A 57,671-nucleotide genomic window follows, 5' to 3' on the forward strand; every position below is an offset into this window, starting at 1 on the left:
CTCTTGACGAGTGTTCGTCTGCTCGAATATCTATGTGACTGGTGTCACGCGAGCCAGACGCCCACACAAATTGCCTGATCGACTTGTTAAAGAGCGTCTCGAAGATGTTGTCAGCGCCGTTGGCGGCTGCTTCGAGAGAGTGGGCATTTTACAGCCCTGCATCGAAAAGTCAACCTCTTTTTTTTCGATGCGGAAGCAAGCGACTGGAATCGAATCCGATTGAAGTGACCAAAACCCAAGTCAAAACAATCACCTGCAGACTTCCCCGCTGCCTCGTCGCCGTGTGCTCCGTGGCAGCGGATGCGTACTTTATAGATCACCCACTGGAGACGCAACCCCTTTTTTCAAAAAGATTTACCGAGGTGGTTTTATATCTTCTGCCGGGGTTACTACACGTGGATCATCGTGCCTTCGTTGAAGGCCTCCACTCCTTATAAAGAAAAGGCCCGCAGCTGATTTCGGCTGCGGGCCTTTGGATCTTCCCGATCCTGAAACACCACCGTCCATGGTGATGTCTGAAATTTACACCAAGGCTTCCCTTCCATGGGTGCAACGCTTCCGTGCGCTCGCTGCCTCGGTGTGTGTACAAAGCTACCTGACTGTAGCGGTAATGTCCAAATTTTTTGCGTCAAAAACTGCTGCAGATGTATGACTTGTCCAGGAATAGAGTTATGCCCTCTGCACACGGACTCTGGCATAGCGCTTTTTACCGGCCTGAATCACGTATTCGTTATCCACTGCCAGCATGTGCCCCGGCTCGACACTACTACCGTCTACCCATACCCGGGCGTTTTTCAGCATGTCCTTTGCCTGAGCGCTGTTGGTGGCAAGACCGGCGCGATTCAGGATCAAGCCAATGGGCGCTTCTTCCATATCCTCGATGTCGACTGCCACTTCAGGCAGGTCATCGGGCAGCTCCCCTTCCTTGAGCTGGTTGCCACTGGCACGGTGCGCGCCGGCAGCAGCCTCCTCACCATGAAATCGAGCGACCAGCTCGCGTGCCAGCACCATCTTGATATCGCGCGGGTTGGCGTCGTTGTCGATATCACTCATCAACGATCTGACTTCATCCATTGGCTTGAGCGAGAGCAGCTCAAAGTAGCGCCACATGAGCGAGTCGGGCATGGAGACGATCTTGTTGAACATTTCACCGGGGCGATCGGTAATACCGACATAGTTGCCCAGCGACTTGGACATCTTCTGTACGCCGTCCAGACCCTCCAGCAGCGGCATGGTCAGAACAACCTGTGGTGACTGCCCGTAATGCTTTTGCAGCTCACGCCCCATTAACAGATTGAACTTCTGATCAGTACCACCAAGTTCGATATCAGCTTCCAGCGCTACAGAGTCGTAGCCCTGTATAAGGGGATAAAGGAACTCATGGATGGCGATGGGCTGATTGCCCCGATAGCGCTTTTCGAAATCATCACGCTCCAGCATACGCGCCACGGTGCTCTGGGCGGCCAGGCCAATCAGATCGGCAGCAGACATCTCGCCCATCCACTGTGCATTGAAGACTACCCTGGTACGTTCAGGGTGAAGCACCTTGAACACCTGCTCCTGATAGGTCCGCGCGTTGGCCATGACGTCTTCTTCCGTCAAAGGCTTTCGCGTCACACTCTTGCCGGTGGGGTCGCCAATACGCCCGGTAAAATCGCCGATCAGAAACAGCACTTCATGGCCGAGGTCCTGAAACTGACGCAGCTTGTTCAGAAGCACCGTATGCCCCAGGTGAAGGTCAGGCGCCGTGGGATCAAAGCCTGCCTTGATGCGCAGTGGCCGTCCCAGCGAGAGCTTTTTCTCCAGCTCTTCTTCTACCAGTACCTCGTGGACGCCACGCTTGATCAGCGCCAGCGCATCGGCAACATCGGCCATGACCTGCATCTCCTGTTTTCAGGTTGTCGCAACTGTTCATCCCGGTGCATGGGGACAGCGAGAAATGTGGGCCATGATAGCATGGCGTCAAACGCGGAGACGCCCTGGCAGGAGTAAGCAGATGAGTCTTGTAATAGGCCTGATGTCCGGCACCAGTCTGGATGGTATTGATGCAGCCCTGGTGGAATGCAGCCACCATCAGCGACCTGTACTGCTGGAGGCGACAGGCATTGAAATGCCGGAACCGCTGCGCCGCCAGCTGTGGCAGCTGTGCCATGCCGGAGAAGCCAGCTTTGAACTGCTGGCCGAAGCCGAAGAAGCGTTTTGTCAGCTTCAGGCCAGGGCTGTTCACGCATTGCTGGATAAAAGCGGCCACGATGTCGAGTCCATCAAGGCCATCGGCAGTCATGGCCAGACCATCGAGCACCGACCGGACGGCCCCTTTCCCTACACATGGCAGCTCGACAACCCATCGCGTCTGGCCGAGCTGACCCGCTGTCGTGTCGTGGCCGACTTTCGGCGTCGGGACCTTGCCGCCGGCGGTCAGGGGGCGCCACTGGCGCCGGCCTTTCACGAGGCGCTCTTTCGTGACCAGAACCAGTGGCGAGTACTGCTTAATCTGGGTGGGTTTGCCAATATTACCCTGCTGCCGCCCGAGAACAGCGAGACGCCGGTTACAGGGTTTGATACCGGCCCGGCCAACGCCCTGCTGGACGGATGGTACGCCCGCTACCAGAAAGGTCGCTTTGATCGCGACGGTGCTTGGGCCATGAAGGGCAACTGCCAGCAGCCCCTGCTGGCGCGGCTGTTGAGTGATCCCTTTTTTGAAACACCGCCTCCCAAGAGTACCGGTCGCGAGCACTTTCATCTGTCGTGGCTGGAGGCGCGTTTAAACGGTGAGTCACCGATCGATGTTCAGGCTACGCTATTGACGCTGACCGTGGAGAGCATTGCTCGGGCACTGGAGCGCCATTTAAAGGCCGACACCCGCGCCAACACCTGTGTGGTCCCCTGCGGCGGCGGTGCCCATAATGACGCCCTCATGAATGCACTGGCCCGTCGGCTTTCGCCGGTCAGACTCGAGCGCTGTGAATCACTGGGCTGGTCACCGGACTGGCTGGAAGCCGGCGCCTTTGCCTGGCTTGCCTGGCGGCGACTGGAAGGATTGCCTGGCAATCTGGCGCCGGTGACCGGCGCAGCCGGACCGCGCATTCTGGGCGGTGTTTACGAGCGCTGATCGAGCAAAACCATTCAGGTCAGAAAAACCGACTAGCCACCATGCTCGTCGCGCACGATCAGCCCATCGGCCGCCAGCCTCGACATGGCCGTCTCCATGGTCTGCATGCCCAACCCGCCACCGGTCTGCAGCGCTGAGTAGATCTGCGCCACCTTGTCCTCGCGGATCAGGTTGCGGATGGCAGGCGTGGCAATCAGAATTTCGTGGGCGGCGATCCTGCCGCCGCCGATACGGCGCACCAGCTGCTGGGAAATGACCCCCTGAAGCGACTCGGACAGCATGGCGCGCACCATCGCCTTTTCATCTCCCGGAAAGACATCGACAATACGATCCACCGTGCGAGCCGCTGACGTGGTATGCAGCGTGGCGAGCACCAGATGGCCGGTCTCGGCCGCTGTCAGGGCCAGGCGCATGGTTTCCAGATCACGCATCTCGCCGACCAGAATCACATCGGGATCCTCACGCAGCGCCGAGCGCAGAGCGCTGGTCACGCAGTGCGTGTCACGCTCCACTTCACGCTGGTTGATCAGCGCCCGTCGAGAGTGGTGCACAAACTCGATGGGATCCTCGATGGTCAGCACATGCTGGGCGCGGGCGCCGTTGATGTGATCGACCATCGCCGCCAGCGTCGTGGACTTGCCCGACCCTGTCGGCCCTGTCACCAGCACCAGACCATGCGAGCAGGACGCCAGCCGGCGAAAGGCTTCACCGAGCCCCAGCGATTCAAGGCTCGGCACATGGGAGGGAATGGTACGAAAGACGCCGGCAACGCCCCGGTCCTGATGAAAGGCGTTGACCCTGAATCGGGAGACACCGGGAATATCAACGGAGAAGTCGAGCTCCAGCGACGTCCTGAAGGCCTGCTGTTGCGCCTCGCTCATCACAGCCGCCAGCAGACGATGGACATCGCTACTGTCCAGTGCCGGGGCATTGAGCCGACGAATGTCACCATCGACACGCATCATGGCCGGCAAGCCTGCCGACAGATGCAGATCCGAGGCCCCCTGTTTTGCCGTAAAAGCCAGCAGTTCGGTAATATCCATGTGTTCACAGTTCCGGACGTCACAACAGAGTGATCACTCATGAGCGATCAGCCAACACGCGCGACCCCGGATCAGGGCCGCCTGATATCACACACTATCGTCGCGGCACGCCATCGACTTGAGCAAGCTCTGGTCGATGCCGGCAGACCGGCCGACAGCGCAGCAGTACTGGCGGTCAGCAAGACCAAACCGGCGGCGCTGCTGAGAGAGGCGTTCGAGGCCGGCCAGCGCCTTTTCGGTGAGAACTATCTACAGGAAGCGATGGAGAAGCAGCGTTCGCTGGCAGATCTTGAGGAGATCGAATGGCACTACATCGGCGCACTTCAGTCCAACAAGACGCGTGACGTGGCCGAGCATTTCAGCTGGGTCCATACCGTGGATCGCGAGAAGATTGCGCGGCGCCTGAGCGAGGCACGTCCGGACACCCTGACGCCTCTCAATATCTGCCTGCAGGTCAATATCAGTCGAGAGCCTTCCAAATCGGGCGTAACGCCCGAAGCGCTGCCGGCACTGGCTGAACAGGTACTGGCACTGCCGAATCTGAAACTGCGCGGTTTGATGTCGATTCCGGCCATCAGCGATGATCCATCACGGCAGCGTCTTCCTCACGCCGCCCTGCGTGAGCTTTTCGAGGACCTGGTCGGGCGCTATCCCGAGGCACCTCTGGACACGCTGTCCATGGGCATGAGCGGTGACATGGAAGCCGCCATTGACGAGGGCGCCACGCTGGTCAGACTTGGAACAGCCATCTTCGGCAGCCGCGACTGAACCTCCCGACAACAAGGATATCCTTCATGGCAAGTCAATTGACCTTTATTGGCGCCGGCAACATGGCCAGCGCCATCTTTGGCGGGCTGATCGACAATGGCTATCCGGCCGAGGCCATTACGGCGACGTCTCCGGATGAATCCATGCTCGAGCAGCATCGGGCGCGCTACGGCATTCATACCACTACCGACAATGTGGCAGGCGTCAGCGACGCCGATGTCGTCATTCTGGCCGTCAAGCCACAGATCATGCGCGAGGTCTGCGAGCCGCTTCAGGAAGCGCTGCAGATCAGTCGACCGCTGATCATCTCCATTGCGGCCGGGCTGACCATCGACACGCTGAGCCAGTGGCTGGGCGATGACAGCCTGCCGATCGTGCGCTGCATGCCCAATACGCCAGCACTGGTGGGCAAGGGCGCGACAGGCCTTTACGCCCCCCCCGGTTCTGGCGAGGATCACCGGGCGCTGGCCAGCGATCTGCTGTCGGCTGTGGGAATCGTTGAATGGGTCGAGGAAGAGACCCAGCTCAGCGCCGTGACGGCGATCGCCGGCAGCGCGCCTGCCTACTTTTTCTACATGCTGGAAGCGATGGAAAATGCCGGCGTGGAACGGGGGCTGTCACGCGAAACAGCACGGCGGCTGGCCATCCAGACAGCACTGGGCGCCGCCAACATGGCCAGCGAAAGCGAACATGACCCGCAAACGCTCAAGCAACAGGTCATGTCGCCGAAAGGAACTACGGAGCGCGCCATTGCCAGTTTTGAACAGGCCGGCTTCGAGAAAATGGTGGATGATGCCACACTGGCCTGTTTCGAACGTGCCGAATCGCTGGCACGTGAACTGCGGGATCAGTAAATTCACTGTATCTGTCATCTTGTGACGACATAACGGAGAGTCTCCATGGGGAGCGCACTGGGCGATACCGGCATCATGCTGGTCAATACCCTGATCAACCTTTATCTGTTTGTGCTGATGCTGCGCTTTTTGCTGCACGCCTCACGTGCCGACTACTACAACCCCATCAGCCAGGCAATCGTCAAGGCGACCTCGCCGGTGGTGGGCCCCCTTCAGCGCGTATTGAGACCTGCCGGACCGATCGATATCGCAACGCTTGTGGTCGCGCTGGTGTTCAAGATGGCGGGTATTGCCCTGATCTGTATGGCCATCTTTGGCTTCCCGCCCATCGGGCTTCTGGCCATTGCGGCGCTGGCCGGCGTGATCAATGCCATTTTGAAGATCTATTTCTTTGCCATGATCATCATGATCATCCTGAGCTGGGTCGCCCCCCAGTCCGGCCATCCCGGTGCACTGCTGGTCTATCAGATCACTGAACCCATCATGGCGCCGGTACGGCGCGTCATTCCCTCCATCGGCATGATCGATCTGTCTCCCATCGTGGTCTTTTTGCTGATCAACGTGCTCGACAGCTTTCTGGTGGGCACGCTCAGCCGCGCTGCCGGTCCGCTCGCCCCGCTGATCTAGCCATCGTCAGGCTGTCGTGTCCCGGACACGACAGCCGCCTTGATGCCTCTCCCCCGCCCCCTGCGGCAATATGCTACAGTGCGCCTCCGACGGTGGGTCATGACTCCGGCCTGCCCTGTCTGACCGGATTTGAATGCTGATGCCCGAGACACTGTCTTCTACCTCGGCTGGCCTGGTAACGCCGCAGGTCGCCCGCTTCGATACGCCCCTGATGCTGGCCTGCGGCCGTGAGCTCCCGGCCTTTGAGCTGGTGTATGAAACCTATGGGACGCTCAACGAGACTGCCAGTAATGCGGTTCTGATCTGCCATGCCCTCTCGGGACATCACCATGCGGCCGGCTATCATCACGTCGATGATCGCAAGCCCGGCTGGTGGGATGCGCATATCGGCCCCGGCAAGAGCATCGATACCCGCCGCTTTTTCGTGATTTCGGTCAACAATCTCGGCGGCTGCCACGGCAGTACCGGTCCCTCGAGCGACAACCCGACCACCGGTCGCATCTGGGGCCCCGATTTTCCACTCATGACCGTCATTGACTGGGTCAACAGCCAGGCCATGCTGGCCGACCGGCTGGGCATCCAGCGCTTCGCGGCCGTAGTGGGCGGCAGTCTGGGGGGCATGCAGGTCCTGCAGTGGGCGATGAGCCTGCCCGAGCGGATTGCCAACGCAGCCGTGATTGCCGCCACGCCGAGGCTCTCGGCGCAGAACATTGCCTTCAACGAGGTCGCGCGTCAGGCCATTCGATCCGATCCCGAATTTTTTGACGGCTGGTACAGCGAGCATCAGACCCTGCCCCGACAGGGACTGCGGCTGGCCCGCATGGTCGGCCACATCACCTATCTGTCGGAGCACTCGATGGGGGCCAGGTTCGGTCGTGACCTGCGCACCGACAGCCTCAACTATGGCTACGACGTCGAGTTCGAGGTGGAATCCTATCTGCGCTATCAGGGCGATACCTTCTCGACGCGCTTTGATGCCAATACCTATCTGCTGATGACCAAGGCGCTTGACTACTTTGACCCGGCCGGCGAGCACGGTAATGATCTACCCGGGGCGCTGGCCACCGCGACCTGTCGCTTTCTGGTCGTCAGCTTCACAACCGACTGGCGCTTCGCCCCCGCGCGTTCGCGCGAGCTGGTGGACGCTCTGCTGCGCGCCGGCAAACACGTCAGCTATGCCAATATCGACTCCTCGCACGGGCACGATGCCTTCCTTCTGCCCAACGAGCGTTACGAGGCCGTACTGGGCGGTTTCATGACGCGTATCGCCAACGACGTGGAACATGCTGCCGGGGACCCTTCATAATGCGTGCCGATCTTGAACTGATCTATGGCTGGGTGCCTCAGGGCGCTCGCGTACTCGACCTGGGCTGCGGCGATGGCACCCTGCTGGCGGCGCTGTCCCGGCACAAGCAGGTCACGGGCTATGGTCTTGAGATCGACAGCGACGGCATTTCGCGCTGCCTTGAAAAGGGGGTGGACGTCATTGAGCAGGACCTTGACCAGGGACTGGCCAATATTCCCGATGACGCCTTCGATCTGGTGGTCATGACTCAGGCACTCCAGGTACTGAGACGCCCCGACCTGATGCTTGATGAAATGCTGCGGGTCGCCCATGAGTGCATCATCGCCTTCCCCAACTTTGCCTGGTGGCGTCACCGCCTGTCGCTGGGACTCAAGGGCCGCATGCCGGTATCCCGTTCGCTGCCTCACGCCTGGTATGACACGCCCAATATCCACCTGTCGACCTTTCGGGATTTTTCCGATCTGTGTCGCATGCAGGGACACACCATTACCGACCGTGCGGTGGGCAACGGCAGTCGTGAAGGGCAGTGGCGCCATCGGCGCTGGCCCAACCTGTTTGGTCAGGATGCCATATTCAGGGTGCGCCGCTGATCCGGGAACGCCGAGCACCCTGGACTTTGGTATATTAAAGCCATTCTGCCAAGACGCTCAGCGAGGCCTGAACATGAACTTTCATACCCGCAAGTGGATCAAGCCCGAGGATCTCAACCCTAATGGCACGCTCTTCGGGGGAAGTCTTCTGAAATGGATCGATGAAGAAGCCGCCATCTACGCCGTCATCCAGCTGGACAATTCGCGCGTGGTGACCAAATACATGTCCTCCATCAATTTTGTCTCCAGCGCGCGGCAGGGTGACATCATCGAGCTGGGTATCACAGCTACCCGTTTTGGCAAGACGTCGCTGACCCTGCACTGCGTGGTCCGCAACAAGATCACCCATAAAAACATTCTGACCATCGACGAGATCGTTTTCGTCAACATGGGCAATGACGGGCGACCGGCGGCGCACGGCAAGACAAAAATCACCTATCTGCGCGACCGTGAGCTGGCAGGACCCGACAGCGCCACCTGATCTCAGTGCAGGCGGCGATAGCGCCGGGCTGTAATGTGCTCCGGCGTGATGTCACAGCCCAGCATGACCACTTCGACGCCGGCATCACACGCGGCACGAAAGGTCTGGGCATAGCCGGGATCAAGATGCTCTGCCGGCTGAACACTCGCGATACCGCTGTGAGCGACCAGAAAGACCAGCATGGCCCGGTCGCCAGCCGCGCGCAGCGCCATCAGCGTTTCCAGATGACGCCGTCCGCGGGCGCTGACAGAGTCCGGAAAATAGCCACGGCCCGCCTCCTTTAATGTGACCTGCTTGACCTCGAGCCAGACGACCGCACCGCTCGCCGATGTCAACCGAAAATCAAGCCTTGAATCTTCTACCCTGACCTCACGCTTCAGATCCCACGTCCTGTCACCAAAGAGGAGGCCGCCGCTTTCGATGGCCTCCTGTACCAGCGCATTGGCGCGCCCGGTATGAATGGAAGCCATCGCACCATCCGGAAGCTCGATCAGCTCCCAGGTCCAGGCCAGCCGCCTTTTGGGGTTGTCATGCCAGGACACCCAGACCCGGCATCCGGGCATGTTGACCGCGCGCATCGAGCCGGTATTGGGGCAGTGGGCCGTAATGACCCGGCCGTCATCAAGACGGATATCGGCCAGAAAGCGCTTGTAGCGCGCGATAAGCACACCGGACCAGAGCGGTGGCAGTTTCATGCGGCGTCACCCGTGATCAATATCGTATGCGCTGGAGATGTCATGGCGCCCTCTTCAGGCCCCTTGTCTTTCGTACAATGCAGGTTGCAATCGGCCTGGATATCCTATAAATAGCACTACCCTGAATCACGCGATGCGGTACTCAGAAAGACGCTTGCGGGCCTACGGCATCGCCACTACCTGCAGTGAGGCAATTCCCATGGCAGTAGCCGAGACGCAGTCGCCTGATAATTTTACGCCCTACGAGCCATCGCCGGGCGAAGAGTACATGAACGAGCAGCAGCTGGCACACTTTCGCCGGATTCTGCTCGGCTGGAAAGCCGATCTGATGGCCGAGGTGGATCGTACCGTTCGCCACCTTCAGGAAGACGCCAACAACTATGCTGATCCAGCCGATCGCGCCACGCAGGAGGAAGGCTTCAACCTTGAACTGCGCACACGCGATCGCGAGCGCAAGCTGCTCAAGAAAATCAACGAGACCATCGAGAAAATCGACGAGGATGACTACGGCTTCTGTAACGCCTGTGGCATCGAAATCGGTATTCGCCGTCTTGAAGCCCGACCCACGGCGACGCTGTGCGTGGACTGCAAGACGTTATCGGAACTGAAGGAAAAACAGCTCGGAGGCTGAATGCCGGGCACAGGATACGACAACGGCCCCGCGGTGGTTGGTCGCTTTGCGCCAACGCCCTCGGGGCCTTTGCATTTCGGGTCGCTTCTGGCGGCACTTGCCAGCTGGCTTGACGCTCGCGCCCGAGGTGGGCGCTGGCTGCTGCGTATCGAGGATATTGACCCGCCCCGCTGCCCGACCGGTGCCAGCGATACCATTCTTGAACAGCTCGACGCCTTCGGCCTTGTCTGGGACGGCCCTGTCGAATATCAGCACGATCACGACACTGATTACCAGAAGGCACTGGCATCGCTCACGGCACAGAACCTGGCCTACCCCTGCAGCTGTACGAGAAAGGAGTGGCAACACTCGAGTATCTATCCGGGCTGGTGTCGCCACGGGTCAGGGCATCCCGAACGGGACTGTGCCTGGCGCCTGCGTACCGACCTCGGCGAGCCGGAAATCTGCTGGCAGGACAGACGGCTGGGGCAGCAGTGCTGGTCACTGCCGGCGCTGGGCGATGTCGTACTCAAGCGACGTGACGGCCTCTGGGCCTATCAGCTGGCCGTCGTGGTCGACGATGCTCGCCAAGGCATCACGGATATTGTTCGCGGCGCCGACCTGCTCGACAACACCCCCTGGCAGATTCGACTGCAGCAGGCACTGGGCTACCCAACGCCGGCCTATCTGCATTTGCCGCTGGTCATCGCCGGCAATGGCCAGAAACTTTCCAAGCAGAATCTGGCCCCCGCACTCCCCTGCCAGGATCACGCCGTTCGCCCGTTGCTGCACGAAGCACTGACACTGCTGGGACAGTCTCCAGCGTCCGATCTGCGTCATGCCAGCGTGTTCGAACAGCTGAAAGCCGCCATCAATCACTGGCAGCCTCATAATTTGTCCATGCAGGATGTTCAGCGCACGACATCAAAATGACCTATATCGACCATCGTCGTCTTTTTTTACGTCATATTGCGCGTATGCTGACCCTAGCCAACAAGGACAGTGCACTAATAAAAGGCATTAGCGCATCATTTCTGCACTACGTAAGTGCAATAGAAGATATGACGTATTTTTTCTTCGTCTCCACTGATGCCGCGCAGCACTCGTAAAAACAGGCAGCCTTTTGAAAATAAAAGTTATTTTTTAATGTGGCACGTATTCTGCTCCAACCAAAGCGACTGAAGAAGAATAAAACCGATCGCACGTGCCGGCCACCAACAAGAACAACAACGGTCAGGCATCGATCAGACAGCCTGTCACAACAACAATAAACAAGGCATGTCATGAACATGCTGGTTGTCAGGGCCCGAATAACAACAACAGGGGGCTGGCAACACTGGAGGCGCCAACAACAACAATAATCGCCTCCCGCTCTCGGAATACGATGTCCCTGCAGTGGTTGTACGACAACAACAACATAACCCTGCGACACTCCAGAACAACAACAAGATCACTGGAGCAGCCCTATGGCTGTCGTCATGGAAGATTGTTTTGAATACGAGATGTTCACAGCCGTCAGAACACAACAACAAGACACCACGGCATGATGACTTTGGTGAACATGGTACGTATTCAGGGCGATGCGCCATCACGAAAAAATCATAATAAAGCACGATTGCGGGGAGACGAATTGTCTCCCCGTTTTTATTGCCGGACATCGGGTTGTATGACAGCCTGCTTTGCAAGCTTTTGTTGCTCGGCTACACTGAGCTTCTGATCGGCGTTCCGATGCAACAGGGCGCAAACAGATCGGAGCATGATGGCCAAAACGGTCGGCTCCGGAATTTTCCTCAGGTCAACATGGCTTCACCTTGACGCCCACCATTCTTCCTCGTGATCAACACCCCATTTCCCGGCGAATGCTCAGCGACAATGCGCTGAAGGTACTCTATCGCCTTAACCAGGCGGGCTTTGAAGCCTATCTTGTCGGGGGGTGCGTCAGAGATTCCCTGCTCGGGCAGGTTCCCAAGGATTTCGATGTGGCGACCAACGCCACCCCGGAGCAGGTTCGCGGCGTCTTTCGCAACGCCCGTTTGATCGGCCGCCGCTTTCGCATTGTTCATGTCCGCTTTGGCCGTGAAATCATTGAGGTCACCACCTTCCGCGGTGGCCATGACAACGACCAGGCCGATCGCCATTCGCATCAGTCCGAAGAGGGACTGCTGCTGCGCGACAACGTCTGGGGCAGCGTCGACGAGGATGCCCTGCGCCGCGACTTTACCGTCAACGCGCTCTATTACAGCGTCCGCGACTTTGCCATTCATGACTGGACCGGCGGCCTGGAGGATCTCGAGCATCGCGTGCTGCGTCTGATCGGCGATCCCGATCTTCGCTATCGTGAAGACCCGGTGCGCATGCTTCGTGCCGTTCGCTTTGCCAGCAAGCTGGATTTCACCCTGGCCGCCGAGACCGAAGCGCCGCTTGAAACCTGTGCGCCGCTGCTGCTGCAGATTCCACCGGCGCGACTGTTTGAAGAGGTCCTCAAGCTGTTTCTCTCCGGTCATGCCCTGAGCACCTTCCATGCGCTAAGGCGTCACGGCCTTTTTGCCATGCTGTTTCCGGGCACCGAGGAGTCGTTTGATCAATTGGACTGGGCGCTGCCCATGGTCGAACAGGCACTGATCAATACTGATGAGCGCATTCGGGCCGACAAGCCGGTGACACCGGCCTTTTTATATGCCGCACTGCTCTGGCCGGCCACGGTGGCGCAGACCGCCCGGCTGATCGAGGACGGCATCCCGCCGGTGCCGGCAGCCCAGCAGGCCTCTCAGCAGGAACTCAATCGGCAGCTGCAGCATACGTCCATTCCGAAACGTTTCAGCCTGCCCATGCGTGAAATCTGGGACATGCAGCTGATGCTGCCGCGCCGACGAGGCAAACGTCCGTTCCAGACACTGGCACATCAACGCTTTCGCGCCGCCTATGATTTCCTGCTGCTCAGAGAATCCGCCGGCGAGATTGCTTCCGGTCTGGGGCAGTGGTGGACGCGCTTTCAGGACGCCAGCGAAAGCCAGCAGCGCGAAATGGTGCAAAAGGTCGAGCAGGGGCACGACGATGCTGCCATCGATGACGATGCGCCCGAGAGCATGCCCATGCCGACCCGTAAACCCAGACGTCGTCGGCGCCGCCGCCCCAGGGATCAGCAGGAGTGAGTCATGCCGCATGGATCGGGCTGGGCAGTAATCTGGGCCATCCTCGTCAGCAGATACTGACGGCGCTGGAGGATCTGGCAGCGCTCCCCCTGACCACGATCAAGGCGCGCTCTTGCCTTTACAGCAGTCGCCCGGTCGGCCCTCAGGATCAGCCCGATTTCATCAATGCCGTGGCGGTTCTGAGCACCCGCCTCTCACCGCTTGCACTGCTGGATCAGCTGCAGGCGCTGGAGCAGCGCCATCGACGCGTGCGAGAGCGTCACTGGGGGCCGCGAACGCTGGATCTTGACCTGCTGCTGTATGACGATCAGATGCTCGATCTGCCGCGGCTGGTGGTGCCTCACCCCTGGCTTGGCGAGCGCGCCTTTGTGGTCCACCCCATGCTGGAGATCACCCCCGATTTCTGCCTGCCGGACGGCCAGCGCCTGGATCAGTTGCCGGCCGCGCAGCCCTCGAATGACTTGAAGCGCCTGTCACTCTGACTCTAGACTCGAGCTGCCACACCGGCTGTCGAGTATCGAGGACTGCATGCGTCACCCCATTACCCTTCAGACCCTGAACGAACGTCGCAGGACCGGACAGCCGTTCAGTTGCCTGACTGCCTATGATGCTACCCTGGCGACGCTGGCCGGCAATGCCGGCATCGAGGTTCTTCTGATCGGCGACTCGCTGGGCATGGTCCTGCAGGGCCATGCTTCCACCCTGCCCGTAACGCTTCAGGACATGATCTATCACACCCGCTGCGTGGCGCGGGCCGATACGACCAGCCTGATCATGGCGGATCTGCCCTTCATGACCAATACCACAACGGTCCAGACCCTTCAGGCGGCCGGGCAACTGATGCAGGCCGGTGCGCACATGGTCAAGCTCGAAGGCGAGGCGTGGCTTGCCGAGACGGTCACAGCGCTGACACAGCGCGGCGTGCCCGTCTGTATTCACATGGGGCTGACACCACAAAGCGTTAACGCGCTCGGAGGCTATCGCGTTCAGGGCCGCAACGCACAGCAGGCAGAAGCCATGCTCGAGGCCGCCAAAACCCTGGAGCAGGCCGGCGCAGCCGTCATTTTGCTGGAGTGCGTGCCCCGCGAACTGGCCGGGCGCATTCGTGACGCCCTTGAAGTGCCGGTCATCGGCATCGGCGCCGGCCCTGACGTGGACGGACAGATTCTGGTCATGCACGACATGCTCGGGGCAACCACCGGTCGGGCACCGCGATTTGTCAGGGACTTCATGGCAGACACCGGCAGCATCAGCGCTGCCTTCAGGGCCTATCACGAAGCAGTCACAACGCGCAGCTTTCCCTCCCCGGAACACTGCTTTTAACAGCGGACAGGACAAGACATGCAAACGTTCGAGGATGTGGCAGCGCTCTGGCAGGTACTGGCCGACTGGCGCCGTGAAGGTCTCAGAATGGCGCTGGTACCCACCATGGGCAATCTTCATGAAGGCCATCTGAGACTGGTGGATGCGGCTCTTCAGCATGCTGATCGCGTCGTGGCGACCATTTTTGTCAATCCACTGCAGTTTGGTCCCGATGAAGATCTGGCCCGCTATCCGCGCACCCTGGCAGATGATCAGCGCGCACTGGCCGAGCGCGGCTGCGACCTGCTGTTTGCACCAGCGGTCGAAACGCTCTATCCCGAGGGTCAGGAAGGGCTGACGCGGGTCAGCGTGCCGCAGGTCTCGCAGGGACTCTGCGGCGACCATCGGCCGGGCCATTTCGATGGCGTTGCAACGGTGGTCAGCCTGCTGTTCAATCTGACCCGTCCGGATGTCGCCTGTTTCGGCGAAAAGGATTTCCAGCAGCTGGCGGTTATTCGCAAGCTGGTCCGCGATCAGCACATGCCCATCGACATCATTGGCGTTCCCATTGCACGCGACCATGATGGACTGGCGCTCTCTTCGCGCAATGGCTATCTGGATCGCGACGCACGAACCCGAGCCAGTCAGCTGTATCAATGTCTTGCCGACAGCGCGCAACGCCTTGAACGCGGTCAAGACAGCGAAGCGGTACTGACGCAGGGTCGACGGCAGCTGGAGGCCGCAGGGTTTCGGCCCGACTATCTGGCCCTCTGTGACGCCACGACCCTGCAGCCCGTCAGCACCTGGCAGCCCGGGTCGGTGCTACTGGCCGCGGCCTGGCTGGGCAATACCCGGCTGATCGACAATCTACCCTGCCGCTCATGACGCTCTGGCGCCGCGCTCGGCCCGAGGACATGACGGCGCTGATCAACTGGATCGACTCGCCGGCAACGCTTTTCAGGTGGGGCGGCCCCTCGCTCACGTGGCCGGCAACGTCTGATCAGCTGTGGCAGCACATTGAGGCGGCCTTCTTACCCTCCTTTTCTCTGGAAGAAGATGACGCACTTCTTGCCTTCGGTCAGCTGGCACTTCGTGAACAGGGCATACCGCAGCATCTTTGTCGGCTTATCGTAGCGCCTCACCGGCGGGGCCAACAGCTGGGGGGAAAGGCTTTGTCACCATCTCATGGCGCACGCCGCACGGATGGGCGCCACGCAGGCCATGCTCAATGTTGCCATGACCAATGAGCACGCCGTTCGGCTGTACAAGCGTCTCGGCTTCGTCAATGTCGGGCCTGTCAGCGAACGCGGTATACAGGCCATGACGCGCCCACTCTGGTCATGACACTGTTTTATAGCCATGGCACTGCCGCCACAGCCTTGCGCCGCCGATCAATCATGAAAGAGGGCCTGACCCCGAAAGATGTCGGAATCAGGCCCTGAACTGCCGCATGACCAAAGCACCCGTTCAACAAGCGCCGTGATTCAGCAACACTGGAAGATTACTCTTCCAGAGTCGCTTCAAAGGCGGACTTTTCTTCTTCACCGACTTCCTTGATGGACAGCTTGACGCGGCCGCGGTTATCGATGTCCAGCACCTTGACGGTCACCATCTGGTTCTCGCTGAGGTAATCGCGAACATCGTTGACCCGCTCAGGGACGATCTGGGAGATGTGTACCAGCCCATCAGTGCCCGGCATGAAGTTGACGAAGGCGCCAAAGTCGGCAATACGTACCACCTTGCCGCGATAGAGCTTGCCAACTTCGGCTTCAGCCGTGATGCCGAGCACGGTGTCCATCGCCTTCTGGGCGCCGGCCTTGGTTTCGGCGTAGATCCGGACGCTGCCGTCATCGTCGATGTCGATCGAGGCGCCGGTGTCTTCACAGATCTGGCGAATGGTCGCGCCGCCCTTGCCGATCACGTCACGAATCTTCTCGGGATCGATCTTGAGACGGGCCATGGTGGGCGCATGCTCGGCCACTTCGCCACGACTCTGCGCGATCACGTGATTCATTTCGCCCAGGATATGCTGGCGCGCATGGAAGGCCTGCTCCAGCGCCTTTTCCATGATCTCTTCGTTGATCCCTTCAATCTTGATGTCCATCTGCAGCGCCGTGATGCCCTCTGCGGAACCGGCCACCTTGAAATCCATATCACCGAGGTGATCTTCATCACCCAGGATATCGGTCAGAACGGCAAAGCGCTCGCCTTCCTTGACCAGACCCATGGCGATACCGGCAACCGGCGCCTTCAGCGGCACGCCGGCATCCATCAGCGCCAGCGAGGAGCCACAGACTGAGGCCATCGAGCTGGAGCCGTTGGATTCGGTAATCTCGGAGACCACGCGGATCGAATACGGGAAGTCATCGGCAGACGGCAGCATGGCAGAAACGCCACGGCGCGCCAGACGACCATGACCGATTTCGCGACGCTTGGGAGAGCCGATGAAGCCGGCCTCGCCCACGCTGTAGGGTGGGAAATTGTAGTGCAGCATGAAGCGGTCATGGCGCTCGCCATCCAGACCTTCAACCAGCTGCGCATCCCGGGTAGTGCCCAGCGTCGTGGTCACGATCGCCTGGGTTTCACCGCGAGTAAAGATGGCCGAACCATGCGTACGCGGCAGAGCCCCTACTTCGATGTCCAGCGCGCGAACGGTGGAATGATCGCGACCATCGATACGCGGCTCACCGTTGAGCACGCGCTCTCGCACGATGCGCTTTTCAAGTTTGGCAAAGCCATTGCTGACGTCTTCGCCGCTATAGAGCGCTGCATCGCCTTCGCAGAGCTGAGTCTTCGCCTGCGCCTTGAGCTCATTCAAGCAGTCCTGACGCGCCATCTTGTCGGTAATCCGATAGGCCTCGCCGATGCCCGCTTCATAGCCGTTGGCCAGCGCATCCTTGAGCGCCGAGTTATCGGCCTGGGGCTGCCAGTCCCATCTGGCCTTGCCACCTTCACTCACAAACTCGTTGATGGCCTTGATGGCCACCTGCATCTCTTCGTGGGCGAACAGGACGGCGCCGAGCATTTCGTCTTCGGAAAGCTCTTTGGCCTCGGACTCAACCATCAGGACGGCCTTTTCGGTGCCGGCCACGACCATGTCGAGTTCAGAAGCCTGCAGCTCTTCCTGAGAAGGGTTGATGAAGTACCCGCGCTCGTTGGTATAGGCCACGCGCGCCGCACCGATCGGGCCGGCAAAGGGCACACCGGAGATAGCCAGTGCCGCGGAAGTGCCCAGCATGGCAGCGATGTCAGGATCCTGATGACGTTCGGCCGAGAGCACCGTGCAGACCACCTGCACTTCGTTCATGAAGCCCTTGGGAAACAGGGGGCGGATCGGGCGATCAATCAGGCGTGAGGTCAGCGTTTCCTTCTCGCTGGGACGCCCTTCACGTTTGAAAAAGCCGCCTGGAATCTTGCCGACCGAATAGGTCTTTTCCTGATAGTGCACGGAAAGGGGAAAGAAATCCTGACCGGGCTTGATGTCCTTTCTGGCAACAACCGTACACAGCACCACCGTGTTGTCCATGGTGACCAGGACGCTGCCGGTGGCCTGACGTGCCAGACGACCGGTTTCCAGCGTGACGCTGTGGTTGCCGTATTGAAATGTCTTTTTAACCGCGTTCAATGCGTTGTCCTTTTCTCGTAAACCATTCATTCACTTTCGACGTCATCTTAAAATCAAACGTCTCGAGTGTCACTCTCGCCACGGGCCATAACAAAAACAGGCGGCTCCCGAAGGGAGCCGCCTGTCAGTACCTGCCGGAAAGGCGACGCAATCAGCGACGCAGGCCCAGACGAGAGATGATCTGCTGATAGCGATCAAAATTCTTGCGCTTGAGATAATCCAGCAGCTTGCGGCGCTGGTTGACCATGCGGATCAGGCCACGACGCGAGTGGTGATCCTGCTTGTGATCCTTGAAGTGGCTCTGCAGGGTAACGATATTGTCAGTCAGCAGGGCGATCTGGACCTCCGGCGAACCGGTGTCGTTGTCACCCGTACCAAATTCCTTGACGATCTCGGCCTTGCGTTCGGCAGTCAGTGCCATGTTACTTCTCCAGTTTAATATGCCTGAGCATTGATAAGTGTCGAAGACCACGCATATTTGCAGTCTTCGCGAAACTACCGGTCCTCACCGGCAGTATTGATCAGTCGACGCGGGGAACACTGCCCCGGCCCGCTGACCGTGACCACGCCCAGAAGCGCGTGATCGTGATAAAGCCTTGCAACACTGCCTTCTTCCAGCCCATTGGTATCCAGCGACACGGGCTGACCGTGCAGGATGCGCTGGGCACCGTCATCATCGGTATCAAGTTGCGGCAGATGATTGATCAGCGCATCGACCGGCAGCAGCTTCTCGAGACGCTGCTCGTCGCTCATGGCTTCCAGCGCTTCGAAATCCAGCATGTTGCCGTCATTGAAGGGACCGGTTCTGAGTCGACGCAGTCCTTCAAGATGGGCCCCACAGCCAAGACGCTCGCCGATATCCTCGGCCAGCGTACGAATGTAGGTGCCCTTGCTGACGCTGACATCCAGTGAAAAACCCCGGGCATGTCGCGACGTGAGCGCAATATCATAAATGCTCACGCGTCTTGGTGCACGCTCAAGCTCCCGTCCGGCGCGGGCATGGGCATAGAGCGGCTGCCCCTGATGCTTGAGCGCCGAATACATGGGCGGCACCTGCTCGATCTCGCCGACAAAATCGGCCAGCACAGTCTCGATGTCGCCATCCTCCAGATCGGGAACGCTACGCTGTTTGAGCACTTCGCCTTCCCGGTCCCCCGTATCGGTCACCACACCGAGACGAATGCTGGCCAGATAGCGCTTGTCGGCATCCAGAAGCCAGGAGGAGAACTTGGTGGCCTCACCCAGACAGATGGGCAGCAGACCGGTCGCCATGGGATCAAGCGTTCCGGTGTGCCCCGCCTTCTGCGCCTGGTAAAGCCCGCGTACCTGCTGCAGTGCGCGGTTGGAGCTTACGCCTTCGTGCTTGTCCAGCAGCAACACCCCGTTGATGGGACGCCCGCGACGTCGTCTTGCCATCAGTCGCCGCGCTCCGGGCCTGTCTCATCATCTTCACCAGTGCGGTCACGGTCGGACTGCACGGCGCGCTCGATCAGACTCGACAGCTCATGACCGCGAGTGACGGATTCGTCAAAGTGGAAACGAAGCTCCGGCACGTGGCGAAGCTTCATGGTCCGGGCAACACGAGACCGCAAAAAACCACTGGCGCGCTTGAGCACCCCAAGGTTTTCACGGATGCGCTCCGGATCATTTTCCCCCATCAGGGTGACGTGAACATCGGCATAGCTCAGGTCACGACTGACGTCGGCCGACGTGACCGTCACCATGCCCAGCCGGGGATCCTTGATCTCACGCTGGATCAGCTGGGCCAGCTCGTGGGCCAGCTGCTCGCCGACCCGATCCGTACGATTGAATTCACGCATGAGACGCTCCCGTCATGGAGGCAGCACTCACAGGGAGCGCTGGACCTCGACCTGGTCGAAGACTTCGATCTTGTCGCCGACCTGGACATCATTGTAGTTACGAACGCCGATGCCACACTCCATGCCGTTGCGCACTTCGTTGACGTCGTCCTTGAAGCGGCGCAGGGATTCGAGCTCACCTTCGTAGACCACGACGTTCTCACGCAGAACACGGATGCGCTTGTTGCGGTGCACGGTACCTTCGATGACCATGCAGCCTGCGACAGCACCGATCTTCGGTGCGCGGAAGACATCACGCACCTCGGCCACGCCCACGATATCCTCACGCCATTCCGGCGCCAGCATACCGCTCATTGCCTGCTTGACTTCATCAATGAGGTGATAGATGACGCTGTAGTAGCGCAGGTCCAGCCCTTCACGGTCGACGATGTCACGCGAGGAGGCATCGGCACGAACGTTGAAGCCAACGATGATGGCATTGGAAGCCACGGCCAGGTTGGTGTCGGTTTCGGTGATACCACCGACACCGGAAGACACGACTGCAACCTTGACTTCATCGGTCGAGAGCTCTTCAAGCGCGCCGCGGATGGCTTCGAGCGAACCCTGTACGTCGGCCTTGAGCACGATATTGACGGTAGCGGTCTCGTCCTGGCCCATCTGGCTGAACATGTTCTCCAGCTTGGCCTTCTGCTGACGCGCCAGACGCACTTCGCGATACTTGCCCTGACGGAAGTTGGCGACTTCACGCGCCTTCTTCTCATCAGCCAGCACCATGAAGTCGTCACCGGCTTCCGGCGTACCGCCCAGACCGAGGATCTCGACCGGCATGGAGGGCCCGGCTTCATCGACCTGCTTGCCCAGTTCGTTGACCAGTGCCCGCACGCGACCGTAGTGGAGTCCGGCCAGTACCACATCGCCCTTTCTGAGCGTACCGGTCTGTACCAGGACGGTGGCAACAGGGCCGCGACCGCGGTCCAGACGGGACTCGACCACAACACCCTTTCCGGGCGCTTCAGGAACGGCCTTGAGCTCCAGTACTTCGGAGACCAGCAGTACCGCTTCCAGCAGTCCGTCAATGTTCTCGCCGCTTTTGGCGGAAACATGAACAAACTGGGTATCACCGCCCCACTCTTCCGAGATCACGCCGCGCTGCGACAGCTCGTTGCGCACGCGATCCGGATCAGCACCTGGCTTGTCGATCTTGTTGACCGCCACGACCAGCGGTACACCGGCAGCCTTGGCGTGCTCGATGGCCTCGACCGTCTGCGGCATGACGCCGTCATCGGCGGCCACCACCAGGATAACCACGTCAGTGGCCTGTGCACCGCGAGCACGCATGGCGGTAAAGGCCGCGTGACCGGGCGTATCCAGAAAGGTCAGGTCGCCGTTTTCATGTTCAACGTGATAGGCGCCGATATGCTGGGTAATGCCGCCGGCTTCGCCGGTGGCGACCTTGGTGCGACGGATGTAGTCCAGCAGCGAGGTCTTGCCGTGGTCAACGTGACCCATGACGGTCACCACCGGCGCACGCGTGATCTGCTCGCCTTCATAGGAGATGTTTTCGAGCACTTCGGTCTCGAGCGCATCTTCTTTAACCAGTCTGGGCGTATGCCCCATCTCTTCGACCACGATCGCGGCAGTATCCTGATCGATGGTCTGGTTGATGGTCACGGCGGCGCCCATCTTGAACATGGCCTTGATGACTTCGTTGGCCTTGATGGCCATCTTGTCAGCCAGGTCCGCCACGCTGATGGATTCAGGGATAGGCACTTCACGCACGATATTCTGCACCGGCTTCTGGAAACCATGGGCATTGTCGCTGCGGCTGCTGCCACCACGGCGGCTGCCACGGCGCTGCTCGGCCCGCTTGACCTTCTTTCCACCACGCTTGCGCTCGTTACGCTCGCTGCGCTCGTCGGCATCATCGCGGCGCTCGTCACGACGACCGCCGGCAGACTTGCCGCCTTCGCCACGACGGGTATTGCGCCGGCTGTTGTCATTACGCGGCTCACGTGGCGGTGCCTCGACGGCCGGAGCGCCTTCTTCAGCACTTTCCGGAACCGGCGCCTCGACAGCTTCTTCTAACGGTGCGGCCTTGTCGCTGACAGGCTGCGCCTGTTCGGTGCTTTCCTGAGCGGGCGCCGCTTCGCCAACTGCCGGTGCCTCGGTAGAAGCACTGACGGCCTGCTCGGTCGTGGCAGCCTGCTCTGCGGCAGGGGCCTGAGCGTCCTGCTGCTCCTGCTCGCCGTTTTCTTCATCGCCACGCTTGACGTAGGTACGCTTTTTACGCACCTGCACTTCGATGGTCTTGTTGCGACCATCACCGGTGCGAATCTTGCTGCGGGTCTTGCGCGTCATGGTGATACGGTTCTTGTTACCGTTGTTACCACGCGCACCAGCGCCCCCGTGGCTTCTGGTGAGATAGTCGAGCAGCGTCTGCTTGTCTTCTTCGGAGACCGCATCGTTTTCTGCCTTATGCGGCAGACCTGCTTCACTCATCTGCTCGAGCAGGCGGCTGACATCACGCCCCACCTTGCCGGCAAATTCCTTGACTGTTGTTTCTGCCATTTATGACCTCCTGAGCCCGTGACCTGTCGCGATACGATGGATTATTCGAACCACGGCGCCCGGGCCGTCATGATCAGTGCCGCAGCACGTTCTTCATCCATCCCCTCAATGTCCTTGAGGTCTTCAATGGATTGCTCGGCAAGATCTTCCATGGTGATAATTCCTCGCCCGGCCAGCCGGTAGGCAAGATGCTGATCCATGCCCTCCATCGAGAGCAGATCCTCGGCGGGCGCGGTGCCGTCCAATTCTTCTTCGGATTTGATCGCCAGATTGAGCAATTCATCCTTGGCCCGCGCGCGCAGCTCCTCGACCAGCGACTCGTCAAAGCCTTCGACTTCCAGCATCTCTTCCAGCGGGACGTAGGCGACTTCCTCAAGCGAAGTAAAGCCTTCCTCGACCAGCAGCCGCGCCATCTCTTCATCAACATTGAGGTGATTGATGAAGTACTCGATATAACTGTCGAGCTCCTGATCGCGACGTCCCTGGGCTTCCTCCTCCGTCATGACGTTGAGCGTCCAGCCGGTCAGTTCACTGGCCAGACGTACGTTCTGTCCGCTGCGGCCGATGGCCTGGGCCAGATTGTCTTCGCCGACCGCAACGTCCATGGCGTGAGTGTCCTCATCCACCAGGATGGAGGCCACGTCGGCGGGCGCCATGGCATTGATGACCAGTTGAGCCGGATTATCGTCCCAGAGCACGATATCCACACGCTCGTTGCGCAGCTCGTTTGAAACGGCCTGCACCCTGGAACCACGCATGCCGACACAGGCACCAACCGGATCGATGCGGCGGTCGTTGGTCTTGACGGCAATCTTGGCACGAGAGCCTGGATCGCGTGCAGCGCCCTTGATTTCGATCAGCTGCTCCGAAATTTCGGGAACCTCGATGGTAAAGAGCTCCACCAGAAATTCGGGGCGTGTACGAGACAGGATCAGCTGCGCACCACGCGCTTCAGGATCCACACGCCAGAGCAGTGCCCTGACGCGTTCGTTGAGGCGATAGCGCTCACCCGGGATCATTTCACCGCGCGGCAGGAACCCTTCCGCGTTGTCGCCCAGATCAATGATCAGGCCATCACGTGTGGTTTTCTTGACATTGCCGCCCACCAGCTCGCCTTCGCGCTCGGCATACTGGCGCACGATTTCGGAGCGCTCGGCTTCACGCACCTTCTGAACGATGACCTGCTTGGCCGTCTGAGCCGCAATCCGACCGAATTCGGCGGATTCGATCTGCTCTTCCACGACCTCATTGAGCGCCAGCGGATCATCACGCTCTTCGGCAGCGCCCAGCGGAATCTGGCGTGCCGAAGTGGTGTAATCCTCGTCGGGCACGACTGTCCAGCGCCTGAAGGTTTCGTAATCGCCGGTATTGCGATCGATACGCACACGAATATCGACATCCTTGCCTTCGTAGCGCTTTCTTGAAGCGCTGGCCAGCGCTGCTTCAACGGCTTCGAAAATAATATCGCGGGGAACACCCTTTTCGTTCGATATCGCATCGACGACCAGCAAAATGTCCTTGCTCATGCCTGTGCCTCGCCAGAAAAGTCCTTGTTGTCATCAAGCATCAGTTATCAAACCCGGGCACGACGCGTGCCTGCTCAATGGTCTCGATAGGAAATCCATACTCTTCGTCGTTGAACTGCAGCAGCACTTCATCGCCATCCACACCGGCCAGCAGCCCCTTGAAACGACGCTGACCCTCAAAGGGCGCGCGCAGTTTCAGCGTAATGGTATGACCGGCAAACCGGGCAAAATGTGACAGGGAATAAAGCGGGCGATCCATCCCGGGAGAGGACACTTCAAGCTGATACTGTCCGGGGAGAGGGTCTTCTACATCCAGCAGGGCACTGACCTGCCGGCTGACATCGGCACAGTCTTCAACGCTTACACCATTGTCATGATCGATATAAACGATCAGTCTGGAATGTTTGCCCTGAGCATTGTAATCAATGCCCCAGAGCTCGAAACCGAGCGCTGCGACGGCGGGCTCTATCAGCGTATGCAGTGTTTCTTGCCTGGTTGGCACGACATGGCCTCCTGCAGTGGCATCAGGCACCCGAGCGAAAATACAGGAGAGCAGATGAGGTGACTGATGAGCGATCTTGTTGCGCTGTAACAAAAAGCCCCTTCGATGGAAGGGGCTTTTCGGGGAAAAATTTCCATCCATTAACGCATGGATGGTAGCGGGGGCCGGATTTGAACCGACGACCTTCGGGTTATGAGCCCGACGAGCTACCAGGCTGCTCCACCCCGCATCAATAGCGCAATCAGTATAAGGACTTTGTCCCGTCGAATCAACACGATCCGCCTGTCGCGACTTGCAGTTCCGATGGTGCCGAAGGCGGGACTTGAACCCGCACGACCGTAAGGTCACTACCCCCTCAAGATAGCGTGTCTACCAATTCCACCACTTCGGCTTTCGGATCGACAGAATCAGGATTCTGTCACTTCTGACACTCTTTTGTCAGAAGAGTGATGAGGCGTTAACAAGAGAGCACCTCATCACTGGCGCGAGATTATGCACCTCCTGACCGGATTCGTCAAGCGATGCATAATTCTTTGCATCAATTACCGTCGCCGTCATTCGTAGAAGGCACCGTCAGGCCACCGTTATCGTCACCGGCGTCCTGCTGCTGAGCGTCGGGAGCACGAGGGGCATCGTCGCCATCGTCCAGACTCGGCGCACTGCTGCGCTGCTGCTCGATGACACGCGCGTCGGGAATACCGCTCTGGGCATCACCGCCACGGTCCACCAGCCAGGCAAGCCCGAGCGAAGTGATGAAGAAGAGCGCGGCCAGCACCGCCGTCAAGCGTGCAAGCGTCTTGGAAGCGCCCTGGGAGCCCAGCACCGTCTGCGAAGCGCCGCCACCAAAGGCAGCGCCCGCCTCGGCACCCTTGCCGCGCTGCAAAAGCACAAGCGTGATCAGGCTGATGGCAAGAAGGACGTGAATCAGAATGATGGCAACGTACATTTAATCAACCTGCTGCGTGACAAATCGCAATGAAATCATCGGGTTTGAGCGAGGCGCCGCCTATCAGCCCCCCATCGATATCCGGTCGGGAAAGAAGGTCGGCAGCGTTGTCGGCCTTCATGCTACCGCCATACAGCAGGCGCATGCCTTCTCCCAGCGCGGGATCCTTGTCTGACAACCATGCGCGAATCATGGCATGAACCTGCTGTGCCTGATCGGGTGTAGCCGTACGACCGGTACCGATGGCCCAGACCGGTTCGTAGGCGATCACCAGCTGCGAGCGCTCTTCGGCGGACAGGGCATCAAAAACGGCACTGACCTGACCAAGCACCACAGACTCCACCCGATCGGCCTCCCGCTCTTCAAGCGTTTCGCCAATGCACAGTACGGGCGTCAGCCCGGCAGCGAGAGCCGCCCTGACACGAGCCAGTACGGCCTGATCGTCTTCCCCGAACAGGGTCCGACGCTCCGAGTGACCCACCAGCACACAAGTGACACCGCACTGAACAAGCATGGAAGCACTGATCTCACCGGTATAGGCACCCGATGATTCAGGATGAAGCGTCTGGGCACCGAGAGCGACCGGGCTGTCTGCCAGCAATCCCTGCGCCGATGTGAGCAGCGTAAAGGGGGGGATAATGGCAACGTCAACGCTGGAGGAGATCTGCGCCGACGCCAGTGACTGCGTCATGGTCTCCAGCAGCTCCGGCGAGCCATTCATCTTCCAGTTGCCGGCAATCAGCGGCTTACGCATGGTGACTTCTCCCTAGCCTGTCGAGAACAGGACAGTTTTGGTAGACGCCTCCGCAAGGAGGGCGATGGTAATGGAGCGATGGCGTGAACACAACCACGCCTCGCTGTCTTCAATCCCGGACAGCCGACATGCCCTGTTCGATTTCATCGGCGATCCTTTGTGCCAGTGCCTGAACATCAAAGCGTGGACGCCCTTCCACCATGACGCGAATCAGAGGCTCCGTACCTGACGGTCTTAAAAGGACGCGCCCGGATTCTCCCAGCGTCTGCTCGACCTCCCTGACGGCACTCACGACCGGCGCACTCTCCATCAGCGCGGCCTTGTCGATACCGGGCACCAGACGAACATTGACCAGTGCCTGAGGCGCTTTTTCCATCCCTTCCAGCAGCTGCTCGAGGCTTCGCTCCTCGATCACCATGGTCGCCAGCACCTGAAGCGCAGAAACAATGCCGTCTCCAGTGGTCTGGGCATGGCCACACAGGATATGACCCGACGACTCCCCGCCCAGTTGCCAGTCACGTGCCAGCATCTGCTCGATAACGTAGCGATCACCGACCCTGGCGCGCTCGAAGGGAATCCCCAGCTCTTCCAGCGCCGATGCCAGTCCGAAATTACTCATCAGCGTACCCACGACACCACCGCCCAGCACGCCACGGCGCTGACGGTCACGGGCAATGATATAAAGGATGTCATCGCCATCCACGATGCGACCGGAGTGATCCACCATGATCACACGATCACCATCACCATCAAAGGCAATCCCCAGATCGGCACCGGTCTCGAGCACCTTGTCGCGCATGGTTTCAGGATGGGTAGATCCGACCTGCTGATTGATATTGAGCCCATCCGGCGTTACGCCCAGCGCAATGACCTCGGCACCCAGCTCACGAAAGACGTTGGGCGCAATGTGATAGGTCGCCCCATTGGCGCAGTCGATCACGATTTTCAGACCGTGCAGGCCGAAGCGATTGGGCACGGTCGACTTGCAGAATTCGATATAGCGCCCGGCCGCATCCTCGATGCGCACGGCCTTGCCCAGCCTGTCAGGTCCCACTGTTTCCTGCAGCCCCTCCAGCTCACGCTCGATCTCGTCTTCGAGCGCATCAGGAAGCTTGGTACCATGCTGAGAGAAAAACTTGATGCCGTTATCCTGATAGGGATTGTGCGAGGCGCTGATGACCACGCCTGCACTGGCGCGCAATGTGCTCGTCAGATAGGCAATTCCCGGCGTCGGCATGGGTCCGAGCAGCGCCACATCTACCCCGGCGGCCGAAAAGCCGGCTTCCAGTGCAGACTCGAACATATAGCCGGAGATACGGGTATCCTTGCCGATCAGCACGCGGGCGCGACGGTTCTGCCGCGCGAAGACACGTCCGGCGGCCCACCCCAGACGCAGCATGAAATCTGCCGTGATGGGCGCCTGCCCCACCGTGCCGCGAATCCCGTCCGTACCGAAATATTGTCTTGCCATTGCTATTTGCCTTCCTTGAGTACTGCACGTGTCATGCCAACGGCATCCGCACTGGCAGCGACATCATGTGTTCTGATAATCCAGGCGCCCTTGCTGACAGCCAGACTGGTCAGCGCCAGCCCGCCATAGAGACGCTCATCAACCTCGCGCGACAGCGCACGACCGATCATTCCCTTGCGAGAAGTGCCCACCAGCATGGGGTAACCCAGACGCTGGAGATACTCTAGGCGATTCATCAGACGCAGGTTGTGCGCAAGCGTCTTTGCAAAACCAAACCCCGGATCAACCAGCAGTCGCTCGGCAGCAATGCCTGCGTTGCGACAGCGCGTGATCTGCTGCTCCAGAAAGATCACCACCTCTTCCTCGATGGGGCGCTCGTAACATGGGTCATTTTGCATGTTATCGGGCTCACCCACCATATGCATGAGACAGATGGGCAGCCCCGAAGCGGCCGCCGCCTCGAGCGCGCCCGGGCGTCTCAACGAGCGAACATCGTTGATCATGCCGGCACCTGCTGCGGCAACTGCCGTCATGACCTCCGCAGCGCTGGTGTCCACCGACACCAACGCCCCCAGCTCGCAGGTCAGTCGCTCGACAATCGGCACCACGCGATCCAGCTCCTGCTGCACGCCTACCGCCGCAGCTCCGGGCCGCGTGGATTCGCCGCCGACATCAATAATGCTGGCACCTTCCCGAAGCATCTCCTCAGCACGACGCAGTGCCGCATCACCGACGGCATGCCTGCCGCCATCAGAGAAGGAATCCGGAGTAACATTGAGAATACCCATGACGTGGGGCTCATTCAGTGACAGCCGGTGGCGTTTGCTGCACGCCATGGCATTGGCTGCATTCGGCATGGTGACTCCTGAAACCTGAGGTGGCGACCTGCGTTGTAATCGGCGGACATAAAAAAACCGCCCCGAAGGGCGGTCATGATACGCAAAACATCAGTCAATGTCCGGAGGAGCCACCCAGCGGGTCCGAAGGCCGACGCCGGGTATCGTCATCGGTATTGTCACCTTCCGGCTCATCGACCGGCCGAACATCCGAAGGACTATTGTCGGCAACGCCCAGACCGCCGCTCGGGCCGCTGCCACCCGGCTCCTTCGGCGGCCGCGGATCACGTCCCTCCATGATATCGCTGATCTGATCGACATCGATGGTTTCATACTTGATCAGCGCCTCGGTCATCGCATCCAGCTTGTCGCGATTATCGTGCAGAATCTGCTCGGCCTGCTTGTAGCATTCATCAATGATGCGACGAATTTCGCGGTCCAGTCTCGAAGAGGTTTCTGCCGAGCTGAACTTGCTGCTACCGCCGCCCGGCCCTCCCAGGAACTGGTGCGACTCATCCTCGTCGTACATCAGCGGACCCATTTCCTGCGACAGGCCCCACTTGGCCACCATGTTATGGGCAAGCTCCGTGGCCCGCTTGATATCGTTGGAGGCACCGGTAGTGACACCGTTTGGCCCCAGCGTCATTTCCTCGGCAATACGGCCACCGAACAGCGAGCAGATCTGGCTGATGATCTGCTGTCGCGTGTAGCTGTAGCGATCTTCATTGGGCAGGAACATGGTGACGCCCAGTGCCCGCCCGCGCGGAATGATGGTGACCTTGTAGACCGGATCATGTTCCGGCATGAGAAGACCGATGATGGCATGACCCGACTCGTGATAGGCAGTATTGCGCTTTTCCTTTTCGGACATAACCATCGAGCGCTTTTCAGCCCCCATCATGATCTTGTCCTTGGCCATTTCAAGCTCGGCCATACCGATCAGACGACGGTTCTTGCGTGCAGCAAAGAGCGCTGCCTCATTGACCACGTTGGCAAGCTCGGCCCCCGAGAAGCCCGGCGTTCCCCGCGCAATCATCTCGGGCTTGACGTCGTCTGCCAGCGGCACCTTGCGAAGATGCACACCAAGAATGTGCTCACGCCCACGAATGTCGGGCAGGCCAACGGTCACCTGACGGTCGAATCGGCCCGGACGCAGCAGTGCAGGGTCAAGTACGTCGGGACGGTTGGTCGCGGCAATCACGATAATGCCTTCATTGGCCTCGAAGCCGTCCATCTCGACCAGCAGCTGGTTCAGGGTCTGCTCGCGCTCGTCGTGACCACCGCCCATTCCGGAGCCGCGTGAACGGCCGACAGCATCGATCTCATCGATGAAAATGATGCAGGGTGCCTGCTTCTTGGCCTGTTCGAACATGTCACGGACACGAGAGGCGCCCACACCCACGAACATTTCAACGAAGTCGGAACCGGAGATGGTGAAAAAGGGCACTCTGGCTTCACCGGCGATCGCCTTGGCCAGCAGTGTCTTGCCGGTACCCGGCGGCCCCACCATCAAAACACCGCGGGGAATCTGGCCCCCAAGACGCTGAAACTTGGAGGGATCCTTGAGAAAGTCGACCAGCTCTTCGACTTCTTCCTTGGCCTCATCACAGCCGGCAACATCCTTGAAAGTCGTCTTGACCTGCTCATGAGAAAGCAGTTTGGCCTTGGACTTGCCAAAGCTCATCGGCCCACCCTTGCCGGAGCCGCCGCCCTGCATCTGGCGCATGAAAAACAGAAAGATGCCCAGAATCAGCAGAATGGGAAAACTGGCAATCAAAAGCCGTGACCAGATGCTCTGCTGGTCGGGCTCCTTGCCGATCACCGTCACGTTGTTACTGAGCAGATCATCCATCAGACGCGGATCTTCAGCAGAAGGCCTGATGGTCTGGAAGCTGGAACCGTCATCGCGCTCACCACGGATGTCGTAACCGTCAATGGTGACTTGACGAATCTGGTTGTTTTGCACCTGTTCAACGAACTGGGAATAGTTCATCGCCTGCGGCGAATTATCGACGCTGAAGTTGTTGAAGACCGTCAGCAGGACCGCTGCGATAATCAACCAAAGGATCAGATTCTTGGCCATGTCGTTCAAGGGGACACCCTCACTACGTGATTCTGCCTGCCAGGCGTGGCCCGGTATGTGTCGAATAGCTTGGGGCGCGGCCTGTTGATTACAAGCTCAAGCGCGAAAACCGCGACCCAGCAGATATACTTCTCGCGACCTCGGGCGAGAGGCCTCGGGTTTACGAGTAACCACCTTATCGAACCGGAGACGCATTTCCTTTAGATACTGATCAAAACCCTCTCCCTGGAAGATCTTGGTCAGAAAATCGCCGCCCGGCATCAGCACCTGCTGCGCCATGTCGAGCGCGAGCTCTACAAGATACATGGCTCCGGGCTGGTCGATGGCCATCTGCCCGCTCATGTTGGGCGCCATGTCCGATAGCACCACGTTGACCGGTCGGTCGCCGAGCGCCTCGAGCATAGCATGCAGCGTCTGCTCTTCAGTAAAGTCACCCTGAATGAAATCCACCCCCGCGATGGCGTCCATTTCGAGAATGTCGGTGGCAATGACTCGACCGTGATCCCCCACACGGGCCATGGCGACCTGACTCCACCCACCGGGCGCAGCCCCCAGATCCACCACGCTCATCCCCGGTGCAAACAGACGATCACGATCATCAATCTCGAGCAGCTTGTAACTGGCACGGGAGCGATAGCCATCGGACCAGCTGCGCTTTACCCAGACATCATCGAAATGTTCCTTCATCCAGCCATTGTCGGCTGAAGCCTTTTTGCCGGCAGACGGCTTTCTGGCGCGTGTCACATTAACGTCCGAAAAGAGGAATTGCCGTGCTACTGCGATCAGACACCACCGTGCCAGCAGGAACAGGCGCCCAACGTGATACAACCGTTGGCACCACTGCCGCTGTGTGGAGTAAGATGAGCGCACATGAAAAAGGGATCGAGAGTTTTCAACATATCATGAGCCTTACAGCGGCACAAAAGAAAACCCTGCGCAGCGTCGGCCACATCCTCGACCCGGTTGTCCGGATCGGTGACAAGGGCCTGACCGAGGGCGTCATGGGTGAGCTTGAGCGAGCACTTGCCGACCACGAGCTGATCAAGATCAGCATCGCCGGCGCTGACCGCGACGAGCGCACCCACATCATCAATCACCTGCTCGAGCAGTCCGGCGCCGAGCTGGTTCAAAGCATCGGCAAGACCGCCCTTCTGTATCGTCACAACCCGAAGGCGGACCCCAGACTTTCCAACGTGGCACGCTATACTCAGTGACCATCACGTCCGGCACCTGATCAGACAGGGCCATCCGGATGCAAAAGCCCCCGACAGTGTCGGGGGCTTTTTTATGGTAACAACCGACACGCTGGATCAGGCAATATGCTCAACGCTGTCGATTTCGTATTCCACGTCACCACCCGGCGTGCGTACATTGACGACATCACCTTCGGATTTTCCCACCAGCGCACGGGCAATGGGCGAATTGACCGAGATCTTGCCGCCCTTGATGTCGGCTTCATCCTCACCCACGATGCGATAGGCGACTTCCTCGTCGGTATCGAGATTCAAGAGCCTGACCGTAGTGCCAAAGATCACCTTGCCGGTATGCGGCACCTTTGTGACATCAATGACCTGTGAATTGGACAGGCGCGACTCGATTTCCTGAATGCGACCTTCGATGAACCCCTGCTGCTCACGCGCAGCATGATACTCCGCATTCTCCTTGAGATCGCCGTGCTCGCGTGCCTCGGCAATGTCTGCAATCACGCGCGGGCGATCAACGCCCTTGAGCTGGTTAAGCTCTTCACGCAGGGCCTGTTCGCCCTGCACCGTCATCGGAACCCTGGTGGTCATGCCGTTACACTCGTATGGAGTTCCTGAAGTCGCCGCACGGTAATCTCGTTACCATACTCAAGCGCCATGCACACGGCGCGCGCCCCTGCCAGAGTGGTGGCATAAGGCACCTTGTGTGACAGCGCCGAACGACGAATCATGGAAGAATCGTTAATGGCCTGCCGCCCCTCGGTCGTATTGACGATGTAGGCAACCTCATCGTTTTTGATCATGTCGACAATATGGGGACGGCCTTCAAACACCTTGTTGACCGGCTCGACCGGCAGACCGGCAGCTTCGAGCGCCTGTGCCGTACCGTGCGTGGCGATCAGTGTGAAGCCCAATGTTAACAGAGAACGGGCAACGTCAATAACGCCCTCCTTGTCGGGATCACGAACCGACAGGAACGCCCGGCGGTCGCCACTGAGCGCCGGAATGGCTTCCCCTGCCCCCAGCTGCGCCTTGTAGAAGGCCTCGGCAAAGGTCGTTCCGGTCCCCATGACCTCGCCGGTCGACTTCATTTCCGGTGTCAGGATCGGATCCACGCCCGGGAACTTGTTGAACGGGAAGACCGCTTCCTTGACGCTGTAAAAGTCCGGAATGTGCTCGCGAGTAAACTCGAGCTCATCGAGTGTTTTGCCGGCCATGACGCGCGCGGCCAGCTGCGCCAGCGAACGACCGATACATTTCGAGACAAACGGCACGGTCCGCGACGCGCGCGGGTTGACCTCGATCACGTACACCTCGCCATCCTGCCAGGCCAGCTGAACGTTCATCAGACCCACCACGTTGAGCTCCAGCGCCATGCGCTGTACCTGATCACGCATGCGATCCTGAACCTCGGCCGGCAGCGAATAGGGCGGCAGCGAGCAGGCCGAGTCACCGGAGTGCACGCCAGCCTGCTCGATATGCTGCATGATGCCGCCGATCACGACTTTTTTGCCATCGCTGATCGCATCGATGTCCACCTCGATGGCGGCATTCAGGAAGTGATCCAGCAGCACCGGCGAATCGTTGGAAACCTTGACCGCATGGGTCATGTAGTTCTCGAGCTCGTCGGCCGAGTAAACAATCTCCATGGCACGCCCGCCCAGTACATAGGAGGGACGTACCACCAGCGGATAGCCGATCCGGGCTGCCTTGACGAAAGCCTCATCGAAGCTGCGAGCCGTGGCATTGTTGGGCTGCTTGAGACCGAGCTTGTCGATCATCTGCTGGAAGCGCTCGCGGTCCTCGGCGCGGTCGATGGCATCCGGCGTCGTGCCGATGATGGGCACGCCTGCCGCTTCGAGATCACGCGCCAGCTTCAGCGGCGTCTGCCCCCCGAACTGGACGATGACGCCCGCCGGCTTTTCCGTTTCGACAATTGCCAGCACGTCCTCGAGCGTTACCGGCTCGAAATAGAGGCGATCGGAAGTGTCATAGTCGGTCGACACGGTTTCCGGATTGCAGTTGACCATGATGGTTTCATAGCCATCTTCACGCATGGCAAGCGCGGCATGAACGCAGCAGTAGTCAAACTCGATGCCCTGGCCAATCCGGTTGGGACCGCCGCCCAGCACCATGATCTTCTGCCGATCGCTGGGGTCGGCCTCGCACTCTTCCTCATAGGTGGAGTACATATAGGCCGTCGAGGTCGGAAATTCAGCGGCGCAGGTATCGACCCGCTTGAAGACCGGGCGCACATCCAGCGACTGACGACGCTCACGAAACGCCTTCTCGCTGACGCCGATCAGACGGGCCAGACGCGCATCGCCAAAGCCGCGACGCTTGTAGAAATAGACCTGCTTGCGGCTGAGATCGCCCAGAGAGGCCTTGGCAATCTGGCTTTCCAGAACGATCAGCTCCTGAATCTGAATCAGGAACCAGCGATCGATTTTGGTGAAGTTGAAGACTTCATCCAGCGAATGGCCGGCCCGGAAAGCGTCGGCCACGTAGAAGATGCGATCGGCACCCGGACGCTGCAGCTCGCCCTGCATCAGCTGACGCGACGCCTCGTCGAAGTTCGCAAGTTTCGGATCGAGCCCGTCAACGCCGATTTCGAGTCCCCGCAGCGCTTTCTGCAGCGATTCCTGGAAGGTACGGCCGATGGCCATGACCTCACCCACCGACTTCATCTGGGTCGTCAGGCGATCATTGGCCTGCGGAAACTTCTCGAAGGTAAAGCGCGGAATCTTGGTGACCACATAGTCGATGGCAGGCTCGAAGGAAGCAGGGGTGGCGCCGCCGGTGACCTCGTTTTGCAGCTCATCGAGGGTGTACCCTACCGCCAGCTTGGCGGCGACCTTGGCAATCGGGAAGCCGGTGGCCTTAGAGGCCAGTGCCGACGAGCGCGATACGCGCGGGTTCATCTCGATGACCACCATGCGCCCGGTGTCCGGATCGACACCGAACTGTACGTTGGAACCGCCGGTCTCGACGCCGATCTCGCGCAGCACCGCAAGCGATGCGTTACGCATGATCTGGTATTCCTTGTCGGTCAGCGTCTGGGCCGGGGCCACGGTGATGGAATCACCGGTATGCACGCCCATCGGATCGAAGTTCTCGATGGCGCAGACAATGATGCAGTTGTCCTGTTTATCGCGCACCACCTCCATCTCGTACTCTTTCCAGCCCAACAGCGACTCGTCGATCAGAAGCTCATGGTTGGACGAGAGTTCAAAACCGCGATGGCAGATTTCTTCAAACTCTTCGCGGTTATAGGCTACGCCGCCGCCGGAGCCGCCCATGGTATAGGACGGGCGAATAATGCAGGGGAAGCCCAGCTCGCCCTGAATCTCCCATGCTTCTTCCATTGAATGCGCGACCTTGGCCTTCGGGCACTCAAGGCCGATGTTTTTCATCGCCTTGTCAAAGAGGTCACGGTCCTCGGCCTTCTCGATGGTCTGGGCATTGGCACCGATCAGCTCGACCCCGAACTCGTCGAGAATGCCGCGACGGTCCAGCTCGAGGGCGCAGTTCAGCGCGGTCTGGCCGCCCATGGTCGGCAGTACCGCATCCGGGCGCTCGCGCTCGATGATGCGCGCCACGGCCTCCCAGGTGACCGGCTCGATGTAAGTGGCATCGGCCATGACCGGGTCGGTCATGATGGTGGCCGGGTTGGAGTTCACCAGGATGACCCGGTACCCCTCCTCGCGCAACGCCTTGCAGGCCTGGGCGCCGGAGTAGTCGAACTCACAGGCCTGGCCGATAACGATGGGGCCGGCGCCAATGATCAGAATGCTTTTCAGGTCGGTACGTTTTGGCATGACGATTTCACTGCGTCGAAAAATGGGATGCGGACAAGTCGAATACGAGGGCAAGCCGGTCGCCGCTGGCGGCGACCGGATCGAGTCAGGCCGGCTGGCGGCGTTTCTCCATCATGGCCACGAAGCGATCAAACAGCGGTGAAACATCATGTGGCCCGGGACTGGCTTCCGGATGGCCCTGAAAGCTGAAGGCCGGCGTATCGGTCAATTCAATGCCCTGCAGGGTATTGTCAAACAGCGACCGGTGCGTCGCGCGAATATTGGCCGGAAGCGACGCCTCGTCAACGGCAAACCCGTGGTTCTGGCTGGTGATCATGACATGGCCACGATCGATATCCAGCACCGGATGGTTGGCGCCGTGGTGGCCCTGCTTCATCTTGACGGTGGTCGCACCGCCGGCCAGCGCCAGCAGTTGATGGCCCAGGCAGATACCAAAGACCGGCGTGCCGGTGGCCAGAATCTCCCGGATGGCCTTGATGGCGTAGTCACAGGGTTCGGGGTCGCCCGGCCCGTTGGCCAGGAAAACGCCATCGGGATTCATCGCCAGCACGTCACTGGCAGGCGTCTGGGGCGGCACCACGGTCAGACGACAGCCGCGGCTGGTCAGCATGCGAAAGATGTTGTGCTTGGTGCCAAAGTCATAGGCCACCACGTGCCACGGACGCTCGCGCTGGCGAAAGTCGGCGTAGCCCTGGCCGAGCTGCCATTCACCGTCGTCCCACTCATGGATCTCACGGGTGCCGGCTTCACGCGCCAGGTCCATGCCCTTGAGGCCGGGAAACTCACGAGCACCCGCCAGCGCACGCGCCACGGCCTCATCGCCCTGAGCCTGCGCCCCGGCAACGATGGCACCGTTTTGCGCGCCCTTGTCACGCAAAAGGCGTGTCAGACGGCGCGTATCGATATCGGCGATCCCCAGAATGCCATGGGCGGCCAGATAATCATCAAGGGCACGGACGCTGCGGAAGTTGCTGACCAGGCGCGGCAGATCGCGGATGACCAGGCCGGCGGCATGAATGCGATGGGATTCGACATCTTCTTCGTTGATGCCGGTATTGCCGATATGGGGATAGGTGAGCGTGACAATCTGGCGAGAATAGGAAGGGTCAGTCAGGATCTCCTGGTAGCCTGTCATGGCCGTATTGAAGACCACCTCGCCACTGGTTTCTCCGTCGGCGCCAATGGAGACACCGTGAAATACGCTGCCATCCTCGAGCGCCAGAATCGCGGGTTTGATCAATGCAACGTCCTCCACAGGGCAAAAGAAACTGTCAGCGAAAGCGACATACCACAACGCTGAACGCAAAACCGGCCGTCTGGCGACCCCGTTGACCATGCCCCTTCGCACGCCATGACAAAAAGCGCGAGCGCGGGCTGTAAAAAAGCGGGACGAAACCCCGAAGGGTTTCATCCCGCTTTTGTTATCGCCATGGTCTGCGGGTTCGACCCGGCCAAATTGCGCCGATAATATCGGATTTCATCGGCGCGTGCCATCACGCGATGACCATCGGTGGTCGATACCGTCGACAGGTGCTGTCTACCTGAGCCCCAGCACGTCCTGCATGTCGTACTGTCCGACGCTCTGATCCATCAGCCAGTGCGCCGCACGGACCGCGCCACGACCGAAGGTCAGCCGGCTCGAGGCCTTGTGGGTAATCTCGATGCGTTCGCCTTCGGCAGCAAACAGCACCGTATGCTCACCCACGATGTCGCCTGCCCGCACGGTGGCAAAACCGATTTCGCTGGCACTGCGGGGACCGACCTGGCCGACACGCTGATATACCCCGTCCGTTTTCAGATCACGGCCCAGCGGCTCGGCCACGGCGCGCCCCATCATCAGCGCGGTACCGGACGGTGCGTCCACCTTGTGACGGTGATGGGCCTCGATGATCTCGATGTCAAAGCCGGCATCCCCCAGCGCCCGTGCTGCCGTAGCCAGCAGGTTGAGCGACAGATTGACCCCGGTACTCATGTTGGCGGCGAACACAAAGGGCACGCTCAAAGCGTAGCCCTCCAGCGTCTTCAACTGCTCGTCATCAAATCCGGTGGTGCCGATCACGATGCGCTTGCCGTGTTCGGCACATACGGCCAGATTGTCGAGCGTCAGGGCCGGCGTCGTGAAATCGATCAGGACGTCGAAGTCGTCAACGATCTCTTCGAGCCGACCGGAAAGCCGGACCCCCAGCCGCCCCTGACCGGCCAGCTCTCCGGCATCGGCGCCGATCAGCGAACTGTCGGGGCGAACCACGGCACCGGTCAGCCGGGCACGGTCATCTCCCTGAACCGCCTCGATCAGCATTTTCCCCATGCGCCCTGCGGCCCCCATGATGGCAATTCGTGTCACGCATCCTCCTGCCCGTTGGTTCATGATCGTGCTTGATGCCTATTCCATGCGTGCCACTATAACGCATCCTCGCTTGCGATCGGACGACCCCATGACCCTCAGGCCTCTTCAACAGATCCTCGTCACGACAACGCTGGCGCTGTGCCTGACGCTGCTGCCCGGCTGTACCCGAGCCGGCATTGTCGACCCCGGCGGCCCACCTGGAGGATCGCATCCGGAACGGCTTGACTGGTGCGGCATGCTGGAACTGCCGGATCGCATGCCCGACGGCCAGCCACTGGGCGGACTTTCGGAGCTGGCCTTTGATCCGGACAGCAATCTGCTGTACATGCTCTCCGATCGCGCCCGGCTCTATCGCGCCCGACCCCACTTCGATGACCATCAGCAGCTGAGTCGCCTCGAGCTGCTGGATTCGACGCCCCTGCGCGATCACGAAGGTCGACCGCTCAAGATGCCCCGGGCCGACAGCGAATCGATGGCGCTGGTCCGGAACGAACACGGCAACCGCCAGTTGCTGATCGGCTTTGAGCGTCAGCATCGCCTGCAGCGTTTCACGCTCGACGGCACGCCGCTGGGCGAGGCCATTCGCCCGGCGGCGCTGGAAGGCGCGCAGTACAACGGCAGTCTGGAAGCGCTGGTCAATCATCCTGTCCACGGCATCATCGCCGGGCTGGAATTTGCTTCAAGCGGCATGGCCTCCAGCGAAAGTCGTCTGTTCGATCTGGAAGGCCACCAGTGGCGCTGGCAGCGGGCCGGGGACAATAGCGGCCTCACCGCCATAGCCCCGCTGGATGATGATCTCCTGCTGCTGGAGCGTAATTTCAGGGTCGGCAGGCCGCTGCTCATCTCGCTGCGCCGCGCACGTATTACCGGTGCCCCTGACAATAGCGTCATCCCCGGTAACACGATCGCCCGTCTGGTCAGCGACGAAGGCTGGCGGCTGGATAACTTCGAGGGTCTGACCCGTATTGCCCCGCGGCGCTACCTGATGATCAGCGATGACAATTTCAGCTGGCTGCAGCGCTCGCTGCTGGGATGCTTCGAGGTGCCCGACAGCACAGATCCCGGTTCGTGAGAGACCATTGCCATGGCAGTGTCACTCAAGGGCCGAGACGTTTTCCGCCAGCAGCGCCTCGAAGGTCGTGATGTCGCCACAGTGATCCGGTGCGTAGCCGTCGAGCGCGTTCACTCCCGCCAGAAATTCCTGCGAGCTCATATAGGCGATCAGCGCCTGCAGATTGTCCTGCGCCAGACGATCCCGATGACAGATCAATAGATAGTGCTCGGTAGCCAGGGGCACAAACCCGAGCCCGAACCGGGCCGCCGCCGCCTCGACCCCGAAGCCCGCGTCAGCCATGCCGGCTGCAATATAGGCCGCCACCGCCGTGTGCGTGAACTCTTCATGCTGCGCGCCGTGCAGCTCGGCCCCCGCAATCTGATGCCTGTGCCGCAGCAGATCAAACAGCATGCGGGTGCCGGAGCGCTCGTTGCGATTTATGAACCGGACATCACTGCGCGTCAGATCGCTCATGCCGCGCACCCGCTCGGCGTCCTCACGGCGCAGCATCAGACCCTGACGCCTTGTCACGAAGCGAATGACGGCCAGTTCCTGTGATACCAGCCAGGGGCGATAAAACGCCATCACCTCCTCTGCAAGCTCCGCGTCCCCGGGGACATGAAAGCTGGCCAGATCGCATTCGTCACGGCGCAATGCCTCGAGCGCCTCAATGGAGGAGCAGTAGCGCAGATCCAGATCCCCCGGAAACTCCGGCAGCATCGATACGGCATAGCCATGACTGGCGTGCAGCCGCAGTACCGGGTGGGCGCCTGACAGCAGCTGCTGAAGCTGATGGTTGAGCTCGGAAGCCATGCTGTCGATCTGGGGCCCCAGTCGCGCCCTGACCCGCTGATCCGCCCACAGGAGCTTCTCCCCGAGCGGTGACAGCCGCGTGCCATGCCCCCGACGCATCTCCACCAGCGCCATGCCGAAAAAGGCCTCGGCCCGATTGAGCAGATTCCAGGCATGGCGATAGGAGATGTTCGCCTCGCTGGCGGCATGGGTCAGCTTGCCGGTTTCGCGCAGGCCCGCCAGCAGCACGAAAAGCACCGGGTCCAGCAGCTCGCCATCATCGCGATAAAAACGCCAGGACGGAACGATGTTCAACTTTGTGCTAAGCATTTTCGTTCATATTTTGCAGCCGTATGGAGAGTGCTAATTTGGTCGCGAACGTGACCCTGACTTAAAGCAGTTATGAACAACGATTCCTATAAGACGATCGGATGAGCGCTGCTGCTCTAATCCTCCGACCTGATGAGATCCGGCAATGTCACAGATTCATTCTCCCATCGCCGACGCCTGGACGCCGGCGCAGCTACAGGCTGTCATCGATGCCCATCGCCTGATGCCGGGCGCCATGCTGCCGACGCTGCACGCCATCCAGGATCGTTTCGGCTATATCCCCGACGCCGCAGTCCCCATGATCGCCGAGGCCCTGCGCCATACCCGCGCCGAAGTGCACGGCATCATCAGCTTCTATCACCATTTTCGCACCCATCCGCCGGGCCGCAACGTGATCCAGATCTGTCGCGCCGAGGCGTGTCAATCGGTGGGCAGCCGTCAACTCGAGGCACATGCCAGACAGCGGCTGGGCATCGACTATCACCAGACCACGCCGGATCACGAGTACACGCTCGAGCCGGTCTACTGTCTGGGCAACTGCGCCTGCGGTCCTTCCGTGCGCGTCAATGATGACGTGATGGGCCGCATGACACCCGAGCAGTTTGATGAACTGACCGATGAGCTGTCGGCGACCGTCGTGGAGGTGAAGTGATGGCGATAACCGTTTATGTCCCCCGGGACACCACCGCGCTGGCGCTGGGTGCCGACCGGGTCGCGACCCGTCTCGAGCGCGGCGCCAGGGCGCGCAACATCGATATCAATATCGTGCGCAACGGCTCGCGCGGGCTTTTTTATCTGGAGCCGCTGGTCGAGATCGAGACACCCGAAGGGCGTCTCGCTTATGGCCCGGTCACTCCGAAAGACGTCGACAGCCTTATCGAGGCCGGCCTGTTAGAGGCGCGTCAGGACCATCCGCTGGCGCTGGGTTTGACCGAGGAGATCGACTATCTCAAGCGCCAGCAGCGCCTGACCTTCTCGCGTATCGGCATCACCGACCCGGTGTCGATTGAAGACTACACCACGCTGCGTGGCTTTGAAGGCCTGAAAAAGACGCTGGCGCTGGACAGCCAGGCCGTCGTCGATGAAGTCAAGACCTCCGGACTGCGTGGCCGCGGCGGCGCGGCCTTTCCGACCGGCATCAAGTGGCAGACCGTGCATGACCAGCCACCGGGGCAGAAATATGTGGTCTGCAACGCCGATGAGGGCGACTCCGGCACCTTTGCCGACCGGCTGGTAATGGAGTGCGATCCCTATCTGCTGATCGAGGGCATGACCATTGCCGGTCTCGCCGTCGGCGCCGAGCAGGGCTATATCTATCTGCGCTCCGAATATCCGCTGGCACACGCCATTCTCGACAACGCCATCGAGCGCGCCGTGGCGGCCGGCTATCTCGGTGACAACATTCTCGGCAGCGACCGCGCCTTCCATCTGGAGGTGCGTCTCGGCGCCGGCGCCTACATCTGCGGTGAGGAAACCTCGCTGCTGGAGAGCCTCGAGGGCAAACGCGGCCTGGTTCGTGCCAAGCCGCCGCTGCCCGCCATCGAAGGGCTGTTCGGGCGCCCCACTGTGGTCAATAACGTGCTGTCGCTGGCAGCCATCCCCTTCATCATGGATCAGGGCGGGCAGACCTACGCCGATTATGGCATGGGCCGTTCACGTGGCACGCTGGCCATTCAGCTGGCGGGCAACGTTCAGCGTGGCGGGCTGGTAGAGCTGGCTTTCGGCACCAGTCTGCGCGAACTGATGGAAGGCTTTGGCGGTGGCACCCACAGCGGCCGACCGCTCAAGGCGGTACAGGTCGGCGGCCCGCTGGGCGCCTATCTGCCCGAAAGCCAGTGGGACAACCCGGTCGATTACGAAGGCTTTGCCGCCTTTGGTGGCGTGGTGGGCCACGGCGGCGTGGTGATGTTTGATGACAGCATCGACATGGGCGATCAGGCCCGCTTTGCCATGGAGTTCTGCAGCGTTGAGTCCTGCGGCAAATGCACGCCGTGTCGCATTGGTGCGGTGCGCGGTGTGGAAGTGATCGATCGCATTCGTGCCGGCGACGCAGCGGAGAAGAATCTCGTCCTGCTCACCGAGCTCTGCGAGACCATGGTCGATGGCTCCCTGTGTGCCATGGGCGGCATGGCGCCATTCCCGGTCCAGAGCGTCCTGCAGCACTTCCCTGATGATCTGACACCTCGACAGGCCGTAATGGCAGGAGGTACAACATGCTGAACTACTTCGATCCCCAACAGCCGAATGCCCAATCCTTCAATGCAGGCCTGGGCGGCGTCGGTGAGTATCAGAACACCTTCAATCCGGCCTTTTTCGACCGCGACATGGGCACGCCGGCGCGCACGTCGGAAACCCCGGTCGAGCTGACCATCGACGGCACCGCGATTCGCGTACCGGCCGGCACCTCCGTCATGCGCGCGGCGGCGCTGGCCGGCATCACCATTCCACGCCTGTGTGCCTCGGACAATCTCGAAGCGTTCGGCTCCTGCCGACTCTGCGCCGTCGAGATCGAGGGTCGACGCGGCATGCCGGCCTCATGCACCACGCCGGTCACCGAAGGTATGGCGGTGACAACGCAGAACGCGAAAATCGCAAAGCTGCGCCGCAATATCATGGAGCTCTACATCTCCGATCACCCGCTGGACTGTCTGACCTGCCCGGCCAACGGTGACTGCGAGCTGCAGGACATGGCCGGCGTCGTGGGCCTTCGCGAGGTGCGCTACGGCTATGAAGGTGCCAATCACCTTGACGCCGAGATCGACGACTCCAACCCCTATTTCAGCTTTGACCCCAGCAAGTGCATCGTCTGCTCGCGCTGCGTGCGCGCCTGCGGCGAAGTACAGGGCACCTTTGCCCTGACCATCGAAGGACGCGGCTTCGACTCCAAAGTGGCCGCCAGCCAGAATGAACCCTTCATGGATTCCGAATGCGTCTCCTGTGGCGCCTGTGTTCAGGCCTGCCCCACCTCGACGCTGATGGAAAAGAGCGTCATCGAAGAAGGCGTGCCGGAGCACAGCGTCGTGACCACCTGTGCCTACTGTGGCGTGGGCTGCTCATTCGAGGCACAGATGAAGGGTGACAAGGTGGTACGCATGGTGCCGTACAAGGGCGGCGATGCGAACCACGGCCACTCCTGTGTCAAGGGGCGCTTCGCCTTTGGTTACGCTACGCACAAGGATCGTATTCGCGAACCGATGATTCGCGATTCGATCGACCAGCCCTGGCGCGCCGTCTCCTGGGAAGAGGCCATCAGCTTTGCCGCCCGCCGTCTCAAGGAGATTCAGACGCAGTACGGACGTGAAAGCGTTGGCGGCATTACCTCGTCGCGCTGCACCAACGAAGAGACCTACCTGGTCCAGAAACTGATCCGCGCAGCGTTTGGCAATAACAACACCGATACCTGTGCCCGGGTCTGCCACTCTCCCACCGGTTACGGCCTCAAGACCACGCTGGGCGAGTCTGCCGGTACCCAGACCTTCGACTCGGTCATGAAGGCGGACACTATTCTTGTGATCGGCGCCAACCCGACCGATGCGCACCCGGTCTTTGCCTCGCAGATGAAGCGTCGTCTGCGCCAGGGCGCCACCCTGATCGTGGCCGACCCACGTCGGATCGATCTTTTGAAGACGCCTCACGGCGGCGAAGGCATGCACCTGGCGCTCAAGCCGGGCACCAACGTGGCGCTGGTCAATGCGCTTGGCCATGTGGTGGTGACCGAAGGGCTGGAGGATACCGATTTCGTCGCCCGTCGCTGCGAGACCGAGGCCTACCAGCGCTGGCGCGAGTTCATCAGTGATGCTCGCCACGCACCGGAAGCTGTGGAAAGCGAAACCGGCGTATCCGCCGATCAGGTACGACGGGCGGCGCGCGCCTACGCCACCGCCGGCAACGGCGCCATCTACTACGGCCTGGGCGTGACCGAGCACAGTCAGGGCTCCACCACGGTCATGGCGATTGCCAACCTGGCGATGGCGACCGGCAACATCGGCCGCGAAGGCGTGGGCGTCAACCCGCTGCGCGGTCAGAACAACGTACAGGGTTCCTGCGACATGGGCTCGTTCCCGCACGAGCTGCCGGGCTATCAGCACGTGGCCGATCCGGAGATCCGCCAGCGTTTTGAAGCCGTGTGGAAGGCTACCCTCGATGACGAGCCGGGACTTCGCATTCCCAACATGTTCGATGCCGCCATCCACGGCACCTTCAAGGCGCTTTACGTGCAGGGCGAGGATATCGCGCAGTCTGATCCCAACACCCAGCACGTCGAGTCGGCCCTATCGGCGCTGGACTGCCTGATCGTGCAGGACATTTTCCTTAACGAAACGGCCAAATACGCCCACGTGCTGCTGCCGGGCGCCACCTTCCTTGAGAAGAACGGCACCTTCACCAACGCCGAGCGTCGCATCAACCGCGTGCGCAGGGTCATGCCGCCGGTGGCCGGCAAGGAGGACTGGGAAATCACCCAGGACCTGGCCAACGCGCTGGGTTATCCCATGCATTACAGCCATCCGTCCGAGATCATGGACGAGATCGCGACCCTTGCACCGACCTTCACCGGGGTGAGCTACGACAAGCTTGAGCGGCTGGGCAGCATCCAGTGGCCCTGCAACGATGACTTCCCGCTTGGCACCCCGACCATGCATGGGGTGGATTTCCCGATCGGCAAGGGACACTTCGCCATTACCGAGTACGTGGCGACCGAGGAGCGGGTCAATCCGCGCTATCCGCTGCTGCTGACTACGGGGCGCATTCTCAGCCAGTACAACGTGGGTGCCCAGACCCGACGCACCGACAACAGTGCCTGGCACTCGGAAGACGTGCTGGAGATTCACCCGACGGATGCCGAAGATCGCGGGCTCAACGATGGCGACTGGCTCGGCATTCGCAGCCGCGTCGGGCATACGGTACTGCGCTGTCGCATCAGTGACCGTATGGCACCGGGCGTGGTCTACACCACCTTCCACCACCCGGGCAGCGGTGCCAACGTGATCACGACCGACAATTCCGACTGGGCCACCAACTGTCCGGAATACAAGGTGACGGCAGTGCAGGTCGAGAAGGTCTCGCAGCCATCGTCATGGCAGCAGCAGTTCCAGCGCTTCGACGAGCGCCAGCAGCGCTATCTGGCCAGTGCCGATGAACCGGAGCCGGCGCTCAAGTGAGCGCCGGAGGTCCTGCCCCTATCTGGAGAGCGGAATTGACATGAACGATCCCATTACACCGCTGATCAAAATGGTCAACCAGATCAGCGCCAACAATCGCCATCATGACAGCGATGAGGCGGCCGCCGAACAGATTGCCGGCCATCTCAAGAAGTTCTGGGCCCGCGACATGAAACGCCAGATCATCGACTATGCTGACCAGGACGGCAGCGAACTCGATCCCGTTTCAAGGCAGGCCGTCGCGCGATTGAAGACCATGTCAGGTGTGGTCAGGGACTGGGAGGAGACCTCCGACGCGGGCTAGCCGCAGTAGCACAAGTTCTCTCATCACCCTATCGATGGCCCCGTCTGCCCCTGCAGCCGGGGCCATTTTTCTTCAGCAACTCTGAAATTCACAGGGTTCATGAAGGCATGAACACGCATCGTGGTCACTTCCGAGCTTCTGCGCGATGTCTATCAGGTCGAGAGGTACGCCGAGCGTTCAAGCTACTTCAGCACCTCGACCCTGACCGGTGCCACGCCGCTACGGATCATGCCGATACGGTCAGCCGCTGCGCGGGACAGATCGATGATACGACCTCCGGAGAAAGGGCCGCGATCGTTGATGCGTACCACCGCCTGGCGCTGATTGTTCAGATTGGTGACCCTCACCCGGGTGCCGAAGGCAAGCGTTCGATGAGCAGCTGTCATGGCATTCTTGTTGTATCGCTCACCGCTGGCGGTACGCGCGCCCTGATGTCGATCGCTGTACCAGGACGCCTCTCCCGACGAGGTGGCGCCCGGCGTATCGGACAGCTGGTGACCGGCGCAGCCACTCAGTGCCAGCAGACACAGCAGCGCTGCCAGACACTGCCCCCTGTTTGACCGGCCCGCGGCCGGCTTTGCCTTTATCGACATGAGCTCGTGCTCTCCATAAAAAAACGCCCCGCAGTCTATCAAAGCTGCGGGGCGTTTTTTACGAGGCATCTTTGCGGGTTATTGCCCCTTCACTTCAATATCGACCTGAATGTTGCCGCGCGTGGCCTTGGAGTACGGGCACATTTCATGGGCCTGGGCAATCAGTTTTTCCGCTTCTTCCTGAGGCAGGTCCACTTTCGCCGTCAATTTGACCACCAGATTGTAATCATGGTTTTCCGAATCCAGCGCCACATGAGCGGCCACCGGAATATCATCAAGCTTGTGACCCTGCTGACGCGCCACGCCCATGGCCGCGCTGGCAAAGCAGGCGGCATAGCCGGCGGCAAAGAGCTGCTCGGGATTGGTCGCGTCCGCGCCGCTGCCCGGCATGGCAAGATCGACATCAAGAATGCCATCATCGCTTCTGGCATGTCCCTTGCGGCCGCCGGAAACATTGACGGTGGTTTCATACATGACTGCCATGATGCTCTCCCTGTGTTGAAAACCTGATGCAAGCGTAGCTGATCACAATTCGAGACGCCTGCTCTGCAGACGGGCATCAAAAAACCCTGCCGATCGGATCGGCAGGGTTCTGGTATCGACTCAGGCGCGCCTACGGGCGCATGTCATCGAAAAACTTTTTCACGCCGTCGAACCAGCGGCTTTTACGTGGCGAATGGCGCGTATCCGTGCCGTCCAGACTTTCCTGGAACTGACGCAGCAGCTGCTTTTGCTCTTCATCGAGATTGACCGGCGTTTCCAGTACCACCTTGCACATCAGATCGCCCGGTGCGCCGCCGCGAACCGGCTTGACGCCCTTGCCGCGCAGGCGGAAGAGCTTGCCGGTCTGGGTCTCGGGCGGAATACGCAGCTTGACGCGACCTTCCAGTGTCGGTACTTCCAGCTCGCCGCCGAGCGTGGCATCCACAAAGTTGATCGGAACTTCGCAGTAAAGATCACGTCCGTCGCGCTCGAAGATGTCATGCGCCTTGATGGCCACCTGCACGTACAGATCGCCTGCCGGGCCGCCGTTGACGCCGGCTTCCCCTTCACCATTGAGGCGAATGCGATCACCGGTATCGACACCGGCCGGAATCTTGACCGACAGGGTGCGCGTTTCCTGAACGCGTCCTTCGCCCTGGCACTTGCGGCACGGTGTGTCGACGCTCTGCCCCTGACCATGACAGGTCGGGCAGGGCTGCTGCACGGCAAAGAAGCCCTGCTGCATACGAACCTGCCCCATTCCATTACAGGTCGAGCAGGTACGCTTGCTGGTCCCGGGTTCGGCGCAGTCGCCGTGGCAGCGATCGCACTCGACCAGACGCGGCACGCGGATATCGACAGTGGTGCCGGCCACAGCCTCCTCGAGATCGATCTCGAGGTTATAGCGCAGATCGCTGCCACGGGCGGCACCGCCCGGCCCGCGACGTCCGCCGGCACCCCCGAAGATATCGCCGAAGACGTCACCGAAGATATCGCTGAAGCCGCCCGCGCCACCGGCACCGCCAAAGCCGCCACCGCCGAAACCGCCGCCCTGACCGTCTACGCCGGCATGACCGAACTGGTCATAGGCCGCCCGCTTGTCGCTGTCGGCCAGCACTTCGTAGGCGTCAGAGACCTCGCGGAATTTTTCGGCAGCCGTATCATCATCCGGGTTGCGGTCGGGATGGTACTTCTGCGCCAGTCGGCGATAGGCCTTCTTGATTTCGCGGTCGTCAGCGCCGCGTTCGACGCCGAGGACCTCATAGTAGTCACGCTTGGACATGGTGTAACGGATCCTCCGAAGTCTGACACCTGCAAAAACAACGCGGGAGCAAGGCCCCCGCGTTGGACAGCTCAGCCGTGAAAGGCCTTACTGCTTTTTCTGGTCGTCGTTGACTTCTTCGTAGTCCGCATCGACCACATCATCACCGCTCTTCTGACTGCCTTCCGGCTGCTCGCCCTGAGCCTGATCGCCCTGCTCGGCGTACATCTTCTGCGCCAGGTTGCCGGACGCTTCGGTCAGCGCATCAAGCTTCGGCTGAATCTGTTCCTGATCATCGGTCTTGAGCGCTTCTTCCAGCTCGGAGATGGCGCTTTCGATGTTCTGACGATCTTCATCGGACGCCTTGTCGCCGGCTTCTTCCAGCGTCTTGCGCGAGGCGTGGATCATGCCGTCGGCTTGGTTGCGCAGCTGCACGAGCTCCTCGAACTTCTTGTCCTCGGCCTCGTGGGCTTCAGCGTCCTGAACCATCTGATCGATCTCTTCGTCGGAGAGACCGCCGGAGGATTTGATCACGATCGACTGTTCCTTGCCGGTCGCCTTGTCCTTCGCGGTAATGTTCAGGATACCGTTGGCGTCGAGATCGAAGGCCACCTCGATCTGCGGCACGCCGCGCGGTGCCGGCGGAATGTCAGCCAGATCAAAGCGACCCAGCGACTTGTTCTGCGACGCCTGCTTGCGCTCACCCTGCAGCGCATGGATGGTCACTGCGGTCTGGTTATCCTCGGCCGTGGAGAAGGTCTGCGTCTTCTTGGTCGGGATCGTGGTGTTCTTCTCGATCAGAGGCGTCATGACCCCCCCCATCGTTTCGATGCCCAGCGTCAGCGGCGTGACGTCCAGCAGCAGCACGTCCTTGACGTCGCCACCCAGTACGCCGCCCTGAAGCGCAGCACCCATGGCAACAGCCTCATCGGGATTGACGTCCTTGCGAGCGTCCTTGCCAAAGAACTCGGCAACCTTTTGCTGTACCAGCGGCATGCGCGTCTGACCGCCGACCAGAATCACATCGTGAATCTCGCTGTTGGAGAGACCGGCATCCTGCATGGCAGTCTTGCACGGGCCGAGCGAGCGCTGGACCAGATCTTCCACCAGCGATTCGAGCTTGGCGCGAGTGACCTTGACGGCCATGTGCTTCGGACCGGTCTGGTCTGCCGTGATATAGGGCAGGTTGACTTCGGTCTGCTGAGCAGAGGACAGCTCGATCTTGGCCTTCTCGGCCGCTTCCTTGAGACGCTGCATGGCGAGCGAATCGCCGGACAGATCGATACCGGAATCGTTCTGAAACTGTTGAACAAGATAGTCGATCAGCTTCAGGTCAAAGTCTTCACCACCCAGGAAGGTGTCACCATTGGTAGCCAGTACTTCGAACTGCTTTTCACCGTCGACATCGGCCACTTCGATGATGGAGATATCGAAGGTACCGCCGCCCAGGTCATAGACCGCGATGGTGCGATCGCTGCCCTTGCTGTCCATGCCGTAGGCCAGCGCGGCCGCCGTCGGCTCGTTGATGATGCGCTTGACTTCGAGCCCGGCGATGCGCCCGGCATCCTTGGTGGCCTGACGCTGGGAATCGTTGAAGTAAGCCGGTACGGTGATGACCGCTTCGGTGACTTCTTCACCGAGATAGTCCTCGGCGGTCTTTTTCATCTTTTTCAGAACTTCAGCGCTGACCTGCGGCGGCGCCATCTTCTTGTCGTTGACCTGAACCCAGGCATCGCCGTTGTCGGCTTCGATGATGCTGTAGGGCACCATCTTGATGTCCTTTTGAACAACGTCATCCTTGAATTTACGGCCGATCAGACGCTTGACCGCATACAGGGTGTTGTTCGGGTTGGTGACGGCCTGGCGCTTGGCCGCCTGACCGACCAGTGTTTCGCCATCATCGGTATAGCCGATGATTGAAGGCGTGGTACGTGCGCCTTCTGCGTTTTCGATTACGCGGGTCTTGTCACCATCGAGCACAGCCACACAAGAGTTGGTTGTGCCAAGGTCGATACCAATAATGCGTCCCATAGTGTCACCTCGAAAATTCTTCTGAACCAAAATTGCTTTCGATGCGCAGCCAACGCTGCGTGGATGTCTGCCTATGTGTGGGCATTACGTCGCTTTTCAAGACCCCACACGACTCGTTGTCGACAAAACATCCGCTGATCGATATCAGGCCTGCTTGCTCACCACCACCATCGCCGGACGCACCAGACGGCCGTTGAGCGTGTAGCCCTTCTGCATGACGTCCATGACCGTGTTGGGATCCATTTCCGGATTGGCCACCTGCGTCATGGCTTCATGGTATTGCGGATCAAAGGGCTCGCCGTGCGGGTCGATCTGCTCGACACCAAACTTGCCCAGCACATCAAGCTGCATCTTCAGCGTCATCGACACGCCTTCGCGATGGGTGTCACTGACGTCTTCGCTCATGCTCTCGAGCCCCTTCTCAAGGCTGTCCACGACCGGCAGAAGTTCCTTGACGAACTTCTCCAGAGCGAATTTTTTCGCCTTGTCGGCATCCTGCTCGGCGCGACGACGGGCGTTCTGCGCCTCGGCCGCGGCCCGGACCTGCTGATCCTTTGCCTCGGCCAGCTGCTGCTCGAGCTCTGCCACACGACCGGCCAGCACGTCGGCTTCCTGATCACTCGTGTTCAGCATTTCCTCGTCATCGTCCTGCAGCACGCCCTCGATATCCTCGATGGTTTGCGTGTTCTCGACGTCAACCGGTTGCGGTTCGGCATCATGCTCGGCGCGCTCGAGCTCTTCATCCTTTGGATTATGCGGCTTGTCGGTCATACCCCACTCCTGAGTCGCTGTGTCGGCTTCAGATCATGGCGCTGCTTGGCGCGGTCAGGTCGCCACCGGCTGTCAGAGCGTCATTCTGTAGAGCGACATTAATGCTGAAAACTGTTTACCCAGATGGGGCATCCAGACATCAATCTCAAGGCATGCGTACGATGAAATTACCAGTTCAGGGTATTGAAGCCCGAACAGGGCAGCTGTATAAAAACACACTCACTGTATATAAAGTCAGTTTCTTATCCACTGAACCCAGTCATTTGCGATCACGCAACGGGAGTGGCCATGCTGTCTCAGCTATCCATCAGTAACTACGCCATCGTTGAACATCTCGAACTGGATTTTCGGGATGGCATGACGGCCATCACCGGCGAGACCGGTGCCGGCAAATCCATTCTTCTGGATACCCTGTCACTGTGTCTTGGAGAAAGAGCCGACGCCGGCAGCGTTCGTCATGGTGCCAGCCGGGCAGACCTGGCCGCCCGTTTTGATATCGAACAGCTGCCCGACGCCCGTGCCTGGCTTGCCGAGCGTGATCTGGACGAGTCGGAATGTCTGCTGCGTCGCTCGGTGACGGCCAATGGCCGTTCGAAGGCCTGGATCAATGGCGTGCCGGCCACGCTGGCCGATCTCAAGGCGTTAAGCGAGCACCTGATCGATATCCATGGACAGCATGCTCATCAGACGCTGATGCGCGAAGAGACTCATCTGCGCTTGCTGGATGACTTTGCCGGTCACGCCGATGAGGTCGAGCAGCTCACACAGATCCATCGCCAATGGCAGCAGGCCAGCCGTCGTCTTAAAGCGGCGCGTGAAAACGGCGATGAGCAGCAGGCACGCAGCCAGTTGCTGCGCTATCAGGTGGAGGAGCTCGACAGTCTGTCGCTGGGAGAGGAGGAACTTGCCGCACTGGAAGATGAACAGACCCGACTGGGCAATGCCGAGGAACTCATCACGCAGGCACAGTTTGCCGCCGACTGCTGCGATGACGAGGAAAGCGGCGCGCTGACTCGACTGACTCAGGCAAGACAACGGCTTGAGCAGCTCCCCGGCAGCGACAGCGGCGCGCTGATCAATATCCTGAACATGCTGAATGATGCCTGCATTCAGCTGCAGGAGGCCGGCTATGAGCTGCACCGCTACGTCAGCAATACCGAACTCGATCCTGATCGCCTGATGACGGTTGAATCGCGCCTGGCGGAAATCCATCGCATTGCCCGCAAGCATCACGTCATGCCCGAAGAGGTGCCGGCACTGCATCAGCGTCTGCAAAAGGAGCTCTCGGCGCTGCAGAAGGGCGGAGAAGACATGGAGACGCTGATAGAGGCCACGGAAACGGCGCGTACCGCCTGGCGTGAACTGGCACACAGGATCTCTGAACAGCGCGTTGAGGCAGCACAGCGCATGGGCGCAGAAGTGCAGTCGCAGCTGGCCTTTCTGGGCATGGAGAAGGCAAATTTCACCGTTGAAGTGGCGCGTCGGGACAGTGCTCAGCCGGAAGGCATGGATCGGGTCAGCTTTTTGATCAGCGCTAACCCCGGGCAGCCGGCTCGCGCTCTGACAAGGGTCGCCTCGGGCGGCGAACTCTCCAGGGTAAGCCTTGCCATCCAGGTGGTGGCAGCGCAGCACAGCACCATCCCGACGCTGGTCTTTGACGAGGTCGACGTCGGAATTTCAGGCGCCACGGCAGAAATTGTCGGACAGCTGTTACGTCAGCTGGGCAGTCACGGCCAGATCCTGTGCGTCACGCACCTGCCGCAGGTGGCGGCACAGGGACATCAGCATCTGCATATCGAGAAACAGGCAGATGAGCAGACAACCCACACCACCATGGCCATGCTTGATGAGGGCGGTCGCGTGCGAGAACTGGCTCGCATGCTGGGGGGCGTTCATCTATCCGAGCGCACGCTGGCCCATGCCCGGGAGATGCTGGACGTCAGCCAGCGCTCTGCTCACTGATCGGCACAGCTCGCTTTCGACGTTAAAACGCCGCGACATGTCGCGGCGTTTTCATGATCACCCCGGTCTGCATAGCACCAGTCAACGACGATTGCCGCCGTCCTGACGCGTGGCGCTGGACCCCTTGGGTCGGACATAGAGTACCAGGGCGTGATCGACCAGCTCATAGCCACGCTCTTCGGCCAGTTCACGCTGGCGACGTTCGATGTCACGATCAAAGAACTCGACGACCTCACCGGTCTCCAGACACAGCATGTGATCGTGATGCTCTTCCTGAGACATCTCAAATACGGCGTGGCCACCATCAAAGTTATGGCGCACCACAAGGCCTGCAGATTCAAACTGGGTCAACACACGATAGACCGTGGCCAGGCCAACGTCCTCACCGGAATCCAGCAGCGCCTTGTAGACGTCTTCTGCGCTCATGTGCAGATCCTCTTCCCGGGTTGCCTCGAGGATCTGAAGGATTTTTACGCGCGGCAGGGTCACCTTGAGCCCCGCCTTGCGTAACTCCTGATTTCTATCGGCCATGGTAGCTCTTCGCAGTCTCTGGATGTATCGGGTATGATCGATCAAGGCAAACGATAGGGAAAGTCCCAGGCAAATGCAAAAAACGCTCAAGCTTATAATTTTTTCTTTTCTGTTCAGCCTGTTAGCAGCGTGCGTCTATAAGCGCGACCTGCCACAGGGCAACCTCATCACTCCCGACATGGTGTCGCAGTTACAGCCCGGCATGAGCCGTCAGCAGGTCGTACAGGTCATGGGCAGCCCCCTGATGTACAACGCCTTTGACGATGCACGCTGGAACTATATCTATCGGCTCAAGGATGCTGACGACAATATCACTGAAAAGCAGGTCGCGCTTGTCTTTAATGGCAATCAGCTTGCCGACATCGAGACCAGTGGTGACATCGACGCCAGCCCGAGAATGCAGCAGCGCGATGCGCCTGCCTCTGCCGCCGCTGCGGGTCCGGGAGAAAACATCTCGCCGGTGGGCACCCCCACCTCCAATCCTGAGGGCGGCTCCGCTGACCCCACGCTGTAAGCCATCGCAGCATTTTCCTTTCAGGTCTATCGTCGGGCTCTGGCCCGGCGAGCCTGTTTGGGATCGATCTGAAGCGGTCGGTAAATCTCGATGCGATCCCCCTGCCGCACGATTCGATCTTCCGGTGCCTTGATATGCTCGCCAAAAATGCCCAGCTGCAGCAACTCGATCGGGATATCTGCAAGCTCGTTGATCCGGCAACACAATCCTGACATTTCCAGCGCAGCCAGAACCGTCGTTCCCTGAGGCACAGCGACGGTTTCAAGATATTGCCTTTCAGGCGTCGCCCAGGCAACTTCACAGGTAATACTGCCTTCTTTCTCCTGCATCAGCGTCCATACACCCTGTCTGCGCGCTCAATAAAGGCATCGACCAGCTGACCTGCCAGCTGATTGAAAAGGCGCCCGAAGGCCATTCCCAACAGACGGCTCGAGAATTCAAACTCCAGATGCAGCTCTACCCTGCAGGAGCGATCATCCAGCGACACGAACTTCCAGTAACCCTCAAAACGCTTGAAGGGACCGCTGGCCAGCGACAGGTCGACACGATCAAAGGGTGTCAGCTCGTTGCGGGTACGAAAGGTCTGCTCAATCCCTCCCTTGCCCAGCGTCAGTTCACCTATCAGGTGGCTCTCTCTTCTTTCCACCGTCCTTGCATTGCGGCAGTTGGGTAAAAACTCGGGATAGCGCTCAAAATCATTGACCAGATCAAACATTTGCTGATCGGTGTGGCGCACCATCGCGGAGCGATCAACGGTGGGCATGCCCTTCTCCCATGACGCAGGCACGCTCAGAGCGTACCATGGTTGACGTTTATTCACACATGCTTGAATGATATCACGCCTCCCCCCATTTCAAGGTGAGACCGCGCATGTGATGGTTTGCATGATTTTTATAGTCAAGGAGATGACATTTCGATGGGCAAGAAGAAACATCAGCCCTCAGGCAATCTGATTGCCCAGAACCGCAAGGCACGCCATGAGTATCACATTGAAGAAGCCTTTGAGGCAGGTCTGGCGCTGTCAGGATGGGAGGTCAAGAGCCTGCGTGCCGGCAAGGCGCAGTTGACAGACACCTACATTCTGGTACGCCGCGGTGAAGCCTGGCTCATGGGTTCTCATTTCACGCCGCTGAGCACCACCAGCACGCATGCCGTGGCAGAGCCTGATCGGACGAGAAAACTTTTGCTGCACAAAAAGGAGATCGCCAGAATCTTCTCACGCACCCAGGACAAGGGGCATACCTGCGTGCCACTGCGCCTTTACTGGAAAGGGCATATCGTCAAGTGCGAACTGGCGCTGGTGGTCGGCAAGCAAAAACATGACAAGCGGGAAACCGAAAAGCGTCGTGACTGGGATCGTCAGAAGGCCCGCGTCATTCGTGAACAGCGCTAGCCTGCAGACACGTCAGCGTCACCGCTGATCACTCGCAGGGTATAACGTGCCGTTTACTCAGGAAGCGATTGGCGCCAGCGGGGATTGTTGCTACAATCCTTCGGTGATCAGGGGGCGTTCTGGATTCGACGCCGGTTGCAGATCCTGAGGTGCATGCCGAGAGCGTAACGTATCTCGTAAATCCCACGTTACTTTAAAATAGTCGCAAACGACGAAAACTATGCTCAAGAGGGCGCGCTGGCAGCATAAACCCTGCTGGTAACCTTCTTACCCCGAAGCGATGTGCCTGTTCATCGTGACGGGGCTACGAGCTAAAGCTGACAGGATCGCGATTGATTTTGTTCTCGCGTCAATTGCTAAACATTAGAGAGCCCGTTGCATCGGATCCTGCTCGTCGGAGCCGATGCGGTTGAATCAAAAGACGAAACTAAGCATGTAGAGCTGATGGACGAGTGCCGGCGGACGGGGGTTCAACTCCCCCCGCCTCCACCAAACATTGAAAAGGCCGCTGATTTTTTCAGCGGCCTTTTTGATACCCATCACTTTATCAATCAACATTTATCGTCCTGACTATAAATTCTGGACATGGCATTCCTTTTAAAAAAATTATTTTAATGGCTCAAATTATGTCGCCATATTTTAATATTTCTATATACATCCAGGATACAATCCTTGGATTTTTCAAATGACATACTGATTTATTATCAGGGCCACGTATTTGAAACCGGTCTGCTATCCTCGCGTTTCCTGATGGCGCTCTTGCGCGTTCCGGCCTACCTGTCATGGCAGGTAACGCGCTCTAATAATACGAGCCATTCAAGCTGTTTTTTAATTTTCCCTGCTCGTCAGCCGCCGATTATGCCGAAAGTAACGAAAGTTACATAATATGATCAACAACACCACTTCGGCACATTTCGGCAACAAGTACGCTGCCAATATAACGCTATTGCAGCCAGCATATCGGAATGATGTTTTCATGAATGGCGCCGTATGATTTTTCGGAGCAAACTGAAAAATCATACGGATACCTTCATACACGGTTCAGCGAAGTTTAATTTATTCGTTAACCGGCAGGGTTATTCATGGCCATCAAGGACATTGCCCGATACATCAGCCAATTATCAGGCAGGGCTGTATCGCAGGGTATCCAAGAATGAAGGAGGGCATATGCCCAGGGCCGTAAAAAACCTGTTTGCCGACTCGCTGACGGCTGATTCGGAGCCTCAAATGAAGAAGCAGGACAGCGGGGCTGTCGATGTGGAGAAGAAGGACCACATCGGTGAATACTTGCGTCTGGCGCGTCGCAGCATCATGAGTGTCCTTCCTGACAAGTGGCATACGGCGCTTCGCTATCGACGGGTATTCGGTGAATTCCCGGATCTGAAAAATCCGCGCACGTTCAATGAAAAAATCTGTCATCGCAAAATCAATCCTCAGCCCATCTATTCCGTGCTGAGCGACAAGATTGCGGCACGTGATTATGTGGCACACACCATTGGTGAACAGTATCTGGTCCCCTGCTATGCCATAGAGTCCGAGCCTACGCCGGCGACCTATGCCGCGCTGCCGGAAAGCTTCGTCATGAAGGCCAATCACGGCTTTGGTTACAACCTGCTGGTGCGCGACAAGGTCGATCATCCGTTCCCCCAGATCTACAATCTAGGGCGGCACTGGCTGGGTCAGGACTTCTACGATACATGCCGCGAAGCGCACTATCGCGAGATCAAGCCGCGCCTGATCTTTGAAAAGCTGCTTCTGGATGATCTCGGCAACATTCCCAAGGACTTCAAATTCCACTGTTTCCAGCGTGAAGGCGAAGACCCGGTTGTTTTTATTGAGGTAACCCACGACCGTTTTACCAACTACAAGGTCGATTTTTATAATCAGGACTGGGAACTGGTTGAAATTCGTCGACCCGAGGTCAGCACCGGGCAAGCCATGCCTCGCCCGCAGCAGCTTGACGAAGCTCTTGATCTGGCACTCAAGCTTGCCAACGGATTCTCCTACGTACGCGTGGATTTTTATCTCGTGGGTGACGCCATCTATTTTGGCGAAATGACCTTTACACCCACGGCCGGACTGACCAAGTTCAAGGATCGCGAAACCGATCGTCAGTGGGGCGCTCTGTTCGACGTCTAGTGCACAGGATATGACATGGCAATCAGTAGATTGCCATGTCGCGTGCGGTTACCGCTCATTGCCACCAGCTGAATTCAATGGCATACGAAGGTCACGCTGCCACCGGCGCACCTTCAAGCGTTGACGGCGCTTGCCCAGCTGCTGAGTGCCGATTGTCTCAGGCACAAGACTCAGTTTTTTGTCGTCATCGTATTTCATATTGAAGCGCCGACTGGCGCCGATCGGACTTGTTTCTGCCCCGAAAATCATGATCAGGCGAATTTCGACGTTACTGAACCCTGCCTCACCGGTCGGCCGGCAGCTTTCGTCCACACTG

The 57,671-nt window shown here is 59.6% G+C and carries 53 protein-coding genes, 2 tRNA genes, 1 other RNA gene and 1 pseudogene (1 of these 57 running past the window's edge); 25 read left to right on the forward strand and 32 right to left on the reverse strand.

The genetic code is table 11. The features are described from left to right. Positions 1-669: 669 nt before the first annotated feature. Entirely contained in the window at positions 670-1,875 is a 1,206-nt protein-coding gene (gene tyrS, locus BM079_RS15680) for a tyrosine--tRNA ligase (RefSeq protein WP_090136145.1), read from the reverse strand. A 121-nt stretch (positions 1,876-1,996) separates the two neighbouring features. On the opposite strand from tyrS, the gene BM079_RS15685 reads away from it, so the two are divergent. Next, positions 1,997-3,112, forward strand: coding sequence for an anhydro-N-acetylmuramic acid kinase (locus tag BM079_RS15685; protein ID WP_090136010.1), 1,116 nt, complete (start codon positions 1,997-1,999; stop codon positions 3,110-3,112). Positions 3,113-3,144: 32 nt separating this feature from the next. Here the strand turns inward: BM079_RS15685 and BM079_RS15690 are convergent, their stop codons facing one another. Then, complete coding sequence (locus BM079_RS15690; protein ID WP_090136012.1) at positions 3,145-4,155, reverse strand: type IV pilus twitching motility protein PilT; 1,011 nt, start codon at positions 4,153-4,155, stop codon at positions 3,145-3,147. A 39-nt stretch (positions 4,156-4,194) separates the two neighbouring features. On the opposite strand from BM079_RS15690, the gene BM079_RS15695 reads away from it, so the two are divergent. The 6 genes from BM079_RS15695 (at position 4,195) to BM079_RS15720 (ending at position 8,781) form a co-directional block, all read left to right on the forward strand. After that, complete coding sequence (locus BM079_RS15695; protein ID WP_090136014.1) at positions 4,195-4,923, forward strand: YggS family pyridoxal phosphate-dependent enzyme; 729 nt, start codon at positions 4,195-4,197, stop codon at positions 4,921-4,923. Between the two features lie 26 nt (positions 4,924-4,949). Beyond that, positions 4,950-5,777: a pyrroline-5-carboxylate reductase gene (gene proC / locus BM079_RS15700; RefSeq protein ID WP_090136017.1), complete on the forward strand. Its 828-nt coding sequence runs from the start codon at positions 4,950-4,952 to the stop codon at positions 5,775-5,777. A gap of 45 nt (positions 5,778-5,822) precedes the next feature. Continuing rightward, positions 5,823-6,404 carry a YggT family protein gene (locus BM079_RS15705; protein WP_090136019.1) on the forward strand — a complete coding sequence of 194 codons (582 nt, stop codon included), beginning with the start codon at positions 5,823-5,825 and terminating at the stop codon, positions 6,402-6,404. 139 nt (positions 6,405-6,543) lie between these two features. After that, positions 6,544-7,710: a homoserine O-succinyltransferase MetX gene (metX, locus tag BM079_RS15710; protein WP_090136147.1), complete on the forward strand. Its 1,167-nt coding sequence runs from the start codon at positions 6,544-6,546 to the stop codon at positions 7,708-7,710. Then, positions 7,710-8,300, forward strand: coding sequence for a methionine biosynthesis protein MetW (gene metW / locus BM079_RS15715; RefSeq protein ID WP_090136021.1), 591 nt, complete (start codon positions 7,710-7,712; stop codon positions 8,298-8,300). The genes metX and metW overlap by 1 nt, the downstream gene beginning before the upstream one ends. Positions 8,301-8,373: 73 nt before the next feature. Next, a complete protein-coding gene (locus tag BM079_RS15720; protein WP_090136023.1) occupies positions 8,374-8,781 on the forward strand; it encodes an acyl-CoA thioesterase in 408 nt (135 codons plus the stop codon). 2 nt (positions 8,782-8,783) lie between these two features. On the opposite strand, the gene sfsA is transcribed toward BM079_RS15720, so the two are convergent. Beyond that, positions 8,784-9,476, reverse strand: coding sequence for a DNA/RNA nuclease SfsA (sfsA, locus tag BM079_RS15725; RefSeq protein WP_090136025.1), 693 nt, complete (start codon positions 9,474-9,476; stop codon positions 8,784-8,786). A 199-nt stretch (positions 9,477-9,675) separates the two neighbouring features. On the opposite strand from sfsA, the gene dksA reads away from it, so the two are divergent. The 7 genes and pseudogenes from dksA to BM079_RS16660 all read left to right on the forward strand — a co-directional run. Continuing rightward, positions 9,676-10,107: an RNA polymerase-binding protein DksA gene (gene dksA, locus BM079_RS15730; RefSeq protein WP_380059418.1), complete on the forward strand. Its 432-nt coding sequence runs from the start codon at positions 9,676-9,678 to the stop codon at positions 10,105-10,107. Beyond that, entirely contained in the window at positions 10,108-11,019 is a 912-nt protein-coding gene (gene gluQRS, locus BM079_RS15735; RefSeq protein ID WP_090136027.1) for a tRNA glutamyl-Q(34) synthetase GluQRS, read from the forward strand. It begins immediately after the preceding gene. A gap of 926 nt (positions 11,020-11,945) precedes the next feature. Further along, a complete protein-coding gene (gene pcnB, locus BM079_RS15745; protein WP_217639718.1) occupies positions 11,946-13,238 on the forward strand; it encodes a polynucleotide adenylyltransferase PcnB in 1,293 nt (430 codons plus the stop codon). Then, positions 13,235-13,720, forward strand: a complete 486-nt coding sequence (folK, locus tag BM079_RS15750; RefSeq protein ID WP_090136031.1) for a 2-amino-4-hydroxy-6-hydroxymethyldihydropteridine diphosphokinase — start codon at positions 13,235-13,237, stop codon at positions 13,718-13,720. Before pcnB ends, folK begins: the two co-directional genes overlap by 4 nt. Positions 13,721-13,766: 46 nt before the next feature. Further along, positions 13,767-14,561 carry a 3-methyl-2-oxobutanoate hydroxymethyltransferase gene (panB, locus tag BM079_RS15755; protein ID WP_090136033.1) on the forward strand — a complete coding sequence of 265 codons (795 nt, stop codon included), beginning with the start codon at positions 13,767-13,769 and terminating at the stop codon, positions 14,559-14,561. An 18-nt stretch (positions 14,562-14,579) separates the two neighbouring features. Then, positions 14,580-15,425 (forward strand): pantoate--beta-alanine ligase, encoded by an 846-nt coding sequence (gene panC / locus BM079_RS15760; RefSeq protein ID WP_090136035.1) that lies wholly within the window; start codon positions 14,580-14,582, stop codon positions 15,423-15,425. Between the two features lie 288 nt (positions 15,426-15,713). Then, positions 15,714-15,884 (forward strand): annotated as a pseudogene (locus tag BM079_RS16660) (GNAT family N-acetyltransferase); the annotation flags it as partial. Positions 15,885-16,041: 157 nt separating this feature from the next. Here BM079_RS16660 and pnp read toward each other — a convergent pair. The 15 genes from pnp to rlmE all read right to left on the reverse strand — a co-directional run bounded on the left by pnp (position 16,042) and on the right by rlmE (position 31,415). Further along, complete coding sequence (gene pnp / locus BM079_RS15765) at positions 16,042-18,165, reverse strand: polyribonucleotide nucleotidyltransferase (RefSeq protein ID WP_090136037.1); 2,124 nt, start codon at positions 18,163-18,165, stop codon at positions 16,042-16,044. 151 nt (positions 18,166-18,316) lie between these two features. After that, on the reverse strand, positions 18,317-18,586 hold the full coding sequence (gene rpsO / locus BM079_RS15770; protein WP_090136039.1) for a 30S ribosomal protein S15: 270 nt from the start codon (positions 18,584-18,586) through the stop codon (positions 18,317-18,319). A gap of 74 nt (positions 18,587-18,660) precedes the next feature. Beyond that, positions 18,661-19,581: a tRNA pseudouridine(55) synthase TruB gene (gene truB / locus BM079_RS15775; protein ID WP_090136041.1), complete on the reverse strand. Its 921-nt coding sequence runs from the start codon at positions 19,579-19,581 to the stop codon at positions 18,661-18,663. Continuing rightward, positions 19,581-19,985 (reverse strand): 30S ribosome-binding factor RbfA, encoded by a 405-nt coding sequence (gene rbfA / locus BM079_RS15780; RefSeq protein ID WP_090136043.1) that lies wholly within the window; start codon positions 19,983-19,985, stop codon positions 19,581-19,583. The genes truB and rbfA overlap by 1 nt, the downstream gene beginning before the upstream one ends. A gap of 27 nt (positions 19,986-20,012) precedes the next feature. Further along, positions 20,013-22,553, reverse strand: a complete 2,541-nt coding sequence (infB, locus tag BM079_RS15785) for a translation initiation factor IF-2 (protein WP_090136045.1) — start codon at positions 22,551-22,553, stop codon at positions 20,013-20,015. Positions 22,554-22,594: 41 nt separating this feature from the next. After that, on the reverse strand, positions 22,595-24,079 hold the full coding sequence (nusA, locus tag BM079_RS15790) for a transcription termination factor NusA (protein ID WP_090136046.1): 1,485 nt from the start codon (positions 24,077-24,079) through the stop codon (positions 22,595-22,597). Positions 24,080-24,119: 40 nt separating this feature from the next. Further along, positions 24,120-24,581: a ribosome maturation factor RimP gene (rimP, locus tag BM079_RS15795; protein ID WP_175489734.1), complete on the reverse strand. Its 462-nt coding sequence runs from the start codon at positions 24,579-24,581 to the stop codon at positions 24,120-24,122. A 152-nt stretch (positions 24,582-24,733) separates the two neighbouring features. Further along, positions 24,734-24,810, reverse strand: a tRNA-Met gene (locus BM079_RS15800). A 75-nt stretch (positions 24,811-24,885) separates the two neighbouring features. Next, positions 24,886-24,972 (reverse strand) — tRNA-Leu (locus BM079_RS15805). Between the two features lie 147 nt (positions 24,973-25,119). Next, positions 25,120-25,527, reverse strand: a complete 408-nt coding sequence (gene secG, locus BM079_RS15810; protein ID WP_090136050.1) for a preprotein translocase subunit SecG — start codon at positions 25,525-25,527, stop codon at positions 25,120-25,122. 4 nt (positions 25,528-25,531) lie between these two features. Continuing rightward, positions 25,532-26,281 carry a triose-phosphate isomerase gene (tpiA, locus tag BM079_RS15815; protein ID WP_090136052.1) on the reverse strand — a complete coding sequence of 250 codons (750 nt, stop codon included), beginning with the start codon at positions 26,279-26,281 and terminating at the stop codon, positions 25,532-25,534. A gap of 109 nt (positions 26,282-26,390) precedes the next feature. Beyond that, positions 26,391-27,752: a phosphoglucosamine mutase gene (gene glmM / locus BM079_RS15820; RefSeq protein ID WP_090136054.1), complete on the reverse strand. Its 1,362-nt coding sequence runs from the start codon at positions 27,750-27,752 to the stop codon at positions 26,391-26,393. Between the two features lie 2 nt (positions 27,753-27,754). Further along, a complete protein-coding gene (folP, locus tag BM079_RS15825; protein WP_245743196.1) occupies positions 27,755-28,609 on the reverse strand; it encodes a dihydropteroate synthase in 855 nt (284 codons plus the stop codon). A 94-nt stretch (positions 28,610-28,703) separates the two neighbouring features. Further along, complete coding sequence (gene ftsH, locus BM079_RS15830; protein WP_090136056.1) at positions 28,704-30,680, reverse strand: ATP-dependent zinc metalloprotease FtsH; 1,977 nt, start codon at positions 30,678-30,680, stop codon at positions 28,704-28,706. An 87-nt stretch (positions 30,681-30,767) separates the two neighbouring features. Further along, positions 30,768-31,415, reverse strand: coding sequence for a 23S rRNA (uridine(2552)-2'-O)-methyltransferase RlmE (rlmE, locus tag BM079_RS15835; protein WP_281243973.1), 648 nt, complete (start codon positions 31,413-31,415; stop codon positions 30,768-30,770). 158 nt (positions 31,416-31,573) lie between these two features. Here rlmE and yhbY point away from each other — a divergent pair, with 158 nt between their 5' ends. Then, positions 31,574-31,885: a ribosome assembly RNA-binding protein YhbY gene (gene yhbY, locus BM079_RS15840; protein WP_090136060.1), complete on the forward strand. Its 312-nt coding sequence runs from the start codon at positions 31,574-31,576 to the stop codon at positions 31,883-31,885. A gap of 96 nt (positions 31,886-31,981) precedes the next feature. On the opposite strand, the gene greA is transcribed toward yhbY, so the two are convergent. From greA to dapB, 4 genes are all read right to left on the reverse strand, one after another. Then, positions 31,982-32,464 (reverse strand): transcription elongation factor GreA, encoded by a 483-nt coding sequence (gene greA / locus BM079_RS15845; protein WP_090136062.1) that lies wholly within the window; start codon positions 32,462-32,464, stop codon positions 31,982-31,984. Beyond that, a complete protein-coding gene (gene carB, locus BM079_RS15850) occupies positions 32,461-35,691 on the reverse strand; it encodes a carbamoyl-phosphate synthase large subunit (protein WP_090136064.1) in 3,231 nt (1,076 codons plus the stop codon). Before carB ends, greA begins: the two co-directional genes overlap by 4 nt. 85 nt (positions 35,692-35,776) lie before the next feature. Then, a complete protein-coding gene (gene carA / locus BM079_RS15855; protein WP_175489735.1) occupies positions 35,777-36,931 on the reverse strand; it encodes a glutamine-hydrolyzing carbamoyl-phosphate synthase small subunit in 1,155 nt (384 codons plus the stop codon). A 297-nt stretch (positions 36,932-37,228) separates the two neighbouring features. Beyond that, the gene (gene dapB / locus BM079_RS15860; protein ID WP_090136070.1) at positions 37,229-38,035 is read right to left on the reverse strand and encodes a 4-hydroxy-tetrahydrodipicolinate reductase; all 807 of its coding nucleotides are present in this window, start codon (positions 38,033-38,035) and stop codon (positions 37,229-37,231) included. 91 nt (positions 38,036-38,126) lie between these two features. On the opposite strand from dapB, the gene BM079_RS15865 reads away from it, so the two are divergent. Then, entirely contained in the window at positions 38,127-39,110 is a 984-nt protein-coding gene (locus BM079_RS15865; protein WP_175489736.1) for an esterase-like activity of phytase family protein, read from the forward strand. 21 nt (positions 39,111-39,131) lie between these two features. Here BM079_RS15865 and BM079_RS15870 read toward each other — a convergent pair whose 3' ends face one another. Beyond that, complete coding sequence (locus tag BM079_RS15870; protein ID WP_090136073.1) at positions 39,132-40,214, reverse strand: substrate-binding domain-containing protein; 1,083 nt, start codon at positions 40,212-40,214, stop codon at positions 39,132-39,134. Positions 40,215-40,359: 145 nt separating this feature from the next. Between BM079_RS15870 and BM079_RS15875 the strand changes: the two genes are divergently transcribed. The 4 genes from BM079_RS15875 (at position 40,360) to BM079_RS15890 (ending at position 45,677) form a co-directional block, all read left to right on the forward strand. Then, the gene (locus BM079_RS15875) at positions 40,360-40,866 is read left to right on the forward strand and encodes a formate dehydrogenase subunit gamma (RefSeq protein ID WP_090136076.1); all 507 of its coding nucleotides are present in this window, start codon (positions 40,360-40,362) and stop codon (positions 40,864-40,866) included. Next, positions 40,866-42,434: a formate dehydrogenase beta subunit gene (locus BM079_RS15880; RefSeq protein ID WP_090136078.1), complete on the forward strand. Its 1,569-nt coding sequence runs from the start codon at positions 40,866-40,868 to the stop codon at positions 42,432-42,434. Before BM079_RS15875 ends, BM079_RS15880 begins: the two co-directional genes overlap by 1 nt. Before the next feature lie 104 nt (positions 42,435-42,538). Continuing rightward, positions 42,539-45,373 carry a formate dehydrogenase subunit alpha gene (gene fdhF, locus BM079_RS15885; RefSeq protein ID WP_380059419.1) on the forward strand — a complete coding sequence of 945 codons (2,835 nt, stop codon included), beginning with the start codon at positions 42,539-42,541 and terminating at the stop codon, positions 45,371-45,373. A 40-nt stretch (positions 45,374-45,413) separates the two neighbouring features. Continuing rightward, entirely contained in the window at positions 45,414-45,677 is a 264-nt protein-coding gene (locus tag BM079_RS15890; protein ID WP_090136082.1) for a formate dehydrogenase subunit delta, read from the forward strand. A gap of 182 nt (positions 45,678-45,859) precedes the next feature. Here the strand turns inward: BM079_RS15890 and BM079_RS15895 are convergent, their stop codons facing one another. The 5 genes from BM079_RS15895 to grpE all read right to left on the reverse strand — a co-directional run bounded on the left by BM079_RS15895 (position 45,860) and on the right by grpE (position 50,816). Next, positions 45,860-46,270, reverse strand: a complete 411-nt coding sequence (locus BM079_RS15895) for a septal ring lytic transglycosylase RlpA family protein (RefSeq protein WP_090136084.1) — start codon at positions 46,268-46,270, stop codon at positions 45,860-45,862. Between the two features lie 78 nt (positions 46,271-46,348). After that, a complete protein-coding gene (locus BM079_RS15900) occupies positions 46,349-46,753 on the reverse strand; it encodes an Ohr family peroxiredoxin (RefSeq protein WP_090136086.1) in 405 nt (134 codons plus the stop codon). 130 nt (positions 46,754-46,883) lie between these two features. Then, positions 46,884-48,035 (reverse strand): molecular chaperone DnaJ, encoded by a 1,152-nt coding sequence (gene dnaJ, locus BM079_RS15905; RefSeq protein ID WP_090136088.1) that lies wholly within the window; start codon positions 48,033-48,035, stop codon positions 46,884-46,886. 87 nt (positions 48,036-48,122) lie between these two features. Continuing rightward, complete coding sequence (dnaK, locus tag BM079_RS15910; protein ID WP_090136090.1) at positions 48,123-50,045, reverse strand: molecular chaperone DnaK; 1,923 nt, start codon at positions 50,043-50,045, stop codon at positions 48,123-48,125. Positions 50,046-50,189: 144 nt separating this feature from the next. After that, positions 50,190-50,816, reverse strand: a complete 627-nt coding sequence (gene grpE / locus BM079_RS15915; protein WP_090136092.1) for a nucleotide exchange factor GrpE — start codon at positions 50,814-50,816, stop codon at positions 50,190-50,192. A gap of 288 nt (positions 50,817-51,104) precedes the next feature. Between grpE and recN the strand changes: the two genes are divergently transcribed. Continuing rightward, positions 51,105-52,778 (forward strand): DNA repair protein RecN, encoded by a 1,674-nt coding sequence (recN, locus tag BM079_RS15920; protein WP_090136094.1) that lies wholly within the window; start codon positions 51,105-51,107, stop codon positions 52,776-52,778. An 81-nt stretch (positions 52,779-52,859) separates the two neighbouring features. On the opposite strand, the gene fur is transcribed toward recN, so the two are convergent. Then, entirely contained in the window at positions 52,860-53,309 is a 450-nt protein-coding gene (gene fur / locus BM079_RS15925; protein WP_090136096.1) for a ferric iron uptake transcriptional regulator, read from the reverse strand. A gap of 73 nt (positions 53,310-53,382) precedes the next feature. Between fur and BM079_RS15930 the strand changes: the two genes are divergently transcribed. Next, on the forward strand, positions 53,383-53,823 hold the full coding sequence (locus BM079_RS15930; RefSeq protein ID WP_090136099.1) for an outer membrane protein assembly factor BamE: 441 nt from the start codon (positions 53,383-53,385) through the stop codon (positions 53,821-53,823). A 26-nt stretch (positions 53,824-53,849) separates the two neighbouring features. On the opposite strand, the gene BM079_RS15935 is transcribed toward BM079_RS15930, so the two are convergent. Together BM079_RS15935 and BM079_RS15940 are read right to left on the reverse strand one after the other, a co-directional pair. After that, positions 53,850-54,152, reverse strand: a complete 303-nt coding sequence (locus BM079_RS15935) for an RnfH family protein (protein ID WP_090136101.1) — start codon at positions 54,150-54,152, stop codon at positions 53,850-53,852. Then, positions 54,152-54,586 carry a type II toxin-antitoxin system RatA family toxin gene (locus BM079_RS15940; protein ID WP_090136103.1) on the reverse strand — a complete coding sequence of 145 codons (435 nt, stop codon included), beginning with the start codon at positions 54,584-54,586 and terminating at the stop codon, positions 54,152-54,154. Before BM079_RS15940 ends, BM079_RS15935 begins: the two co-directional genes overlap by 1 nt. A 153-nt stretch (positions 54,587-54,739) precedes the next feature. On the opposite strand from BM079_RS15940, the gene smpB reads away from it, so the two are divergent. The 3 genes from smpB to BM079_RS15955 all read left to right on the forward strand — a co-directional run bounded on the left by smpB (position 54,740) and on the right by BM079_RS15955 (position 57,355). Then, a complete protein-coding gene (smpB, locus tag BM079_RS15945) occupies positions 54,740-55,216 on the forward strand; it encodes an SsrA-binding protein SmpB (RefSeq protein WP_090136105.1) in 477 nt (158 codons plus the stop codon). Positions 55,217-55,326: 110 nt separating this feature from the next. Further along, positions 55,327-55,708, forward strand: a transfer-messenger RNA (tmRNA) gene (gene ssrA, locus BM079_RS15950). Positions 55,709-56,383: 675 nt separating this feature from the next. Continuing rightward, positions 56,384-57,355: an ATP-grasp fold amidoligase family protein gene (locus BM079_RS15955; RefSeq protein WP_175489738.1), complete on the forward strand. Its 972-nt coding sequence runs from the start codon at positions 56,384-56,386 to the stop codon at positions 57,353-57,355. A 48-nt stretch (positions 57,356-57,403) separates the two neighbouring features. Here the strand turns inward: BM079_RS15955 and BM079_RS15960 are convergent, their stop codons facing one another. Further along, positions 57,404-57,671: the final stretch of a hypothetical protein gene (locus tag BM079_RS15960; protein WP_090136109.1), read on the reverse strand. Its footprint extends 443 nt past the window's final position; the window shows 268 of its 711 coding nt (coding positions 444-711); the start codon falls outside the window, past its right edge — the gene reads right to left on this strand; it ends in the stop codon at positions 57,404-57,406.

Source organism: Kushneria avicenniae, from assembly GCF_900112585.1.
In the GTDB taxonomy this organism is placed as follows: domain Bacteria; phylum Pseudomonadota; class Gammaproteobacteria; order Pseudomonadales; family Halomonadaceae; genus Kushneria; species Kushneria avicenniae.

What these genes read in the sequence shown, in the direction of transcription:
- BM079_RS15900 (WP_090136086.1), bottom strand. Translation starts at nt 46,753, where the DNA reads ATGGCAGTCATGTATGAAACCACCGTCAATGTTTCCGGCGGCCGCAAG.
- pcnB (WP_217639718.1), top strand. Translation starts at nt 11,946, where the DNA reads ATGCTCAGCGACAATGCGCTGAAGGTACTCTATCGCCTTAACCAGGCG.
- BM079_RS15955 (WP_175489738.1), top strand. Translation starts at nt 56,384, where the DNA reads ATGCCCAGGGCCGTAAAAAACCTGTTTGCCGACTCGCTGACGGCTGAT.
- smpB (WP_090136105.1), top strand. Translation starts at nt 54,740, where the DNA reads ATGGGCAAGAAGAAACATCAGCCCTCAGGCAATCTGATTGCCCAGAAC.
- panC (WP_090136035.1), top strand. Translation starts at nt 14,580, where the DNA reads ATGCAAACGTTCGAGGATGTGGCAGCGCTCTGGCAGGTACTGGCCGAC.
- dnaJ (WP_090136088.1), bottom strand. Translation starts at nt 48,035, where the DNA reads ATGTCCAAGCGTGACTACTATGAGGTCCTCGGCGTCGAACGCGGCGCT.
- BM079_RS15695 (WP_090136014.1), top strand. Translation starts at nt 4,195, where the DNA reads ATGAGCGATCAGCCAACACGCGCGACCCCGGATCAGGGCCGCCTGATA.
- fur (WP_090136096.1), bottom strand. Translation starts at nt 53,309, where the DNA reads ATGGCCGATAGAAATCAGGAGTTACGCAAGGCGGGGCTCAAGGTGACC.
- grpE (WP_090136092.1), bottom strand. Translation starts at nt 50,816, where the DNA reads ATGACCGACAAGCCGCATAATCCAAAGGATGAAGAGCTCGAGCGCGCC.
- BM079_RS15870 (WP_090136073.1), bottom strand. Translation starts at nt 40,214, where the DNA reads ATGCTTAGCACAAAGTTGAACATCGTTCCGTCCTGGCGTTTTTATCGC.
- BM079_RS15685 (WP_090136010.1), top strand. Translation starts at nt 1,997, where the DNA reads ATGAGTCTTGTAATAGGCCTGATGTCCGGCACCAGTCTGGATGGTATT.
- BM079_RS15720 (WP_090136023.1), top strand. Translation starts at nt 8,374, where the DNA reads ATGAACTTTCATACCCGCAAGTGGATCAAGCCCGAGGATCTCAACCCT.
- fdhF (WP_380059419.1), top strand. Translation starts at nt 42,539, where the DNA reads ATGGGCACGCCGGCGCGCACGTCGGAAACCCCGGTCGAGCTGACCATC.
- BM079_RS15940 (WP_090136103.1), bottom strand. Translation starts at nt 54,586, where the DNA reads ATGCCCACCGTTGATCGCTCCGCGATGGTGCGCCACACCGATCAGCAA.
- BM079_RS15705 (WP_090136019.1), top strand. Translation starts at nt 5,823, where the DNA reads ATGGGGAGCGCACTGGGCGATACCGGCATCATGCTGGTCAATACCCTG.
- yhbY (WP_090136060.1), top strand. Translation starts at nt 31,574, where the DNA reads ATGAGCCTTACAGCGGCACAAAAGAAAACCCTGCGCAGCGTCGGCCAC.
- gluQRS (WP_090136027.1), top strand. Translation starts at nt 10,108, where the DNA reads ATGCCGGGCACAGGATACGACAACGGCCCCGCGGTGGTTGGTCGCTTT.
- dksA (WP_380059418.1), top strand. Translation starts at nt 9,676, where the DNA reads ATGGCAGTAGCCGAGACGCAGTCGCCTGATAATTTTACGCCCTACGAG.
- panB (WP_090136033.1), top strand. Translation starts at nt 13,767, where the DNA reads ATGCGTCACCCCATTACCCTTCAGACCCTGAACGAACGTCGCAGGACC.
- metW (WP_090136021.1), top strand. Translation starts at nt 7,710, where the DNA reads ATGCGTGCCGATCTTGAACTGATCTATGGCTGGGTGCCTCAGGGCGCT.
- BM079_RS15880 (WP_090136078.1), top strand. Translation starts at nt 40,866, where the DNA reads ATGGCGATAACCGTTTATGTCCCCCGGGACACCACCGCGCTGGCGCTG.
- BM079_RS15935 (WP_090136101.1), bottom strand. Translation starts at nt 54,152, where the DNA reads ATGCAGGAGAAAGAAGGCAGTATTACCTGTGAAGTTGCCTGGGCGACG.
- BM079_RS15690 (WP_090136012.1), bottom strand. Translation starts at nt 4,155, where the DNA reads ATGGATATTACCGAACTGCTGGCTTTTACGGCAAAACAGGGGGCCTCG.
- nusA (WP_090136046.1), bottom strand. Translation starts at nt 24,079, where the DNA reads ATGAGCAAGGACATTTTGCTGGTCGTCGATGCGATATCGAACGAAAAG.
- recN (WP_090136094.1), top strand. Translation starts at nt 51,105, where the DNA reads ATGCTGTCTCAGCTATCCATCAGTAACTACGCCATCGTTGAACATCTC.
- rbfA (WP_090136043.1), bottom strand. Translation starts at nt 19,985, where the DNA reads ATGCGTGAATTCAATCGTACGGATCGGGTCGGCGAGCAGCTGGCCCAC.
- BM079_RS15890 (WP_090136082.1), top strand. Translation starts at nt 45,414, where the DNA reads ATGAACGATCCCATTACACCGCTGATCAAAATGGTCAACCAGATCAGC.
- rpsO (WP_090136039.1), bottom strand. Translation starts at nt 18,586, where the DNA reads ATGGCACTGACTGCCGAACGCAAGGCCGAGATCGTCAAGGAATTTGGT.
- glmM (WP_090136054.1), bottom strand. Translation starts at nt 27,752, where the DNA reads ATGGCAAGACAATATTTCGGTACGGACGGGATTCGCGGCACGGTGGGG.
- tpiA (WP_090136052.1), bottom strand. Translation starts at nt 26,281, where the DNA reads ATGCGTAAGCCGCTGATTGCCGGCAACTGGAAGATGAATGGCTCGCCG.
- BM079_RS15930 (WP_090136099.1), top strand. Translation starts at nt 53,383, where the DNA reads ATGCAAAAAACGCTCAAGCTTATAATTTTTTCTTTTCTGTTCAGCCTG.
- infB (WP_090136045.1), bottom strand. Translation starts at nt 22,553, where the DNA reads ATGGCAGAAACAACAGTCAAGGAATTTGCCGGCAAGGTGGGGCGTGAT.
- dnaK (WP_090136090.1), bottom strand. Translation starts at nt 50,045, where the DNA reads ATGGGACGCATTATTGGTATCGACCTTGGCACAACCAACTCTTGTGTG.
- BM079_RS15895 (WP_090136084.1), bottom strand. Translation starts at nt 46,270, where the DNA reads ATGTCGATAAAGGCAAAGCCGGCCGCGGGCCGGTCAAACAGGGGGCAG.
- sfsA (WP_090136025.1), bottom strand. Translation starts at nt 9,476, where the DNA reads ATGAAACTGCCACCGCTCTGGTCCGGTGTGCTTATCGCGCGCTACAAG.
- tyrS (WP_090136145.1), bottom strand. Translation starts at nt 1,875, where the DNA reads ATGGCCGATGTTGCCGATGCGCTGGCGCTGATCAAGCGTGGCGTCCAC.
- truB (WP_090136041.1), bottom strand. Translation starts at nt 19,581, where the DNA reads ATGGCAAGACGACGTCGCGGGCGTCCCATCAACGGGGTGTTGCTGCTG.
- BM079_RS15865 (WP_175489736.1), top strand. Translation starts at nt 38,127, where the DNA reads ATGACCCTCAGGCCTCTTCAACAGATCCTCGTCACGACAACGCTGGCG.
- greA (WP_090136062.1), bottom strand. Translation starts at nt 32,464, where the DNA reads ATGACCACCAGGGTTCCGATGACGGTGCAGGGCGAACAGGCCCTGCGT.
- secG (WP_090136050.1), bottom strand. Translation starts at nt 25,527, where the DNA reads ATGTACGTTGCCATCATTCTGATTCACGTCCTTCTTGCCATCAGCCTG.
- carB (WP_090136064.1), bottom strand. Translation starts at nt 35,691, where the DNA reads ATGCCAAAACGTACCGACCTGAAAAGCATTCTGATCATTGGCGCCGGC.
- metX (WP_090136147.1), top strand. Translation starts at nt 6,544, where the DNA reads ATGCCCGAGACACTGTCTTCTACCTCGGCTGGCCTGGTAACGCCGCAG.
- folP (WP_245743196.1), bottom strand. Translation starts at nt 28,609, where the DNA reads ATGCCGAATGCAGCCAATGCCATGGCGTGCAGCAAACGCCACCGGCTG.
- BM079_RS15875 (WP_090136076.1), top strand. Translation starts at nt 40,360, where the DNA reads ATGTCACAGATTCATTCTCCCATCGCCGACGCCTGGACGCCGGCGCAG.
- proC (WP_090136017.1), top strand. Translation starts at nt 4,950, where the DNA reads ATGGCAAGTCAATTGACCTTTATTGGCGCCGGCAACATGGCCAGCGCC.